Genomic DNA, 57671 nt, shown 5'->3' with positions numbered 1-57671 from the left:
GATTGATCGCCTGACCAAGGAACGCCGGGAGTTCTTCATTCCCAAGGCGCGGAGAGAGAGCGGCCTTTACGGGACTGAGTTCGAAATTCAGCTCCGCAACAAGCTGACGCAGCGTGCCGTGGCACGCGAATGCGCCGACTGGATCCGCAAGAAAGCGAATTTCCGATCCAACGGGACTAAGGCGCCGATGCAGCAGTTTATGCATGTAGGTGGCCCCAACGGAGAGGTCGCCTACATGCCGATTAGCGGGTTCACCGCGGTCGACCTGGGTTACCAGAAGGGCGATGCCGTCTCGAATTTCGTAACCCGCTTCGACGACCCGAGCCACACGCAGATGTACCTGCAACTATTCGACCAGATATGGTCGGATCCTGAGAAATTGCAGGATGTCACGAACGCCATCTGCGACCACATCGAGTCCGTGTATCAGGAAAATGCTCCTGAACGCATTTACTTCATGATGCTCTACAACATCTTCCGCGACTTCCTCGAGGAGGTCGATGAAGATGTCCTGCCGAACGACCTGACCGGCTATCGCGAGAGCGTGGTCTGGAACAAGCTGTTTAATTACCAGAAAGATGCTGCCACCGGCATCATCAACAAGCTGGAAACCTACAACGGTTGCATCTTGGCCGACTCAGTGGGCCTCGGAAAGACGTTTACCGCCTTGGCGGTGATCAAATATTACGAGCTGCGCAACCGGTCCGTCCTGGTGCTCTGCCCAAAGAAGCTGGCGGACAACTGGCGCAACTATAACACCAACCTGACCACCAACATTTTTGCGAAGGACCGGTTCAACTACGACGTCCTGTGCCACACCGATCTGTCCCGCACTTCCGGGGAATCATTCGGCATCCCGTTGAACAGGGTGAACTGGGGCAATTACGACCTGGTCGTCATCGACGAATCCCATAACTTCCGGAATAACGACGTCTTCAAGGATCGGGAGACGCGCTACCAAAAGCTAATGAACAAGGTCATCCGGGCGGGCGTGAAGACCAAGGTCATGATGCTCTCGGCAACGCCGGTGAACAACCGCTTCACCGATCTGCGAAACCAGCTCGCGCTGGCTTACGAGGGGCAGTCCGAGGCCCTCAGTAAGAACTTGAAGACAGACACCAGCATTGAAGAGATTTTCCGCAGGGCTCAGAAGGCCTTCAACGAGTGGACGTCGCTGCCCCCCGAGGAGCGAACCGCGGCGTCGATCCTCAAGGCGCTGGACTTTGACTTCTTCGAACTGCTCGATTCCGTGACCATTGCTCGGTCCCGCAAGCACATCGAGACCTTCTACGACACGAGGGATATCGGCAAATTTCCGCAGCGCCGGAAGCCGCTGTCGTTCCATTGCCCGATTACCCAGCGGCCGGATGTAATGGGGCTGAACGATATCTTCACGCAGCTGTCGGTGCTGAAGCTCGCCGTCTATGCTCCCATCAGCTACATCCTTCCTAGCCGCTTGCGGAAATACGAAGAGATCTACGACACGCAAGTCGAGGGTGGCCGGGGCAAACTGCGCCAGGCCGACCGAGAGCGCAGCCTCCAGGCATTGATGACCACCAATCTTCTGAAGCGCCTCGAAAGTTCGGTCGCGGCGTTCCGGCTGACACTGCATTCGCTCGGCACCAACATTTCGCGCACGCTCGATGCCATCGCAGAGTTCGAACGAACTGGTCGCGGCGGGAGCATCGGTGACCATCTTGAAGAGATCAGCGAGTTCGACCCTGAGGATGAAGACCTGGGTGGCCTCGACGAATTCACCGTCGGCAAGAAGGTGCAGATCAGCCTTGGCGACATGGATCTGCCTTCGTGGAAGCATGACCTATCCGCTGACCTCGTTCTAATCGAGAGCCTGATCGCCTCGATGGAGATGGTTGCACCTGCCGATGACGCCAAGCTCCAGCACCTGCTTTCACTGCTCCAGCAGAAGATTCATGCCCCGCTCAATCCGGGCAACCGGAAGGTTATCATCTTCACGGCGTTCGCAGACACGGCCAATTACCTGTACGAAAATGTGGCGGCTTTCGCGCAACAGGAGGGCCTGCAAACGGGCAAGGTCACGGGATCCGACGCCCCCAAGACCACGCTCAAGAAATCCTACGATTTTCAGAGCGTACTGACCCTATTCTCCCCGCGCTCAAAGGAGAAGGCCATTGTCCTGCCCAACGAGCCAGGCGAGTTGGACATCCTAATCGGCACGGATTGCATCTCGGAAGGCCAGAACCTCCAGGACTGCGATTTCCTGGTGAACTACGACATCCACTGGAATCCGGTCCGGATCATCCAGCGTTTCGGCCGTATCGACCGCATCGGCTCCCCCAACAGCCAGATCCAGCTGGTAAACTACTGGCCGGACATCACGCTCGATGAATACATAAACCTGAAAGAACGCGTCGAAAACCGTATGGTGATCGCCGACGTCACCGCAACTGGTGACGACAACGTGCTAACCGCCAAGTCGAGCGATATCGCCTACCGAAAGGAGCAGCTCAAGCGCCTCCAGGACGAGGTGATTGAACTCGAGGATGTGAAGGCCGGCATCTCGATCACCGACCTTGGCCTCAATGATTTCCGCATGGACCTGCTCAATTACGTCAAGGAGCATGGTGAGCTCGACAACGTACCGTTCGGCATGCATGCCATCGTCCCGGCACAGCCAGAGCTTGGATTGCATCCAGGCGTCATCTTCGCCTTGAAGAACATCCATGACAGCGTAAATGTGAACCAGCAGAACCGGCTCCACCCGTTCTACCTGGTCTATATCGGTGACGATGGGGAAATCGTCGCCGACCATACCGAGGTCAAGCGGCTGCTCGATCTGATCCGCACCAGCTGCAAGGGGCAGATAGAGCCGATCCGGGAGGTTTGCCGGGTCTTCAACGAACGGACCGATGATGGGCGCCAGATGGTGCGGTACTCTGACCTGCTTTCCAGCGCAATCCGCTCCATGATCGAGGTGAAGGAAGAAAAGGACATCGACAGCCTTTTCAGCGGCGGGCGAACTACGGCGCTCACCCACACCATCGAGGGGCTGGACGATTTCGAGCTGATCGCGTTTCTGGTCATCGAGGGGGGATCATGATCCTCTACGAATGGCCCCGGGCTGCAGCGTTCGGGCGCGTAATCCCCAAAAGCAAGATCTACGAACATGCTAGTGCCAACTCCGCGCTGAAGGATCTCTTCGTGCGCGAGGTGGATCAGATCGTCTGGTCCCACAAGCTGGCCCCCGAGACAGTCAATCTGGCGGCCACGAAGCAGGTGGCCGAGATTCAGATTTTCCGCATCACCGCGCGGACGGCAACTCTGAACCGTGATGTGCTGCGTGCCATCGACAAGGCCATCCCGTTCCCGCTGATTTTCGAGTTGGTGCACGGCAACCGCGCCAAGCTGGTCGCAGCTAACAAGCGTCCTAGTGAGGCGGACAGCTCGCGCTGGGTGGTAGGCGATTATTTTGAGGGTGACTGGCTACTCGAGGATGCATCCCGAGCGCCCATGCCGGTGGCTCTAAATCTTGGGGCTCTTTATGAGCGGCTTCTGAGCCCGCTGGTTGAGGGGCAGACGGCCCGCCTGATCCCCGACACAGGCGACAGCCCGGCAACTTCCGGCAGCGCAACCGCACTCGGAGAACCCATCTCGCTGGAAACGCGCATCGCGCAGGCAGAGGCGATCAAAGCCAAAACCCGAGAGGTCGATCGGATCAAGGGGCGGCTGGCGCGCGAAAAGCAATTCAACAAACGCGTGACAATCAACGCCGAGCTGCGCGCAGCCAAACAAGAATTGAACCAGCTGAGGGCGGTCACCGCCGGTACTGCTGTTACGAATTACCAAGAGGACGACCATGGATAAGCTGAAGATGCATAGCCCCGACCTGAGCCAGGAGAACATCGCCAAGATCCGCGACTTGTTCCCCGGCTGCGTGACCGAGGCGCGCGACGAAGCGACTGGCCAGCTGCGTCTGGCGGTGGACTTCGATCAACTGCGTCAGGAGTTGAGCGACCACATCGTGGAAGGGCCGCAGGAGCGGTATCGACTCGATTGGCCGGGAAAAAAGAACGCACTTTTGCTTGCGAACGCGCCACTTTCGAAGACACTGTTACCTAATCGCGAGCAGAGCTTAAACTTTGACAGAACGCGAAATCTCCTGGTCTCAGGGGACAACCTCGAGGCATTGAAGCTGTTGCGAGAAACGTTCTTGGGTGATGTGAAAGCTATCTACATCGATCCTCCCTACAATACTGGAAGCGATTTCATCTACAATGACGACTTCGCGGAGACGACAGAGGAATATTTGATTGCATCAAGTCAATTGAGTGACGATGGCTCTCGACTTGTGGCCAATCCAGAGTCCCATGGCCGTTTCCACTCAGATTGGTTAACCATGATGTACTCACGCTTGAAGATTGCGAGAAACCTTCTTGCGGATGACGGCGTAATATTTGCTTCTATCAGTGATGAAGAGTCCGCAAATATGAAACGGCTCCTCGATGAAGTTTTTGGCGAAGATAACTTCATTGACACTATCGTAGTCGAAATGTCGACAACCTCAGGTCCAAAGACAGTTAATGCACAGCAGGGAACCATCGTAAAGAATGCTGAGTTTGTGCATGTATTTAGGAAGACGGCGTCTTTTGATAGCATAAGGCACACGCCATTATTTGACGGAGTGGTATCTTTTGATACTCACTATACGATTTGGATGAACGAAGACGGAACGTTGAGCACACTTGCCCAAAAGATGATTGAAGACGACAGAGTCGGTGCCGATATAGAAAAGTTTGGATTTTCTTCTCGAGGTTCGTTCAGCGTCAAAAATATGGATAGGCTGTTATCCGTATCTGATGCTGCAAAGGACTTTATAAATGGCAACCTCGACAAGATCGCTCGTATAGATAGGCCGCCAGTCTCTGCCGGTAACGAATCCACTGAGGTTGGTTGCTGGATTGCCTTCGAGGCAGATCACCGGACGTATTACCTAACGACTTTGTCAAATGGGACGCTCCAAGCTCTCATGCCTCTATCGTTAAATTATCGCATGTCTGACGATTACAAGCCTCGGTTTGGTCGCACCGTAATTCGCGGTGACCTATGGAAGGGTTTTTATCAGGACATGGGGAATGTCGCGAAAGAAGGTGGCATTGCATTTGCCAACGGCAAAAAGCCGGTGCGGTTGATAAAGCAGCTATTGAAGTGGGCTAATAACACCAAGGATGGTATTGTTCTTGATTTCTTCGCGGGATCGGGAACCACCGCTCATGCGGTCATGGAAGCTAACGCAGAGGACGGGCTAAACAGAACGTTTATACTTGTCCAACTTGATGAAGTTCCGGATCCAAAGTCAACTGCGGCGAAAGAGGGATTTGCAACGATAGCCGATTTGTCCGCCGAACGTCTTCGTCGTGCCGGAAAGAAAGTCCTCGAAGGCGAATGCCACCCTGACTGGGACCGCGATGTCGGCTTCCGAGTGCTTAAGGTGGACACGTCCAACATGAAGGACGTCTATTATCGCCCGGACGAGCTGAAGCAGTCCGACCTGCTGGACATGGTCGACAACGTGAAGGAAGGCCGCACTGCCGAGGATCTGCTGTTCCAAGTGCTGGTCGACTGGGGCGTGGACCTGACGCTGCCGATCCACCGTGAGACAGTGCAAGGCAAGACCATATTCTTCGTCGACGACAACGCCCTTGTCGCCTGTTTTGATCGTGGCGTGACCGAGGAACTGGTGAAGGAGTTGGCGAAGCGTGAGCCTTTGCGCGTTGTCTTTCGGGACAACGGCTTTGTCTCGGATGCGGTGAAGATCAATGTCGAGCAGATTTTCCGCCAGCTCTCGCCGTCAACAGACGTCAAAGCAATCTGAGGCTGCACTCATGAAGCTGAAATTCAAGGTCCAGCCCTATCAAACCAATGCTGTTGAAGCGGTGGTCGATTGTTTCGCGGGTCAGCCGAAGGTCGATGGCCTGACCTACCGCATCGACCCTGGCGAGAAGGCACAGGCAGCCGCTTTCGAGGAAGGGTTCAAGAACGCCGATTTCGCGCTAAGCGAAGCCCAGATTCTCGAGAATATCCAGACGGTCCAACGCCGCCAGAACCTGCCCGTTGCTCAGCGGCTGGATGAGTTCATGGTGCTCGATCGGAACAATCAACGCGTTGCTGCCCCGGCGACCTATCGACGCGATGCTCTGGCCGCGACCCGCGTTCACCTCGACGTCGAGATGGAAACTGGCACCGGCAAGACCTATTGCTACATCAAGACCATTTTCGAGATGAACAAGCGCTATGGCTGGTCGAAGTTCATCATCATGGTGCCCTCGATCGCCATTCGTGAAGGCGTTTACAAGTCTCTCCAGATTACCGCCGATCACTTCACGGAGACCTATGGCAAGAAAGCCCGGTTCTTCATCTACAACTCCAAGCGGCTGCACGAGCTGGAGAGCTTCTCCTCCGACGCCGGTATCAACGTCATGGTGATCAACATCCAGGCGTTTGCCGCGCGCGGCGCGGACAACCGCCGCATCTATGAAGAGCTGGACGACTTCCAGTCGCGCAAACCCATCGACGTCATCGCCTCCAACCGGCCGATTCTGATCCTGGACGAGCCGCAGAAGATGGAAGGTGCAGCAACGATGGAGGCGTTGCCGAAGTTCAAGCCGCTGATGATCCTGCGCTACTCCGCTACGCACAAGACCCAACACAACCGCATTCACCGGCTGGACGCTCTGGACGCTTACAACCAGAAGCTGGTGAAGAAGATCGCCGTGCGCGGCATCCAAACTCGCGGGCTCGCCGGGACCAATGCCTACCTTTATCTCGAAGGCATCGACATCTCGAAGAAGGCCCCGGTAGCCCGGATCGAGCTCGAGGTGAAGCTGAAGTCCGGCGAGATCAAGCGCCAGATTCGGCGACTAGAATTCCGTGACGACCTGTTCGTCGAGTCAGGTGATCTGGATCAGTATCGCGGCTTCACGATAAGTCAGATCGATTACAATACCGACACGGTCGAGTTCACAAACGGCATCGTGCTGAATGCAGGCGAAGCCAACGGTGATGTGTCTGAGCGCGATATCCGCCGCATCCAGATCCGCGAGACGATCAAGGCCCACCTCGACAAGGAAAAGCAGCTGTTCGTGCAGGGGATCAAGGTCCTGTCGCTGTTCTTCATCGACGAGGTGGTGCGTTATCGCGACTACAGCCAGCCAGACGAGCAAGGCGATTACGCCCGAATCTTCGAGGAGGAATATGAACTTCTGAAGATCGAATATCTGTCCGAACTAGCGATCGATAACGAAGCCTACCGAGACTACCTCGCGAGCATCGACGGGGCTAAAACTCACAACGGCTATTTCTCGATCGACAAGAAAACCAATCGCCTCAAGGATCCGGCGGTAGGTGCCCGTGCGGTCGATTCCGACGATGTCGATGCCTATGACCTGATCTTGAAGGACAAAGAACGCCTCCTGTCGTTCGCGGAACCAACACGATTCATCTTCTCCCACTCCGCCCTTCGCGAAGGGTGGGACAATCCGAATGTCTTTGTCATGTGCATGCTGAAGCACAGCGACAATACCATCTCGCGCCGCCAGGAAGTGGGGCGCGGACTTCGGCTGAGCGTCGATCAGCACGGGGACCGCATGGATCACCCGGCCGTGGTGCACGACATCAACGTGCTAACCGTGGTCGCGAGCGAGAGCTACAAGGATTTCGTCGCTGGCCTGCAAAAGGAAATCGCCGAAACCCTGTCCTCGCGACCGCGCCAGGCGACCGAGCAGTACTTCACCGGCAAGACTATGGTCACTGACCAAGGGCCTGTCGAGGTCACCGGTGCGATGGCCAAACAAATCTACCGCTATCTGGTGAAGAATGACTACACCGATGATGCCGATCAGATTGCAAGCGCCTACCACGATGCCAAGACTACCGGAACGCTGGCGGAGTTGCCCGATGAACTGAAACCTTACGCGGATCAGGTGTTCCAGCTGATCGACAGCGTTTTCAGCGATGTCCAGCTGCCCAAGGTAGGTGATGGACGCAAGCCCAAGACCAACCCGCTTAATACGAACTTCGACAAGAAGGAGTTTCAGGAGCTGTGGGCACGGATCAATCGCAAGGCGGTGTACCGTGTCGAGTTTGACTCAGCCGAACTGGTGACGAAGTGCGTCGGTGCGCTCGACAGCCAGCTGCGAGTGACACCGCTCCAGTACACAATTCAGGAGGGCGTGCAGAACGACGGCTTGCGGGATGACCAGCTCCGCGCCGGCGATGGCTTCACGATCACAAACACGACGACGGAACAAGGCGGCTCCATCCATTCGTTGGTGAAATATGACCTGGTTGGAAAGGTGGCGGAAAACGCGCAGCTCACGCGTGACACGGCTGCAACGATCCTTGGCCAGACCCAGCCGGCTGTATTCGGACAGTTCAAAATGAATCCCGAACACTTCATTGCCGAAGCCTCGCGGGTCATCGCCGAACAGAAGGCCGCCATGGTCATCGAGCGTCTGGCCTACGACGAAGTCGACGAGCGATACGACGTAGATATCTTTACGGCCAATCAGACTGGGCAGGATTTCTCGCGCGCCTCGGCGAAGCTGAAAAACCACGTCTATGACTACGCCATCACTGATTCCGACGTGGAGCGAGAGTTCGTGAAGGAGTTGGATACGAGCAGCGAAGTTGTCGTCTATGCCAAGTTGCCGCGTGGTTTTTTGATTCCGACACCGGTGGGTGACTACAACCCAGACTGGGCAATATCGTTCAAGGCTGGCAGCGTCAGGCACATCTACTTCGTGGCTGAAACAAAGGGTACGATGTCGTCGATGAAGCTGCGCGAGATCGAAAAAACAAAAATCGAGTGCGCCCGGAAATTCTTCGACGAAATAAACCAGCAGATCACCGAGGATCGCGTCAAATATGACGTTGTGACGGATTATGGAAAATTGATGGAGGTTGTTGGCTTGGGCGGGGCGATGGCTGCCGGGAGTGTGGCATGAGACCTCGCTCCATCAACATTTTCCTGCTGGACGGTGACCCAGATGGCATCCGCGTCGCTCAAATTTCCATGTCGACGATCCAGGCGATTGCGTTCCGAAAGCTGCAGATGAAGCAGGTACGGGCTACATTTCCTGAATTGGCAAGGCCGGGCGTGTACCTCTTGCTGGGCTTCGATGAGGCACAGCCAGATCGGCTAATGGCCTATATCGGCGAATCCGAAGGAGTAGCTAATCGCCTTCAATACCATGCCGGCAATGACAAGGGCGTGGATAGCAAGCCTTTCTGGACTGAGACCATTGTCTTGGTGAGCAAGGACGAGAACCTCACAAAATCCCATGCCCGCTATGTTGAAGCCAGACTGATCGCGGATGCAGGTCTAAACGCACGCTGGACCCTGCTCAACTCCCAAAAGGCAAGCGAGGTCGGCAAGCTCCCGCTGCCGGACCGGGCAGCCATGGAAGAGTTCATCGACCAAACCAAGACGCTGGTTGGCGCGCTCGGCTGTGATCTTTTCAAGGTCGTATCTGGTGATCTGACAAACGGCAACAAGCTGGAAATCATAGGTTCGGCAACCGCGCCACAGGTTGTTTTCAACTTCCGCGGCCAGGGCTTCGCCGCTCAGATGTCGATCACGGCCAGCAGCGAGTTCGTGGTGACGAAGGGATCTATTGCCCGGATAAAAACGACGAACACCATCCCCAAGGGGACTGTCGCCTTGCGCTCCGATCTGCTCGCCAAGGGCATTCTATTCGAACAAAACGACGGCCTTCTGTTCACCTCGGACTACATCTTTTCGTCGGTTTCAGCCGCCGCGGCTACCGTGACTGGAGCCGCGGCAAATGGCCGAATCCTATGGCGATTGCCGGATGGTAAGACCTACGCAGAATGGGAGGAGGCTGTGAACTCTGAGCCTCCGTTCAAGTCGCATGATGAACTTCCGAGCAAAGAGCATACAACGTAGATTGAGCGCTGTTGATGGGTGCCCGCGTCAATTCTCGATGATCAACTCGGGGCAATTTTTGGGGCTACTCAACAGTCTTGGATCAGCGGCATGAAAACGCCGGTACGTGAACGTCCTGCCTAGGTTCTGAGGAAAGGATGCGCGTCTCTCGTGGGGCATGTTTCTATGGCGTGGGCCCTTGTTTCTGCTATGTTCTAAGGAGAAGCGAGATGAATGCGATCATGACCAAGTTTGACATCGACAACGCTGAGCATCGTACTCCGAAGTGGGAGGGGCTGTCCGAAATCGATCAGGCGATCCGTGACAATCGCGTGATGGAGTATCGGATCAAGAAGTCCTGGGCCGACCCGTGGGGACGGAAGCTGACTGTCTCGGGCTTGGCTGTCATTTTAGGCGTGTTTTTGTTCCTTGCCGGTGCGTCGTTCGGACTCTGGTGAATCCATTCATCACCATTCTTTCACTTCATCGGCCGACTCTGCGCTTGCGCCCTGAGCGCCACGGGTAACCGTATCAAGGCGGCTTCTGGATCCGCGGATCCGTTGGCGCCCGGCATCCTGAGCGCGCAGCACTTCGTCGTGAACGGTGCCGGGGTCTACCTGCGGCACGTTTCCAGAGACCCCTCCACCGATTTGGGCACGACCTCTGACAGATCCCGGTCCTGTGACCGAAGGGCGCGAGATTGGCTGTCCTGGCGTCAGTACGAGCCTGTCCTCAATCCCGTCGCGCAGCTGTTCAGCGTAGCTTTCGATGAATTTGCCCTGCAGCGCCTGACCTTCCGGACTGAGCTGAAACGTCAGGTCGTCGAACCGGATATTGCCGTAGAAGTCGCGATTGCGTTCGATTTCGACCAAGCCCCATTCGCGGTAGGCCTGTGACAGATTGAGGCTGCCTGTGGCGCTGTTGCCTTCGAAGAACGATGCCTGGCTTTCGAGGCGATTTGCCAGTTCCTCAGCCCGCCGTGCTTCGCGGCTGTAACTCTGGGCCTCGGTTAGAGAAGCGTTCATGCCGCTCGCGGTCGACGAGATCGAGGAACTCGACGAGGTACTGACACTGCGAACAAACCCGTCGCGCGTGCTCGACCAGTTCCTACTGTCCGACATTTGCGCGAGGCTGCCGAAGATGCGCGAGCGGTCCTCGGATGCGATGCCGATGTCGCTGTCGGTCCAGGTGCGAGTTCCGCCAGCCTTTGCCCCCACGTTTGCGGAAAGCACACCGTTGGTAACCCCAGCTTTAGCGCCTGCTTCGCCCCCAAGGAACCATGCGGTCGAAATGTCGTCAGCAGCCCTTCGTGAGAGGCCGAACTGACGCTGGAGGTTTGTCGAGGCCTGATCGACCTCGTTGAAGGCGGTCTGGACGCTGTCGGAGTTCGATGTGCCGGTTGCGCTCTCGAAAGCCGATCCTCGGCTGAATTGGCTGCGTAGCTCGCGGAACTTCGTGACGGCGCTGGTGGTCGATTCCGTCGCAATGTTCGCATAGCTCTCGCTGTTCGAGCGGGCTTGCGATGCCATCGTCGACAGGCGTGAAGTGAACTCCTGTCCGAGGCTGGGGGTGAAGGGATAGCTTGATGTGGGAAGCTGGTCGTAGCTGGCTTCGGGGAAACTCGTCGTCATCGAGCCGGTGTCGCTGAATGTCCGGGTCTGCGCCGCGCCATAGGTGAAGCTTGGCGCGATTGTCCCTTGTGCGAACTGGCGCGTCAGAACGCTCGAATTCTCAAAGCTCGTATTGCCTAGCGAGACGTTGCCCGTGCTCGCCTCGCGCGCAGCTTCCTCGGCAGCGTTCTGGCTCGGATTGAGATAGCTGGTCGCATGATGTGAAATTGCCATGGCGCCCTTGGCCACGCCGCCGGCCAGAAACGGCACCGAGGCGATGAGATAGCCTGCGAGCAGCCCGATATCGCTGTTCACATCGGCCATGCCGGTGAAGCTTGCAAGACTGAGCCCGCTGCTTCCAGCCACCGCGCTCATGTCCGCGGCGCCTTTGTACATCAGCATCATGTGGAGGATCACGAACAGCGGTCCCCATGCCGCCAGGTAGAAGAAACCTGTCACATAGCCCTTGAGTGCCAGCGGCCCGGTCTTGGGCAGCAGGAACAGTGGGAAGAGGACCGGAAACAGGGCGTAGAAGAGCACGGTCAGCACGACATTGAGAAGCGGCACCCACTTCATAGCGTTGCTGGCAATCGAGCCATAGGTCCGCTCGGTCTGAATATCCGCACGCGTTTGCGCGTAGACATCGACGCTGCCCGCGCCACTCGTTGCCGCCATTGAATGCATGGCCTGGCTCATCGCGTTGATCGTCAGCGTCTGCTTGAAGATCTCGGTCGCATTGGCCGAGACCCCGGTGAGGTACTGGTAAGCCACCGGCAGGTCAGCAAAAAGCTTGGCCTTGGCGAGGGCGGCGGTCTGGTTGGGATAGAGCTGGCGTCCGAAGACCGTCCCCATGCCGTCGATCAGTCCGGCCCACTGCGCGTTCAGCGCATCATAGGCTTCGCGGCAGGTGATGATATTCGAAGTCACCTGACCGGTCCCGGTGTCGCGGGTCAGGAAGCGCTGGGCCCGCGCCTGACTGCCGGGCGCAATGGTCGTCCAGATGTCGCTGGTCTCGGCGAGCTCCTTCATCGAATAGCGGCCAAGCAGCACGTCGTAGAACACGCATTGCCGGAAGTGCTCGTCGAGATTGGCGGCAAATTCCGGGTCGGAAATGCGCAAGGAGCGCGTGGCATCGTAGAGCCGCGCGCCGTAAATCATGCCATTCTTCGAGTAGTTGAGATCGCCCGGCAGCCCGAACACCACCTCGGCAGAGCCGGTCAGATAATCGCCGACTTGGCTCGTGAAGCTCGCCATCAGCGCAAGCCCCAGCGGCACATTGCTGACATTGGCGGGAGCGAGACTGGGGTTGAGCCGGTCGGTCACATGGACGTCGAGGCGCGGCACCATCAGGCACGAATAGATCAGTGTCGCACCAAGGAACCAGTTGATCCAGGCCCGCCAGTCCTGGTTGAACGCCAGCGTAATGGCGGAGAGGCCAAGCCCCATGACCATGACGACCTGCAGAAGGCTCTTGTAGCCTCCATTGCCCGTCCAGGCGGCGACCGCCTGAAAGACATTGACCAGGTAGTCGCCGCCGCCAACCGTGAAAATCTCGACCATGATGCTGGGCTCCCGCCGCTTTCGGCGCGCTGAAAGGGATCAGTGGGTAAGGGCGCGCGACTGCACGCCGCGCGACCAGTCGAGCGAGGCGGCCATGCCGGGCGACATCGAGGCAGCGAGCACGTTCTCGATGAACGCCGTCTTCTCGATGATCTGCATGATGGCGTTGACCTTCAGATGCGTGTTCGCCTGCCTGTCGGCGAGTGCCTGCCGAACGACATTCACTTGGCCTTGCCACATCGCGATCTTGGCCTCGTCCGCGCCGATGAAGCTCGACATCGAGCGGCCCGCTTCGCTGACGATCCGGTCGAGGACGGCGAACAGAAGATCGACACTGGCGATCTCCGCCAGCGTTTCGCGATCGTCTGTCGGCATGCCGCGGCCATAGGCCGCCTGGACAGTCAGGATCTTGTAAAGCGGGATCGAAGCAACCTGGAGCAGCTCCTTTTGCGCGTCGGTGATCGCGGTGTCGTCATGGATTGCCTGGATCATACCGGCAATCAGGGCTGCAACGCGCGGGCGCAGCGCCTTCGATGCGGGAAGGCTGAGGGACTTGAAGCCGGGGTCGAGGCACTTGTCCGGCTCGTCGCAGTCGAAGATCAGGACGTTTCCGCTGCTCGTCCCATCGAGCAGTGAGGTGACCAGCGTCGAGGACGCTTCCCCGACAATCGGCACGAACTTGCCCGGCTCATCATCCTTAGGCGGGACATAGATAATCGTGCCCAGCAGCGTCATTGCATATTCGGCGAGTTCCTCGTCGAAAGTGCCATTCGGCGAGAAGAACGCGGACTTCTTGAGGATCGTCCAGGTGTAGTTTCTCGCGACGGCGGGATTGACGTCGTCATATTTGCCCGAGCCCTGCGCTGTCGTACTCGACCGCTGGCCTTTGGTGCCGCACCCGTGCTTGGCGGCTGCATAGTCCGTGAAGATACCTTCCGAATTGCCGATCGCCTCGCAGATCGCCTTGTCGGCCAGATCGCCCTTGGGCCAGATGCCGCCCACCAGCCCCTGCGCCATTTCGCAGGAGTTGATGTTGAGGTTGTTCATGAGCTGAGCCTTCTGGCTGAACTCCTGCATGATCTTCGAGCATTCCGGGCAGACCGTGTCGATCGCCAGGCTGAAAGCGAAGCCCACCGCATTGTTGGCGACAGCCTTCAGCATCGCGACGATCTCGCTCGCGTTGATGAAGCTGAAGGATCCGGCAAAGATGTCGATGCCGCCGCAGCCCGCCCGGGCGCGCGGTAGTTGCAGATTGGCGATGTTGGTCGTCTTCTGCGGGAAGCGCGTCCAGACGTTGCCGAGGCTGTAATAGCCTGCCGACTGACCCTCGAACGCGGTTGGCCCGTTGACGTTGGCGGCGCCGCCAACATCATTGAGGAACGAGTCCATCGAACTGCCGACATCGGCCGATGCACTCGTAAGGGGTAGGGTGGCCGCGAGGATCGCGGCGACGGCACGTTTCATCCTAGTAGTCACGTCCGGCTTCCTTCGATGTGAGGAGGTAAATGCGGTCCTGAAGCTCGTCGGCGCTCATCACGCCGTAACCGATCGGGATGGGCTGGCCCTTGGCGGCATCCCAGAGCACGACCGCCGGCGTGACCTTGGGCTCGAGCCCCATGCGGCTGCGCTGATTGGTCTCGACGGTGTAATTCGGGAAATGGCGTGAGGGGCCGCCGTCCGTCGAAATCGCGCGCACCGTGATGTGCCAGGTCGACGCAACGCTCTGGACGATCGGCGACATGACTTCGCAGGCGCCGCAGCTCTGGGCGAAGAAGTAGAACAGCCCGTAGCGTTCGGACAGCTGCGCCATCACCGCATTGCGCTCGGCGTTGCGCGAGTCCTGCCACTGGCGCTTGCCGAGCGTCGAGACTGGCCGCTGGAGCGTGTAGTCGAGATCAGGATCCTGCCAGATCGCCCGCTGCCAGACATCGCTGAACAGCGATGCCCGGTCGAGCTGGGCGCGCTGATAACGGATATAGGCCGTCACATTGGCCGGCGTCGGCTCGAGAATCGCCTTGGCTTTCAGTTCGCGCAGATTTGCAGTGATGGCATCGAGCTGGCTCGTCGCACTCGGAGCAGGCTCGGATGTCTCCTCTTGCACTTCGGGCGGCTTGGGCCTGGCGCAATAGAACCAGTACCCAAGGCGTCGCTCCTCGCAGTAGAAGCTGTCCTGGCTGTCGCTGGTCGTGACCAGCGGCGGTTCCTGCCCGTGTGCCGGAGCACTGAGCGCGGGCGCAACGGCGGTGAGCGAGAGGCAGGCGGCAAGCAGCCGCCGGGCGGCCTTATTGGCTGGCGCGGGCATAATAGTCCTCGATTTTTTGCTGGATTTCGGTGGCGGCCTGGAGCTCGTCGGGCAGGCGCGCGGCATCGGTGAATTCGGCGTAGACCTCGCTGAAATCCATCTTCGAAAGATCGAGCCGCGAGAACTCGTCGATGGTGAAGCCAAGGCACTGCTCGGTCTTGGGCTTGCCCCAGGGCTTGTTCAGTTGCTGGCGGCCCTGTTCCTGCAGGATCCGCGAAAGCTTGGATTCAAAGCAGCAATAGACCTTCTTCTTGGTGAGGCAGACGCCCAGGAAGCTGTCCGAGCAATAGGTCCCGACATAGGCGCATAGGCCCTGCACATCACGCTGGTGAAGCAGCATTTCCTCGCGGCTGCAGCCGAGAGCGACAAGCAGCTGGATACCCGGAATGAGCGGGAAACCCTTGCCCTTGCAGCAATTGAGCACGCCGAAGACCTTGGACGAGCAGGTGTTGCGCGTACCCTTGAACAGGGTGAGCGTGTCGGGATCGAACTCGCGCCGTGCCTGGTCCATCGCGTTGAGCGCGACAACCGCGTCCTTGAACTCGTCATTGGCCTCGCGCTCGATCGTCTCGCACGAGCCATCGATGCAATAGACGTCGCCGTCGCAGATGAACTGGCTGGTATTGGTAGGCTGGTCCGGGACAGGGCAGTCGTAGACCCGCTCCCAGGTTCGACAGGGCTCCCCCGAAAGGCAGTCTTCGCGCACCAGCGAGCAGCCGGGCGTGCTTTCCAGAGTCTGGCAGTCCTGAGCTTGCGTAAATTGGGCGCAGGTATAGCTGCGCGACCACGCCCAGCAGGGCTGGGTGACCGCGATGCCGTCGACAATCCGGGTGACAGGATCGCTGTTGGTGCAGGTCTCGGTGTCCTGCTGGCATGAGCTGTCCGCAGCAAGGCCCGCGCACTGGCTTTCATCGCGGCTCGTCGTGACGACGTTCTCCCCGGTTACGGTGTAGGGCGTCGCGCCATCGATCGGTGCAGTGCAGCTTACGAGATCGACGCGCAGGTCGCCCGAGTTGCAGCCCCAGTAGATGCCGAGATAGGGATCGCACAGATTGATCGGATAAGACTGCGTGACCGTGCACTGCGGCGCCGGGTAGCGATTGCAATTGTAGATCGACGCCGGATCGACGCCGCTCCCGCCGACGCAGTAGTAGCCATAGACCTGCCGCTGCTCGATCGTGGCATTCAGCGTCACCGGGCAGCTTCTGCTCTCCTGGGTCGCGGTATAGCCGACATTGCAGGTCGCCATGTAGCGCGCTGCCGTGCCGGTTCCCGGAGGCAGGGGGACGCAGCGGCCCTGACTCCCGCTAATGCTCATGCCGCTCGTGTAGGAGAGCGGATCGTCGTTGATGACGTTGCTGCGCGCGACAACCGCGTCGAGGTCCTGGGGCGCGAACTGCGCACGGCGATCCATGGAATCGCGCATGGTCCGGTATCCGGTGTTCGCCGTTGCCTGACTCGCGGCTTCACGCGCCATCCGGTCTGGATCGTCGAAATAGCCCGACTGGTTCGGCACACCCCCGAAATTGGGAATACGGTTTGCGTCCGGGTCGGTTGTCGCTGCGCTCTGCGCTGCGGCCGCCTGGTCGCGCCCGAACGCTTTGCCGTCCGCCTTGGCCGCATCGGTCGTGCTTTGGGCCGAGACGCTTGCCGGCAGACAGGCGCAGGCGAGGCAGAGAAGGGGGAGGAGAAGCCGCTTCATGGGTCACTCCGTTGCAGGCGGGCAAGATGCTCGGATGCGAGAAGGGCGCCGGGACCGCCGCCTTGGGCGAAGGTTTCGAGCGCATAGGACACGCTCACATTGCCGCTCATCTGGTCGTGGGGGGGAACCTGGGTCCGGCAATCGAAGCCATCGCAGAGATCGAAATCGCTGCTGGTCACCACATAGGTGGGGACCGTCTCGATTCCGAAGGCGCGAAACAGGCGCGGATCGATGCCGACCGCGTCGAGCTTGCCGCCGTCCGCTGCGACTTTCGTGAGCGCCGCAGTCAGGGTCTTGGCGCTGCCTCCTGGCAGCCCGCGAAGCACGACCACACCGCCTGCGCGGCCGACGTCGTCCGCCATGGCGCGCAAGGCTGCCGGCGGCATCGAGAGCGAAGCGAAGGCGATGAAGCGGGGTGCTTCACCCAAGCCCTCGCTGGCCATGGTGCCCGCGTCGGCCACCATCTTGTCGAAATCGAAGACGTCCTCACTTTCTGGCCGCGCGGTTCTTGCCGCCTGCTCGGTGTAGCGCTTGCCGTGCGCCTGGGCTTCGGCGGCGCTGGCATTGGCTTGGCTAAGGACCGCTTCGGCGCGCGCGCGGGCACTGGCGGCAAGCGCATCGGCTTCGCTCGCCTCGACCTTGGCGCGGGCGCGTATCGCTTCGAGATCGAGCTCCGGCTCGCTCGTCTGCGCTGCGGCTCCCGCCATGGCGGCGGCGCCAGTGATCGACGCGATTACAAGGAGATGAGGGAGTATTTTCATAACGCGCAGCAGTTCCGTTTGCGCCAGACCAGATAGCCCATGTCCTCGCCGATGGCGGGATAGACCTGGCCTGCCGACATGAAGGTTGTGGATGCGCCAATGGGCGCGCAGGCGTAGCGGCCCTTGGTCTGCGGATTGGGATTGGTGGCCTGGAAGCGGTATTGCTGCTTCCTCATCACCGGCATCAGATACTTGCCGCAGAGCCCCTTGCTGCCCATCGTGCCCCAGGCCACGAGTTCGCGGTGGAGCTTATAGGAGAAGCGGGCGAGGGCGAGCCGCGATGCTTGGACATGCCCGATCGTCGCCGAGACATTGCCATTCAAGGGATACATGCTGCCCTGGCATCCCGCACACCAGAAGAGCTCGTCGGTCGGGAGCTTGGCCGTCGCAGCAATGCAGTCAGCCGCACAGGCCGCAAGCGCGAGCGGGTTGGCGAAGAGCACGGCCTCGGGGTTGATGATCGCGGTGAGCTCGGAATCCTGCCAGAGCGGATCGATCTCGGTGATGTAAAGAATGTCGACCGAGCCCTGTTCGAGGCACAGGAAATCGGCAACGATCTCCATCCAGTAGATCAGCGGATAGGCATACCAGTGGACATGCCACTGCGAATTGTATTGCGTCGCGCCGCCCACGGCCGAAGGACCCGCCATCGACTTGAACCCGATGTCGAAACCGGGATCGAGTTTCATCCCGCCGAGATTGACGAAGCACCAGGGCTTCATGCTGACGTCGGCAAGCCGCACCGGTTCCCAGAAGCCCATGGCGATGCCCGGCCGCAAACCGCACAGGCAAACGGGGAGCGCCGGGTTGCTCGTGTCGGGACGGCTCGACGGCCAGATCTTCAGGCCGCCGACCGAGATCGGAAACAGGCACGACCAGCAGATGTCAGTGATCGGATTGACGAACTTGCCTGTGCAGCGGCCCGGACCGGCAGATGCCTGCGCTGGCGAAGCGGCAGCAAGGCTCAGACTACAGGCAAGGAGCGCGCAGCATATCCATGTGAGAAGACGATTTTTTCTGCTCATGACGATGCGCGCTCCTTGGGTCGAACCGGCTGCTCGGTAATGATAAGGACGCGGCCCTGCTGCTCGACGGTTGCGGGCACGGCGCGGATGCCGAAATGCTTCACGAGGCTGCCGCCCTGGTCGAAATAGAAACGGCGCTGGCGGGCCTTCATCAGTTCAAGCGGCGCGCCGCGTACGAGGATGAGTTTGGCCTTGGTGCTGGCATAGCGCCGGGTTGCCCAGGCAAGCTGCTCGGGGTCATCCCCGTCGAGGAAGACCAGCGGCACACGCAGCGGTACGGTGTCGAGCGGATTAACCCGAGTTCCGGCGGCGACGATCACCCGGCCCTTGTCGTCGGCAATGTCGCGCTCCACGCTGATCGTCGGATCAAACCGCCAGCTACGCGCCGCCGCCGCGGCATTGATCCCCGCGACTTGCTCAGGGCGGTTGACGCGCGCGATCGTGCGCCGCTTCAGCTCCTCGTTAAGCTTGGCCGTCTCGCCGGTCTTCTCGAGATGGGTGAGACGCGCATGGATTTGCTCGAGCAGGTCAGGCTCGATCACGGACCAGACCGTGCCTTGCTGGCCGTAGTCGCGGGCGCTTGCCGACGCGGCCATCAGAAGAGCAACTACGAGGAATGGGGCGGCGCGCAGCGGTGTCACAGGATCGGCCTCCCGACCCCGAGAATGCGCCTGGCGCAGATCCACCCGATCGCCGCATAGCGGCTGTCGAAACCGTCCTTGTGCGCGGTGGTGACGAAATAGCAGCCTTGAGGCACCACGCCTGTCGGACCGAGCGCCAGTGGCTCGCCGAAACGGCTTGCCCGCTTGGCTACCGCGACTTTGCGGCCATTGACAAAGAAGCTGCGCTCCTTTTCGGTCACGATATCGCCGGGCATGCCGCTCACCTTCTTGCCGAACGGCTTGGGCTTCTTGCCGAAGTGCCTTTCGAGCAGCGGCGAGGCGGGAGGATCGAACAGGATGATCTCACCGCGCTGGGGCAGCGCGCCGCGATCGAGCCAGATCGCCCAGTAAGGCAGGCTCGGACTGGCGTTGATCATCAGCGCGTGGTCCTTCGAGAAGGCGGCGAGCGAGGTGAGCGCGAGCGCTACCGCGCCAAGCCCTGCCCACAGCGCGAGGAGCCGCCCGGTTGGCGAGTGGAGGACAAGATCAGCGGCGCGCATCGGGAATGGCCCCCACGCGGCGCGCGACATCGGCGCGCACGGCTTCGGTGAAATCGGGCGTGCTGCCGGCCACCACCGCTTCGGCGACAAGGACCGTGCGGCCCTCACGGCCCAGATGTTCGACCGAGGCTTCGACCGCCTGGAGATAGGCCTGGACGCGCATCTTGGTTTCTTCTGGCGGTCGGCCTGCGCGCGCTTCGGCTTCGATGAAGTCGCCCATGATGCGGCTCAGCTGCACGGTCACCACTTCGCGCTTGTCGAGCGCCAGAAGCTTGTCGGTCGCCCAGACGCCCCAGAGCGCCGAGCCGACCATGCTCAAACCGAGCGCGACGGCAGTCCAGTTCACCGCACTCATGCGGCCGCTCAGGGACGGTGTTGCCAATATGTTCTTCACAGCTTTTCTCCCGAGAGTTCGCGCTCGAGATCGTTGATGAAGCGCCGCAGGCGCCAGACCACGACGAGCGTCGCGACGCCGATGAGGACGAACTTGAACTCGTCGAGGAAGCCGACCTGGCGGCCCTGCTCGGCGCCCAGGAAACGGTCCGCAATATTGGCGAGATGGGCGAAGAAGACCCCGGCATCGCCGCCGGAAACCAGAAGGAAGAAGAGCAGCGGGAGCCCGAGCGCCATGAGGTAGCTCGAGGCGAGGAAGGTGCTGCCGCGAAGCACGATGTAACAAAGGTCGGCGGCATGAGACCGCCAGCCCTTGACCGGCAGATCGAGGCTGTCGCTGTCGGCACGGGCATCCTGGGCCCGGTCGATCGGCGTGACGAGATGGAGTGGCATCGGTTTTGGGTGTCCTTGGATGGAGGGAGAAGTCAGGTTCGATTGGCAAAGGCGATCCGTTCGATCGCGTCGGCAAGCTGGTGGCCGCGCGCGATTTCGGCATCGATCGCGGCAAAGGTCTGAGGCGAGCTTGAGAACAGCGTCGCCGAATAGTCGTCGAGGACGAGCCGGCCGATGGCTTCGGTCTCCGGGCCCTTGATGAAGACTTCCGAATAGTCGCTCCCCGAACGCTTCAGGCTGCGGATCAGGGTCTCGGTGCGATCGTCCATATCGAGGCGCTTCGACGCCTTGAAATCGGCGATCGTCTCGGGCTTCTGCTGGAGGATCAGCATCCAGTCGCTGTTTTCGAGCGCAGCGGTCGCTCCATCGGACTTGTAATAGTCGTTGAGTGACTGCGTCGCGGTTGCCAGCGCCCCGCCATATTTGCGGCAGGTGCGGGCATAGGTTTCGACGAACTCGCCCATCGAGCCGCCCTTGAGCATCGACCACGCCTCATCGATCAGCAGCAGCTTCCTCACCGAGCGCGGGCTGCGGGTCATGGCCTGGCTGGTCATGAACATGATCGCCGAGAGTACGACGCTGCGCAGTTCCTCGCGGGCGGCAAGGTCCGACATCTCGAAGACGGTGAAATCGGTGTCGAGATCGAGGCTAGCCTGGCCTTCGAAGAAGGCGCCATAGGTGCCGCCGGCCATGTATGGCGCAAGCGCGGTGGCGAGGTCGCTCGCGGCTTCATTGCCGAGACCGGCCAGTGCTTCGCCGACGCCGGTGATCGAGGCATCGACGCCCCGTTCGCTCCAGACCATGTTGACCGCCCGGTCGATCAGGCCGCGCTCGGTGTCGTTAAGCTTTGCGCTGTGCCGCGCCATTTGGCCGACGATCGCCTTGACCATGCCGAAGCAGTCGAGCCGGTAATCCTCGTCTTCGGCCGCGCGCTCGCCATCGATCATCGAGAACGGATTGAGGCAGAAGCCCGCCTTCATCGTGAACTCGACGAACCGGCCGCCTTGCAGCTTCACCGAATGCTCGAAGCTGCGTCCGTCGTCGATGACCACGACCTGAGCGCCAGCGCCGCGAAGCGCGGCGCACATTTCCTGCAGCAGCACAGACTTGCCCGAGCCGGACTTGCCGCAGATCGCGACATTGTGGTTGCCAGCATCGTTCTCGAACGGCGACCAGAAGAAGGGCTGGCCGCGTCGGCCCACGAACAGCAGGTGCGGATGGACGCTGCCGAGATACTCGCCCTGCATGGGAGCGATATTGGCCGCTGTCGTCGAGAGCACGGTCTTGAAGCGCTTGAGGCGCTCCATGTCCGCACCAAGCCCATCGGCCAGCGTCATCGGCATGGCCGCGAGCAGCCCCTGGATCTGCAGGTATCGCTCATCGGCAAGATCCCAGCCCGCCGCCTTGTAGATCGACTTGATCGCGCGTTCGTCGCGGTCTCCGCGGCCGAGCGGGGAGTAGGTCGTCAGGCCATAGAATACCCGCACCAAACGTCGGCCTTCCTGCAGCTCGGATTGCACATGCTGCCACTCGGCTGCCTGCTCGCCGATGCGGGGCAGAAAACGCGCGCTGCGCGTTCCAGCAAGGCTCGTCGTACGCATGAATTTGAAGCCGGCCTTGGCCGAAGCGGCTTCCTGGTCGGGATAGACGAGGCACAGCATCGTCGCCGCCGGGCAGGGGAAGCGCAGCTTGTCGGTGAACATGTCGCCAATGAGCCGCGCGCATTCCCACGGCGCCCAGCGCTGGGGCATGTTGCGCGAGGAAAAATGCCGAACGTCGAACGCGTCGGGATAGACCGTGCCGATCTCGGGAACGCCGTCCTCGATCTTGCCCGTCGCACGAAACCGCTCGGTCACGAGCCGCATCCGGTCTTCGTGGATGACGAGCTCGATATCGTGCCGGATCGCCTGGGCCGCGATCGCGTCGTTCGGATTATAGGGCACGGCATCGTCTTGCGGCGCGGTGGTCGGCGAGGTCAGGTCGTCGATGATGGCGATCAGTTGCTGTGGCTCGACTTCGGCAACGCCCAGATTGAGCGACTTCAGCATGGCAATAAGGCCGTCGCGGGTCTGCTTGAGATCCTCGTTGCTGACCGCCTTGGCCGCAGGCACGCCGACTGAAACGATGACCTGATGTTGCCGGGCGTGGAAGGGCGCATCCTGCGAGCCCGATTCCCAGACAAGGCCGTAGAGCCGACGCGCACGGTGTCGGGCAATCGCCTCGTAGACGCCGCCCTGGACATAGCGCGGTGCAAACCAGGGTGCGACGATCCGGCTGATGCGCGGGGATGCGAGATGCAGGACCTGAAGGCAGGCGCCTGCCGGAAGCCCTTCGGAGAAGAACGACCCGAGGATCTCGCCGGTGCGTTCATCCGCCCCGATCAGAGGGGTTACCGAAAGCACAAAGCCTTTTGAGCGCGCGTTGAAATAGAGCCGGCTCGCCGGATCGTAGACCCGGTAAGGGAGCCAGTCCGACAGCAGATCGAGCATTAGGGCAGGCCGGTCATGTTCAGCGTGCTCGGCATCGCCCAGAAGGCCGGTGAGGAGCCTGTCAACGATCGTCTTGAGTTTCTCGGCCATCACTTGGGCCCCTTTTGTGCCTTGGCGGCGTTCTTGGCGGCCTCGATCGCCTCGATGGTCGGGTAGATCAGCGGGGCCTTGTCGGCAGAGGGCCGAGGGGTTCGATCATGCGGGGGCTGCGCCATGTCGAACCCCTCGACCGCCGGTGCGCTGGCACCGGCAACCGCCTCGCGCGCCGTGGAGGGGAGGACCAGCGGCGAGGCAGAGGGGATGTCCTCAAGCGAGGACGAAGGCTGAAAGGGCTGACCGAGATCGAACGTCTCGGCTTCGGTCTGTTCGGCCTGGGGAAGGGTGGTGGTTTCCTTCAGGAGATCGCTCTTGGCCTGTGCGGCCTTCAGTTGGCGCCTGAGCTGCCGCATCAGCGGCGCGGCGGTATCCTCGCCTGCCTTGCGGCGCAGTTCTGCGGCCCAGCGCGGATTTTCGACCACCGCCCAGGCGACCGCATCGTCGTGCAGAGTCCCGGTCTCATCGATATGGGCCGGAAAGACGATCCTGAGCGTACGCTCGGAGGTGCGGGCCTGATCGCCGGATGCGACGGAAACAGGGGGACGCAGGCCGTCCTGGACCGTTCCGGTCGCGGACAGATCCTTGGTCGCGCGGGCATCGATCACCTGGCTGGGTGCGCAGTCGCCCTTGGGGGCACGACAGGTGAAATCGCCTTCGATATTGGTGCCGAAGGTGGCGCAGCCGCTGGTCAGCACGGCAAGGCAGGCAGAGGCGAGAGTACGGTGGGAAAATCCCATGACGATTATCCTTTCTTGGCCGGAGCGAGGGCGGCCGCTTTTGCGGGCTTGAGGAATTCGCGGAGCACGGAAGCCGGGCGATACCCTTCAAGGATCGCGCCGTCGGACGGGCGTACGATCACCGGCGTTCCGTTGAAGCCATGGGCCTTGGCAAAGGCCTCGTTGGCATCGAGCCCGCTCGTGTCGCACGGCTTCGGGTTGGCGAGGGCGAGACCCGAATAGGCCATATGCAGGGACAGCTCGGGGCGCGGCGAGCACAGCACCCGTTCGGCATCGCGGCGGCTGTCGGCCCCGAAGATCGAAATGGGCCGCTCCTCGACGCGCGCGCCGATCGCCGTCAGTTCGGCTTCGAGCTTCTTGCAGTAGCCGCAGTGGAAATCGGAGAAGACGACGACCTTGGGGCCGTTGGCTGGTCCCCAGGTGATCGCGCCGTTCGCGGGCAGGCCGGCGAGCGATACCTTCTGCGGGGTGGCGCGCGGGGCGGGCTGGCTTTCTTCGTTGGCATTGCTCCGCCGTGCAGCACCAGCAGCCAGCAAGTCTGGGTTGAGTGCGAGGAGACGGGCTGCCGTCAGGTCTTGCCGCGCCTCCATGTCGTAGATGCGCCCGATCACCAGATATTTGGCCGCGCGATCGACGTAGAACAGCGTCGATTTCGAGGCGACTTCGCACAGGCCGCCAAGGCCATCGCAGGTGATGGCGTCGATCGGCGTCTTCGGGAGGCGCAGCTTGAGCGCGGCGCGCACCTTTGCCGTGTCGGGAGCCTGAGCCGGGGAGGCGAGACTGGCCACGCCCCAACCCGTTGCGGCTGACAGGGCGACGACGGCAGCAACGGTCGCCACCGGTCGCAGCCAGCGCCGCGGCTTGGTGGGGGTTGGATCATTCGTGGCGGGGGTCATTGGGAGTTCCTCACGTAGACGCCGTCGAGGAAGACGATCTCGACATCGATGCCGGTCGGCATCTCGACGACGGGTTGGTATTGTTCGGCGCGCTCGATCAGATATTTGCTGACCGTATCGGCGGCATCGGCAGCGCCCTGGCCGAGCCCACCGCCGAGGATGTCGCCGGCAGAGAGCTTCGAGCGGGTGCCGTCGGCATTGGTCGTGACGCCGGAGAAGACGCTGTTGGCGTTCGCCGAAAAGCCGCGCCCGAACCCGCCGACAATCCCGGCAAGCAGAGCCTGGCTGACAAGGCTGCCCTCGCGGCTGACGACACGGCCACGCACGCCCGATTTTCCAGCAAAGCTGATGAAGCCTTTGACCTCGCTCACCGCGACGCGCCCACCGGGCTGGTCGCAGGTCATCCGCGCCAGCTTCACGTAAACCTTCTCGGACGAGAGATCGCCGCGCGCTGCGCCATTGACGATGCAGCCCTGAAGTCGGGTGGTTAGAACCTTTCCGTTCTGCATGACCGATCGCGCCGGACCGGTAATGCGCAGCACCACGGGAAGCGGATCGGTCTGGCTCGCAACGCCCGCTGATGCATCGACGCCGACAATGACCTTGGCAGGAGCATAGGAATTGGGCGGCAGATAATCCGGCGAGTCCTCGACCACCACCGGCGGCGCTTCCGGGCGAGCCGCCCTGAGGCCGCTGGCTCCTGCCTTGTCGGAAGTGAAGCTCATGAGTTTGACTTCACCGGGACCGGGCAGGCCGGTTCCACTTGCGCCCAGCGCAGCACCCGCAGGAGCAGGCTGAACCAGTCGACCGCGTGCATCATAGCCACCCGCCTGCGGGCCATAGGCCGGTGGCGGCAGGCTTGCGGCTGCCGGGGCGGCCTGGCTGGCGAGGCGCGACTTGAGATCCGCATTCTCAGCGGAGATCGCATCGATTGCGGCCTGGCCGTCGACGCGCATCGCCTGGTTTTCCGCCTTGAGTGCGGCCAGCTGGGATTCGATTTCTTCGCGCGGGAGGCTCGCATCCTTCATGGCCTTCTGCTCGCGGGTCACGGCATCGAGACGATTGCCGTAAGTCGCGACGAACTCGCGCTGCGAAAGGTCGCGATTGATGAGCCCTGCCGTGTCGATGGTCTGCGCGGCGGTGGGATCATCGCTCTTCGCGCTGTCGTCCCCGCCCAGGATGAACCAGCTGCCGCCGACAAGCGCGAGTGCGCCCAGGGAGCCAAGCAGAAGCTTCTGCCGCCGTGCGGTCTTCGCGTTGAGGCTGGTTACTGGCGACGGCGATGCCGGATCGGCCTGTACTGGGGTTGAGATCGAGGGAGCATCAGTCATGACCCAACCCTCCGTTCGAACCGACGATGAAGGCGATCGTGCTTTCTCCCGATTTGAGAGTGGGCTGGGCGATCGAGATTGCGAGTGTCTGGGAGGACGCGAGATCCGCTTCGGCAAGCGTCAGCGGTTTGCGGCCACGGTTCGCCAGGCGGATGACCTTTCCGGCGAGCGCGCTGCCGCGGTAATCGGCGATGAGCTGGATTTCGAGATCGCCGACCCGTGCAGGAAGGGCTGAGGACTGCCGGACTTCGAAGCCATCGACCGTCTGGTCATTGGCCATGGCCTGGATGAGCCGCACTGCGCTCGTCTCCAGCGGCGTTTCGCTTTCCCAGCCAGATGCCTTGTTTGTCGCGATCGCCGGGTTGGTGATGAAGACTTGCACTGCCGGGACAGGCTCGACCTGGCAGGAAACCTTGTAGACGAAGCCCTTCTTGGTCGTGGCGAAGAAGCTGATCGACCGCGCTGCATAGGTCTCGGGCACCGACACGTAGATGTCGCCGCGCAGCGGTTCGTTGGTGACCGCAAAGTCGTTGTAGGGCGTGCCGGTCGAGATCTTCGAGACGCTGGCAAACTGGTCGTCGTTAAGCGCGAAGCGCGTCAGCTCGCGGGCCGACACGGCGCATTCGATGCTTGCTCCATCTGCAGCCAGTTTGAACTGATCGGCGGCCTGAGCGCCGCTTCCTGAAAATGCGAGGATGGTACTGGCGCAAAGAGCCAGGCTCCACGCGCGCGTCTTGCGTCGGTAAGCCATCACTGGGCCTCCTTCGTTGGGTCTTTGGGGGGCAACTGGCTGAAGCCTGACAGTGCGAGACGCAGGCCCCGGTAGGTCCAGTTGAAGCGGAAACGGCGCTCGTCGCTCGCGATGACCTGGGCACCGACAAAGGTCTTTAGCGTCCCAGTCACGTCGGACGTCAGCCCCTTGGGGTCGACGGTCATCGAGCGGATGACGAAGGCCTGGGTGACGTCCGAACCCCGCTGCTCTTCGACGATCCGGACGAGATCGGCCTTTAGCTGTCCGTAGCTTGCCGGATCGGCGAGCTTCAGGATCTCGTCCATCCAGTAGTCGAGACCCTCGGGGCTGCGATTGAGGAGAACGAGCGCGGCATCGCGGGTCACGAGTTCGAGATAGTCGGCCTCGACCCCCGCGCTGCTGACGGTGAGTTGCTTGGGGAGCGTTGGCAGGAGCACGACTTCGCGGTCGCGGGTGGCAGCAAGGCTGACCGCTACGACGAGCGCAATTCCAAGTCCGGCGCTGGTGAGCGCAAAGAGGTTGCGCTGGCGCAGCAGCGACTGCTGACGCTCGTGTGAAATGTCGGCAAACATGGATATCACCCCTCAACCGGCAAGCAGGCGGCAGTGGGAAGGCGGCGTCGACTTCAGGCCCAACAATCCGGCCGGCAGATACCAATAGGCGGCATGGGCTACCCAGGAGCTGGCGCGTCCTGCTTTTGCCTTTCGCAGCGCGAACCAGGCGCCGAAGGCAACGATGATGCCGATAAAGATATGCTGGCTGAGGATCCCCCAGGTGAAGGGGATGAGCATCCCGGCGAACTCGTCGATGGTCCAGAAGCCGATAAGCTCCGGATCGTCGAGCCGCCGCGGGATGATGTATGGGTCTGCCATGGCGACGCGCCTTCCCGTCCGATGCGTCAGATGACCGCGGTGACGACCGAGGTGACGATCGGAACACCCGTGCCAACGCCGATGCCGACACCGACCGGAACAGCGACCTGTCCGAGCGAGAACCGACCCGAGGCGAGACCGATGAGACCGCCCGCAAGGCTGAGGACGGTGATGATCTTGCCGCCCGAGCCTTCGAGGAAATCCGTGAATTTCGTGAGGGCAGGGGTGAAGGTCGTGTCAGCGCCAGCATAGGCGGCGCTGGCGGCCAGTGCTGCGACGGCAAGCGGTACTGCAAAGGTCATGGCCCGCCCGAACTTCGAGGGGTTCTGATTCATGGCGCCGGAACGCCGGGGGAGGGTGAGAGACTGCATATGGAGCTCCATCTGGAGGGGTGAACCCAGCGTTCTTTCGTTCGCTGTGTGTTCCACATGCATCTAGGAAATCGATGTAGGAAAGTCGGATTGACGCTGGGGCTGAAGCGGCGGACGGATATGGACGCATCAATTGGATGGCGTCGGCGATAATACGCAGAAACAGCGGTTTATCTGGTAGTCAGCGTCGACGAATTCCGACAGGGGCGGCGGTGATTGTCGGCGACTCGGGCCTAGGAGATGATTCGCCTAGAAACGAGATGTTCCGTAAATGTTCTTTTCATTTTCCTACATCGATCGCGCGCGATATGGCTACGACTCAGTTCCTCATCGTTGGAGTTTTTGTCGATGCATCAGCCCGCGCCATTCCGAGGCGAAGCCAACACCAGCCTCGCGCACATTCTTGCCCATGCAATCGAGTCGTCTGACAAGCCCAAGCACCAGATCGCTCGAGAAGTCGGGATCCACCGCGAGACCCTGCTTCGTGTCATGCGCGGCGATCGGCCGATCGGCCTTGATGAAGCCGCGCGCGTTCTCGATGTCTGCGGCGCCTTTCCCCGCGCCAGCATGATCCTCGCCCTGGCTGGTCAGGAGGATCTCGCCTGCGAATGGATGCGCAGCGAAATGGGGGAGTTCCTTGAGGACTTCTTTACAACCTTGCCAGGCCAGCTCGAACGAACGCTTGGGCGACGCGTCGAAGATTTGCGACCCCGGTGGGCGAACGGCACTTCGCAGCTCGTCGCCCGCATGCTTGCCAAGCACATTGATGATTTTGCCAACCGCGACATTTCGATGGCGCTGCCGCGCTGATTCAATTCACCTCGGAGGGGACCGAGATATTGACCTGACAGGAACGATCATGAATGCACATCCCCAGCCTACCGAGGACGGCGCAATCGCTGACCAGGCTTCGCCACTAGGCCCCCCGCCAGCACGGCTTTTGCGGCTGCCCGAAGTCATCGACCGTGTCGGCCTGCGTCGGTCAGCTATCTATCAGCGGATGAGTGAAGGGCGCTTTCCCAAATCCCGCTCGCTCGGCCCCAAATGCACGGTGTGGGTTGAGGAGGAAATCGACGCGTGGATCAGATCAATTGCGGACAAGCCGCATCGAGATGTTCTGTAAACTATCCTGAAAGAAATCATCGCGCTAAGTTGCGCGCATGGTTTATCGATACCCGGCAGGCAATCCTCTTCATCCTGAAGCCCTGAAAGAGAAGCAGCGCGCGCTTCGCGAAGGCTTTTCTACGCCGATGACCCTTCGAGTTCATCGCGCACTATCGTGGCTGCGACGGGCCGAAGCAGAACAAGATGATCAGGACGTTCGCTTCATCCTACTGTGGATCGGGTTCAACGCTGCCTACGCCGGTGACGTAGAAGCCTCGGCCAGCAGCTCAGCGCCAGAAGGTGAACGTGGACTCTTCCAATCGTTCTTCTCGACGCTCGTAAAGTTCGATGGGCGTCACCGTGTCTACGATGCGGTTTGGCAGCGGTTCAGTCAGGAAATCCGCCTCCTTCTGGACAATCGCTATGTCTACCATCCGTTCTGGCAGCATCAGAACGGCGCGCCAGGCTACGAGGACTGGGAACACAAACTCGAGCGCGGTCGCGTTGCCATCAATCACGCCTTGCGCGAACACGACACGGTGCGGATCCTGTCTATCCTGTTCGATCGGCTCTACGTGCTGCGAAATCAGCTGGTGCACGGCGGCGCGACCTGGAACAGCGATGTCAACCGCGACCAGGTGAGAGACGGAGCGTCGCTCCTTGGCTGCCTCCTACCGATCTTTGTCGATCTGATGATGGACAATCCCCAGCATGAATGGCCGATGCCGAACTATCCGGTGGTGGATTGAGCCTACACGCTTCAATTGCGGCCGAATTCACTCCGCAGCTTTCAGGAGTAGAATCGGCTCATTCCGCTCCTCTCGCGCAGCCTTCAACCACTCGCGCGGAGTAACGCCGTCTTGCTTAAGTTGGGCAAGCGGCGCCGCGCGGGTAGCAGCTATTGCTTCGCGCCGGCGCCAGCGCTGGGCGATGGGCGTCGCCTCATCGAATGCAGCAGCGATGGCGCCCGCCCACTCCTGTGAAGCGCGGTCGATGGAAGATGGAATACGCGCCATCACCAGATCGGCCTTACCCACGGTGCCGGTCAATCCCTCGATCTGGCGAGCATTCTCACTTGCCGCCGAGCTTGCTGCCTCGCTTTCGTTGCAGGCCATCAGGCAGGCAACCCGCAGGCCTCCAGCTAGTGAGAGTGCATCGATAATAGGATCCGCCAGCTCGAACTCTGGCGGCATGGCGAAGAGCAATTCGCGTGCGCGCCCCTCAAACCTATCCTGATGGGGGCGCGTCGCCTGTGCGACGTCAAGCCACACCTGGGTAGCGCGCTCCTGGTTCGACATTAGCCAGGCTTCCTCAAACAGCTTGACCTGAGATCGCAATGCCGAGAATTCGCTGGCCAGCTGATCCTGTCGAATGCGCTCCACCGCAGCGAGTATCCGGTCTGTACTTTCTGTAAGCGCAGCAAGAGTTTGCTCGACGCGCGACAGGCGTGCATTCATGATCCCGAACCCGACCAGCGACACACCTATTCCCGTTGCGCTGAGCGCCAAATTGGCAACGCCGAGATTTTCCAGCGTCTGCATGCCACTTGCCAGCGCGTCGACCTTACTCTCGACCCTTTTAACTCCGCGGCGGATAATCTCATTCTGGACATTCCCGCCGAGCGAGCTTGCCAACTGTCTGCCAGCGACCGCAGCTCCGGCGACCGGGTTGCCTGTCGTCATGCTCGTTTTAGCGAATGTGCTGCCAGCTCCCGACACAGACTCAAGCAAAGCTGCGGCGGCTCCGGTTTCCTGAAGGTATGAATGTATCTTGCCCTTGAGCGGGCCAGCAGCATGGCGGACGACGGAACCTACGATCCTGAGCTTCCCGGCCTTGATCCCCGTTGCTGCATCGAGTGATGCGACGAACATTCCTCCGATGTCGCTCATAGGGCCATGCTCCGCGCCTCGTTGCCTACGCTTTCCACCACTGCGATAAGTTGTCCCATCAATGGGTGTGGATCGCCTGCTGGCGCCATCCATGCCGTCTCGATGCGTGCCTGTGCGGAACGGCGGAGACGATCATGGAGACCCGCGCCGCTCTGCAATTTCTGACTCGCGGCTTCACTTGCCTCCCCGACCACTGAAAGCGCCCAGCTGCCCCATTCCTTCGCACTCTTCACGAGATCCTGGTTGGAGATGGTCTCCATCATTGTGGCTAGTCTGCCGGTGGAGGTTGTAACGGATCCCTTATGTGCATCCACATTAGGTTCTCCTTGGACATCGGGTTCAAGCGATGGCATCTGGAGCATGCTCAGGCTTTCGAGCAGCGCATATGCTAGCGCGTCGTATCCTGGGTCGATCGTACGCAACTGTTCAGCAGCGCCCTCGAACAGCGTCTCAAGCTCGCTGACGATCATCTCGCGCATTACCACGTCGACCCTTTCGCGAGTAAAACTGGCAGGATCCCAGAGCGTCTCAACGATGCCGGCTTCGGCAAGGCGCTCTTCCACCCCGCGCTTGGCTTCTATTCCAGCACGATTGACGATGCCCCAGATGGCCATGATCAGGTCGTCGCGCCACGACAGGGTAGCCTGGCGTCTTTCCAGCAAATCGAGATCCATCAATTCCCCCTTCTCAAGAGCTAGATTGCGGAAATGTTTGCTGAACACCAATCAAAATTCGCTGGACGTCTGTCGGTGCGACCATTTCTGACGTACCAGTAGTTGATGGGAGCACGGAAGGGATGCCGTGTGATGATAAATGTCGTGAGCTTTTGCTTTCTGGCTGTGCTCCTAGTGCTCACTGTTGGGCTCCTGGCCGCATTGCTGGAACTCATCGTAAGAGCGGTGCTGACGGTTGGGGTGGCTTTTGCCTTCGCTCTCGCTATCGGGATATTTAGCTCATCCGAGCTGGATAGTGGTGTTGGAAATGGCACCGTCGCCTTTGGGCTCGCTCTAATCCCGACTTTCTACTTCATTAGCCGGATGCGCGCCGCGCAGTCCGCACCGAAGGTAAGGCAAGGCGGGAATGACCTATCAAGTTGCAAAGATTTCCAGGCAGTAGCCAAGAGGGATTCGGCGTTCAGGACACGCAAGGGGCCCAAAGCATCCTTTGCGGACAAGGCGCTTAGCAACGCGTGGGATGAAGCGATGCGTCTCGCGCCATGCGCACAACTGGACGCTGCGCGCGAGGCCTGCGCTCAATTCATGTCCGCCAGCGCGAGCGCCAAGGTGCTTGATGTGGAGGTAATCGATTATGCCGTCTTCATTCGTCGTCAGGTTCCTGGGGTGGTGCGCGAAACGATCGAATTGGTCGCGGTTTTGGAACCAGCTGATCGCGAGCGTGCGATTTCAAATTTGATCGGTGATCTTGTCGCCGTTGGTAAAGGCGCTCGCCTTCAACTTGATCGGCTGGCTAAACCAATGCGGGATCAACTTGCAGCGCGCAGGTTGCGCATGGGTGTCGCAACGGGGCCCGTACAAGACAAACTACGGCCAGAAGGCTGAATTCGGTCAGACTGCTCTGAGTCATGCTGTCCGAATTTGCGACAGAAATGGTCATATAATGTGTGGATCGATGTCGAACTGACTTGCTCCTGCCGATCAGGCAGTTAGCAATGGTCCGTGATGACCAAGCGCCTCAGTAATCTCGATCGCACATTGAAGCTTGTGCACGCGCTTACGCAGAGCATCGAAGGTCTGACTCTCGACGAAATGGCGGCCTTGCTTGAGGTCAACCGGCGAACAGTCGAACGCTTGCGAAACGTCATTCTGATTCATTTCGATCTCGAAGAAACAATCGACGGTCGGATCAAGCGATTTCGGATCAAGGACAGCCCGGGACGTGCCTATGCAAGGCCGAGTTCTTCGGAGGTTGCTGCACTTCAGTCCGTGGTTGATGCCGGACGCCGCGAAGGTACGGTCAACAGCGAAGCGCTTGAGAAGTTGCTCTCCAAGATCAAGATTGCCTTCGATAGCGCCGAGAGGCGTCGGCTGGACAACGACCTCGATCTGCTCACCCGCCTACAACGCTCGCGTGTCGCAGCAGGGCCTGCTGTCATTGCATCGCCCGAAGATCTGACGACGATCCAGTCTGCCATCCTCGCATCTCATTGTGTTGACTTCGATTATCAGCCTGACTGGGCGGATGAGCCGTCGTGGCGCAGGGTTGTTCCCTTTGGTCTGATCCATGGACCGATCACCTACCTCGTGGGCAAGATGCCTGACCGGGACGATCCGCCGTTTACCTTCCGCCTGGACCGGATGACCAATGTTCGGGACAGCGGGATCGTCGGATGCCCTCCCGAAGATTGGGATCTCGATGCATGGATGGCCCGCAGCTTCGGCATTTGGCACGAGGCAGGTCATGAGATCGTTCTGCGAGTGCTAGCCCCGGCGGTTGATCGGGCGCGGGCTTGGCGCTTCCATCCCCATCAACAGTTCGAGGAAGATGGCGACGAGCTGCTTGTTCGTTTCCAATCAGGCGGCTTGTTTGAACTCGCCAATCACTTGTTCGGATGGGCCGGCGAACTGGTGATCGAAGGCCCTGATGCACTCAAGGACATAATGGAAAAGCGCATCGCTGCCGCGCAGACAATGCTGCGACCAGATTTGTCGTAATTTGCAGGCAAGGGGTGACGCAGTGGTCCAGGGCGAATTCTGAGGGGTAATCTTGAATGTTTGAAAACTGCCATCTTCGGATCGGCGAAGCGCCCTTTACGAGCTGCATGCCCCTCAGCGCGCAGCTCCTGGGAAGCCTTTATGCCTTACCTCAGTCCACCGAGAAGCCGCTGCGCGAGGCCCTTGATGCCTTGGGTGACAGCGTCCCTTGGGCAGAAAGCTTCGCGGTAGCGCCTGAGCAGACCACTGGTGCCGTGGGGGCGATGCTCCGCCACATGATGATGGCTACGCGTGATCTCGATCCGGCGTCGATCGGGATTGATGCGCTGCCGGGAGGGGGTAGGGCACGCCTTCATTTGGAGGCGCTGCGCAACCTCTGGATCAGCAGCGATGCCCTTGTTCCGTCCGATCTTGCGACGCTCAAGGCTTTCCTTGCGAGTGACGCAGGTGATGCTCTGCAGCCGCTCCAGATCGTCTGGGATCGAGACTGCGTTCAGCTGACCCCGCTGGAGCGCGCAGTGCTCGAGCACATCGAAACCCATCATGGCCAGCTGAGCGAGGACGATAATGACGTCGTCCGTCTGATTTCTGACCGGAAGCTGGCGCGGGCAACCGGATCGTGTCTGGCAGGCCATGTACAACGCCATCTTCTAGATCCGGATGTACCGGTCATGCCGCTCGACGACAGCCTGGCAATACTGTCCGTCCGAGACTCCCTGACCGAATGCGAGGCCGCGGCGGCTATCGTGCAGCGATGGCTGGCTGAGGATGCAACTCTCGCAGCCAGCGACATCGGCATCATCGTCCCGCAGGGTGCGGAATATGGTCATTATCTCGCAGAGACCTTCGCCCACGCTGGCTTGGTTGCATCATCGCTTCCTGGGGTTGGTCAGCGGAGGAACATTGGCGGCGAGGCTCTTCTGCATTTCCTTCAATGCCGACGTAGGCCAGCGCCCGCCATGGCGCTCGCATCGCTTTACTGTTCACCAGTCCTCTGCTGGCCCGAAGAAGTGGGAACGGCCTTGGCGGCAGCCGTTATGGGCGGCGACTTTCAGCCAAGAGAGGCTCGTGACCTTGCAGGCCGGCAGGCATCTCTCTTCGCCCTGATCCGCTCGGCCTCGCCTTCGACCAACGGCCAGCTCAAGGAGCAGATTCGATCTTTCCAGAGGCTGCTCAGCGACAACGAGGCACTCGCTGAGGATGTCGCTGAAGCTAAGCAACAGGCATCGCGCCTGATCGCAGCCCTTGGCAATGCCAATGACGCGGCAGAAGCTGAACTGGAGAAAGCCATCCAGATGGCAGCGGCCTACCAGGCTGCGCCACCGGCGAGAGGAGCTTACTTCCTCGGTGGCATCTCGGTGATGATGGCCCACGAAACACCCAAGCGGCCGTTTCGCAAACTTCTCGTCCTGGGCTTCAATGACGGTGCCTATCCATCACCGCCTGCGGGCAATCCGTTGTTCCTCGACAGCGAAGTCGCATCGATTGCCGATGTGACGGGCATCCAGTTGCCATCGCAGGCGCAGCAACTCGCTGCCGCGCTCGAGCTCTTCACGCGCCAGATTGGTGCAGCGAGCGAGCAGGTTATCCTCATCCTCTCGGAGCGTGATCGCAGCGGCAGCTCGCTCTCGGTGTCGTCGAGCCTGCCGCTGATCTCGCGGCTTGTGCAAGGTATCAAGGATCCGGAGGATCTGATCGTGCCTTTGAGCCATAGCGAGGGGACGATCTGGGACAGGCTGGTGGCGTGGAAACCCAGACCATTGATTGAACCGGCGCTGATGCCGGAGGTGCTGTCTCACTATGCGTTCGACTTCAATCTCCTGGGGCTGCGCCAGAAAGAAGATGGCAGTGCGCGAGCGCAGAGCCCGAGCCGGCTTGAAAAGCTTCTCGTCAGTCCTCTGGCCTGGCTCCTCGCTGAGTTGGGCGCCGAACATGTTTCCTGGCAGCCCGAGGCGCTTGACGTCATGCTTCGCGGATCCCTGGCGCACGAGGTTTTCGAACGCCTGTTCGTGCCCGGCAAGGCGCATCCGTCCAGCGAGGAGATCGAAGCTGCGGTGCCCGACCTACTGCTCGATCGCATACGCGCCTTGGCCCCGTTTCTCCAGACGTCGGCCTGGGCGGTCGAGCGCAACACGCTTGAGGCAGAAATCACCAAGTCCGCGAAGCATTGGTCGTTGGTCCTCAAATCCCTGGACGCCGAGATCGTGGGCAATGAGTTCTGGCTCTCGGGAGAACTGTTCGGTCATCCCGTGCACGGCAAGGCCGATTGCCTGCTGCGGCTTCCCGATGGGCAGCCGATCGTCGTGGATTATAAGAAGAGCAGTTCCGGCACGCGTCGCCAGCGCCTCCAGAAGGGATGGGACCTACAGGTCGATCTCTACCGGCGCATGAGCGTTCGGGTCGACGAGCGCAGCAACGAAGGCGTGGTCCGTATTGCCGAGGCGTTGAACGGGTGGTCGAAGCTCCCGGCAGTCGCCTATCACACGCTCAACGACGGGAATGTCCTGCTCAACGGGATCGACGAGTTCGATAGCGCTGAGGTCGAGCTTGTTGCGGGCGATATTGCCGAGCATGCGCTCGCGCTCATTTCGGCGCGGTTCGATGCTCTCAAGGCAGGACGCCTCGATACCAACACTACAGCCGATGAGAAGTTCTTCCAGCGCTCCGCCGCGCTCGGCACCTATGCGCTGGAGGACAGTCCGTTGATCGCCGCTTTCATGCGCGACGACATCAACCCCTCGGTGGCGCTTACGGACAATGAAGATGACTGAGCTTTCGATCGTTCCAGCCGGTGCAGGGGCTGGCAAGACCCATCATATCCAGGAAACCCTCACCCAGTGGGTGCGCGACGGCAAAGTTCGGCCCGAGCGGATACTGGCGGTCACTTTCACAGAGGCCGCGGCTGGGGAACTTCGTCAGAGGATCCGTGGAGCACTGATTGCCGACGGCAATTTGCAAGCGGCTTTGGCCGTTGAGCGAGCTTATGTCTCTACGATCCATGGCCTTGGACGCCGGTTGCTGATTGAGCACGCCTTTGCGGCAGGCTCTTCGCCGCAGCAACGTCTCATCGCGGAAGACGAGCAGGACTTGTTGATCCGCCGTTCGATCGAGGAGAACCAGGCGCTAAGCGAGCTCTCCCGTAACCTCGGGGCCTATGGCTACCGGGTAAGCTTCACCTCGGACGACACGGCTGAAGACAGCTTCCGCAAGACGTTGCTCGGCGTGATCGCACTCCTGCGAACGCTTGGACCGCGGGGCGGTGATCCGGCGATGGCCGACTTCGTCGATGCGTCGATCAGGCAGGGATATCGCCAGCCGGTCGGGACGCCAGAGGCCCTGGCGGCTGGCTTGAAACAGGCCGTCGACGCGCTGCTTCTCGCCTTTCCGAGATCGCTGGCCGACGACGCTGGTAGCGATGCGGCCAAAAAAGCCTTCCGGGACAATTTCCGCGCGTTGAAGCAAGCCGAACAATTGCTTTCGAGCGGAGATAAGGACTGGAGACTTTGGCAGCGGCTGCGTGACCTCCGCCAGTCCAAGCGCGGCAGTCCGACGCCTGATGGTTACGATGACCTGGCCGCTTCGGTCATGACGGCGGCCGACACACTGGTCTATCATCCGGGCCCGCTCGAAGATGCGGTTTCCCATGCTCGCGCGCTCGTGGAAGGCGCGCAATCGGCCATGGCCGACTACGAGACCCGCAAGCGGGAGCTCGGCGTCATCGATTTCAGCGACATGGTCACCAACGCCGCGCGGATCCTCGATGACAAGCCTAGCGTGCTTGCCGCGATCATGGACGAGGTGGACTGTGTCATTGTCGACGAGTTCCAGGACACCAACCCGATCCAGTTCACGTTCCTGTGGGCCCTGGCGCGGCAAGCGAAGCGCTCGCTCGTCGTCGGCGATACCAAGCAGGCGATCATGGGCTTTCAGGGCGCAGACCCACGGCTGACCGTCGCGCTTACCCAGCAGTTCGAAACCAGCCCGCTCAACCGGAACTGGCGTTCCGATCCGCGGATCATGGACTTCGTCAACGCGCTCGGCCCTTGCCTTTTTGGCGATGACTACACTTCGCTCACCGCGCAGAACCCCACCGGACATGACACCGCGCTTGAGATCATAGAACTGGCTAACAAGCGCGGCGCGCGCTCGGGCGGGAAACCCCAGCATTTTGTCGCGGATCGCCTCATCTCCCTGCTGTCCGACGAACATGTGACTATCATCGATAGGCATACGAAGAATCTACGACCGCTGGAGCCCAGAGACATCGCGGTCCTGTGCCCAACCCATAGCCATTGCGCGAGCTATGCCAGCGCGCTGCGATCACTCGGCCTGCCGGTTCGCGTGGCTGAAGGTGGCTGGTGGCAGAGCAAAATCGTCCAGGCCGCGTGCTTTGCCCTGCGTTTCGCCGTCGATCCTGCGGACAGCCATGCCGCGATTTGTACGGCCGCGCTTGGTCCTGGGGCCACAGCGCTTCCGGACGCGATCAGGGCGCTTGCTCAGCAAGGCCGGATCGACACGCCTGAATTGTCTGCGCTGCAGACACTTTGGCCCGACTCGCTCGCGACCCCAGTTGATCGTCTGGTTCATCAAGTCATCGAAGTCGCGGGCCTTCGCGAATGGTGCGACAGGCTCGATGACCCAGCCCAGATGAGAGCCGACCTGCTGCGGTTCGAAGCGGAAGCGGCAGCATTCATGGATGCTCACCGCGACATGCGCGAAGCATCCGGCTTTTATGGGCAGAGCGCCAACGTTTTTCTCGGCTGGCTTGAGAACAAGGTCGGGCTCAAAGGCGAAGATCTGCGGCCTAACCCTTCAGGCAGCGAGGCCGACGGCGTCGAGATCGTCACCTGGCACGCGTCTAAAGGACGTGAATGGCCAATCGTCGTTGTCTGCGGGCTCGACCACAAGCTCGACCCCCGTGCCGGGACCTTCAGCACCAAATTTCCGGGGTTTGACGATCTCGATCATGTGATCGAGGAAGCAACACTCGCCTATGCTCCCGAATTTGCCGCGCCTGAAGCGACCGATCGCTTTCTCCATGAACTCCATCCGGAGTCCGAAGAAACAGCGAGGCGGCTGCTTTACGTGGCCCTGACCCGTGCGCGGGACCGCCTGATTATCGAATGGCCGCAGGACGACGAGAAGGTTGATCCGCCTTTGCCGATCACTGGCCGCCGCCTTCTGAACGATGTCTGCGGCATCAGATTTGAGGGTAACCAGATCAGCGTCGGCGATGAGGATTTTCCTGCCCGCATGACGATCTGCAGTAAGGAGTTGCCGGCTTCGTTCGAGGCTGAGAACAAGGTTCATCTCGACGCGTCTGACCGCGAGCTGCGATTTGCCCTGGAGCGGCGCCCGATCGACGCACTGACATCCGTGGTAAGCCCATCGCAAGCAATCGCTACATCACGACCACTTCCTTCTCAGATCGAGACGCGTGCGATCGCACCAGGCGTCAAGCTGACCGGACCCGACCTCGTGCAGGCGACCGATAGGGGCACGGCGATCCATGAAGCGCTGCGCATTCTCCTGTGCCGTCCTGATCTACGGCATCGGGTAAAGGAGCATTGCCGCATCCTCGATGCCGAAGTGGAATTTCTATCGCAGCAGGCAGATGCCCTGCGACAGGCTCTCGCGGACATTGGCTATCCGCGACTGCATGTCGAGCAACCGATCGAGGTTCCTCTTTCAGATGGTGGGAGCCAGAGCATCATCCTGGATCTCATCGCTGAAGGCACCAGCGGGTTCATGATCGTCGATCACAAGAGCGGGGCGGTGGAAGATCACGCGCTTCGCTTCGAACGCTACTGGCCGCAACTGGCAGCCTATGTTGATGCAGTTGGGCTAATGGGTGGCAAGTCCGTTGATGGCGTCGCCGTATTCTGGACAGAGACAGGCGAACTGACGCTGGGCAGAGAGATCTGAGGGGCACTGGCACTTGGCGCTAAGAATGAGTTCAGCAATTGGCTGGGTCGATTTTGACGAGACAGAGCGCGATCGTGCGCAGCGGTTGATGGACCTGTTCCGTGAGCAGGATAGCCGCGATGAGCTTGGGCTTGGCGCGATCAGGGATTCCATAGCCGATCATCTCTTTCCCGGAACGAGCACCATTCACACGCGGCTGCGGTACATGCTGTTCATTCCGTGGATATTCGACTCCCTGCCGTCTCATCTCAGTCCGCGAGACATTGCAGCCAAAGCACGTCAGAAGGAAATCGAACTTTGCCAGGCGCTGATCTCTGGCGCGCCTGGCGCCGTTGGCATCATTGGCAAAGACGCTGGCGAGAAGCTCAAGCGCCTGCCGAGCAGTATCTATTGGTCGGGACTGGAAAGCTGGGGCATCCGGCAATTTCCTGGTTCGATTGAGTCCTATTTTGCCGCCTTGCCGCACTGGCCCAAGGATACTGGTAAAGATCACGTCGAAGACGACATGAGCGGGGCACAGCGGCATCGACATCTGTGGCATGACCGCATGCCTCAGCCCCCGAAGGGATGGCCTGACACCGTTGATTTCGATCTGGAACCGGACGAGGCGAGTTTTCTTATCGATCGCCTTGTCGATCGCCATCCCCACAGCCTCTTGACCTATTTGGCAAGTCGGAGCGATCGGGCAAAGGCAGATGCAATATGGCTGCATCCGCATATTGCGGATTTTCCTGCTCAGGCACGAGTGCTGGTTGAACATGCCAGGATATTCTCGGGCGTCATGCATGGCGCCGCGCTGCTCTACAATCTGCTGTTGAGTGAGCTGCGGGAAAACGAGGACTGGATTGAGCGCTACCAAACCGCACTCACCGAATGGAGCGACGAACTCGATACCAAGGAATTAGCATCTTGGTCGCTGGACGATTTCTGGCACGAGACACGTCATACCGGACATTCCGTTCTCGAACCGGCCAAGCGGTTTGTCACCGAATGGGTGGCCTTGGTGCGGAAGGAGGGAGGATTAGGCCGCAATCGCGACGCTGCAAACGCGCTCGTCATGACGCGTGAGAGGAGGCTCAAAAAGGGGCAATCCCGGTTTGCAAACAAGAGTGCGCGGGACCGTTGGCAAGGAGCATCCGGAACTGGAAGGTTTCAGTTTCGCTGGTCAATCGCACAAAGCCATCTGAAGGATCTCAAGCGTTGAACAGGGCAACGCTCGATCCCGAAAACCGGCTTCTGTACGGCGAAAGCCTTCAGGCTCCCCCCGGGTATCGCTTCGATGCCGGTGTGGCGACGACATTCTCTCTCGATTTTGAGACAGCGCTAGCCGTGCCGGTCAGCCTGGCTTTGTTTGCCGCCGACAATAGAGACGAAATTCTGCAGCATCCTATTGCTCTGCTCGAGGGAGCGGAGCGGATTTCGGGGCGCTTGGCCGTCTTCGCCGAGGCAGGTCAAATCCATGCGGGGCTAGCCCAACAATCTCGACTTTGCTCGTTGCTCGAGAAGGTTATCGTCGAAGTCCAAGCGCCAGGAGAGGGTAGCTTCCATCCGAAAATCTGGGCGCTGCGGTTCAAACCATTGGACGAAGAGGGCGATGATCTTCTGAGGGTGCTCGTATTGTCACGCAATCTCACGCGCGACAGGTCATGGGACATAGCCGTGCGTCTCGACGGACGCCGCACTCGCCAGCCTAAGGCCCAGAACCGTCCCCTGTATGCATTGCTCTCCGCGCTCCCAGATCTCGCGGTCAGCCCCGTCCCGGATGAGCAGCGGGCTCTCACTATGGAACTCGCCGAAGACATGCGCTTTGCTGAGTGGGCATTGCCCGATGCCTGTGAAAAATTTGAGTTCGCAGTCAACGGGCTGGGAGGACGGCCTTGGCAACCACCGGAATGCACCCGCATCGGTGTAGTCTCGCCATTTTGCGACGATGCCGCGTTATCGATGTTGGCTGGAAAGGCACGTCGATCCGCGGAAGTCTTGATAAGCCGACCTGATCAGCTTGCCTCCATAGCAGCCGAAACACTCGACGATTTCGAATATGTCGCGGTCATGGATGAAATGGCCGAGCGCGAAGACGGCGAGGAAGCCGTTTCGTCAGCTCTGGAAGGGCTCCACGCCAAGATAATCGTTGCCGAGCACAGCTGGGATACCCGTCTGACCTTGGGCTCCGGAAATGCGACCACACCCGCGTTCATCTCAGGACGAAACGTCGAGTTCTTCATCACATTTACGGGGAAGACGTCAAAGCTGGGGTCAATCGAGACCATTCTCGGCGAGAACGGGTTCGGGCGTCTCACTCGTGCTTACGATCCAGGAGAATTGGCTGCTGCTGACGCTTCCGAGCGTGCTGCTGAAAGGGTGCTCCTCATTGCTCGGCGGGCACTTGCCCGCGGATGCCTCAGCATCCGTTGTGAAGCAGACGCGACCGAGGGCCCAGGCAATTGGCGCATGTGGCTGGTTCCACCTGCTGGAGGCATTGCACTTGCAGACATCAACCGCGTGCGGGTTTGGCCGATAACCCGAGGCGAAGGGCACGCCAGGGATGCTCAGGTATCACTGGCAGCCGGTGAGGCTTTGGACTTGGGTGTGGTTCCGCTCGCCGATGTCACACGCTTTCTGGCGATCGAAATGAAGGAACGCGTAACCGGTCAAAGCATCCTTTTTAGCACTGGCTTGCCGATTGAGGGCCTACCGGCCGAGCGCGACGCAGCGATCATGCGATCGGTGATCAATGATCGCAAAACATTCCTGCGCTATTTGAGGCTCTTGCTCACCGCACTCGGTGATCCGTTTGCGGCGGCTTTGGCGGCCGAAGGAAGCGGCAGTGGGGCAGGTTGGGCCATGGCCGTGGTCGACGATGAGCCGTTGCTCGAGGAACTCGTCCGGGCCCTTTGCGCCAAGGATGGACGGCTTAATGCAGTTGATCGTCTGATGACCAGGCTAACAGAGCCAAATGTAGAAGGTGCCGATCCAATACCCGAAGAGTTTCGGGTCCTCTGGCAGACATTCCGTGCCGTTTTGGAGGAGTCCGGCAATGGAGAATGAGCCGTTCGACGCGGGCGCCGCACTCGCTCAACTCAAACGCTTTCAGCGTCGCACGGTAGACTATGTGTTCGACCGTTTGCATGGCGCCGATCCAGTGCGTCAGTTCCTGGTCGCAGACGAAGTAGGTCTGGGCAAAACCATGGTTGCCCGCGGGGTGATCGCCAAGACCATCGAAGCGTTGTGGAATCGATCAAAGCGGATCGACATTCTTTACATCTGCTCCAATCAGGCCATCGCCGCGCAAAATCTCAATCGTCTCAATGTATTGGGAAAGCGTGCGATGGCCTTGCCCACTCGCATGACCTTGGTGCCATTGCAGCTTCGCGGCGAACAAGATCTGTCTGCGAACAAGGTCAATTTCATCAGCCTCACGCCTGGAACCACGTTCAATCTTCGATCTACCACCGGGGTCGTCGAAGAACGGGCGCTCTTGCATCGCCTGCTTGAAGCCATGGGCTTTTCGTTCACGCCGCTCAGAAACGCGCTGCAAGTGGACGCCGGGAATGGACGCTGGGATGCGTGCGTCGGTAGCATGTCACTTGAGGGTATTGATCCGACGATAGTTTCGAACTTCCACGACGCAGTCCGTCAAGATGCATCGCTGTTGTCGGCGATCGACGAAATGATCTCGCTGTTCCCGCGCCGCCAGCCAACATACCCTGACGAGAAGCGTTGGAAACGAAACGAGGTAATCGGGGCGCTACGGAGCAAGCTATCGCACGCCTGCGTCAGTGCGCTTAAGCCGGATCTTATCATCCTCGACGAATTTCAACGTTTTCGGGAATTGCTGCGCGGTGAGGGGGAGCCGGCCGAGCTCGCACGGGCCCTGTTTGAGTATTCTGACGACACAGCCAGCGCACGTACCCTTCTACTCTCCGCAACTCCCTACAAGATGCTTACGCTCTCGGGCGATGAACCCGATGACGGCGATCACTACGAGGACTTCCTCGAAACAATCGAGTTCCTCTACGGCCGCGATAAGGGGGCGACCATCAAGGTCGAACTTGACCGCGAAATGCGCCGCTTCCGTAAGCTACTCCAGCAACTGCCGTCGAGCGCGACCGACGCCAAGCGCGCGCGCAACAAGGTTCAGCGTACACTGAAGCGCGTTATGGCGCGCACCGAGCGCGTTGGCAGTACTGCTGAACGAGATTCGATGCTGGCTGAGCCATCGATCAACGTGCCGCTCGCACCTGCCGATCTTCATCAGGCCGAAGCGTTTGCCCGCGTGGCGCGAGCCGTCGATGCGCGCGAAATCATCGAGTATTGGAAGTCCGCACCTTACCTCCTGAATTTTATGCGTGATTACACGCTTAAGCATCGCCTGAAGGATAAAGCCGCAAATTCGAACCCGGCCCTGATATCAGCATTGAGAGATGCGCAGGCGCTGGGCATCAGTCGCGAACAGGTCGAAGCTTATCAGCCGATTGATCCGGCTAATGGGCGCCTTCGAGCATTGATGGCCGATTTGTTTGATTCAGGGCTCCATCAGCACCTCTGGCTTCCCCCGGCGGTAACATATTATGGCCGGGCATCTGAGGGCACACCGGCTACGAAAGCGCTTGTCTTTTCTGCATGGCAGATGGTGCCCGATGCGCTTGCCGCACTGCTTTCCTACGAAGCCGAACGGCGGATGGGGGCAGCGTCGGTGGTTCGATCCTACTCAGAAGCCACGCGCCGCCGTCCGCTTCAGTTCAAGCTGGTCGATGGTCGCCCGGCTGCGATGCGCGCGCTACACCTGATCTATCCGTCACCAACACTAGCCAGAATCTGTGATCCGCTAAGCGTCTTTTCTGGCGCTCCGGAACAATTGTCGGTTGCAGAAATGCGCGCAGCGATTGCGGATCGTATTCGTACTGCACTGGGGCACCTGTTCGCCAAGGAAAATGGCGAAGAAGCAGCTGGCAGGGATGCAGAATGGTCCACACCGGCAACGATCGACGTATTGTTGAAGACCAAGTCTTCCGGGTGGCTGCAGTATCTCGGTTACAGATGGACGATCCAGGAGGAAGGCTTTCGAGAGCACATCGCCGAGTTGCGAAGGACTGCAACCGAGGCATCCCTCGGGAAGCTCGACAACGACACGCTGGATCTGCTGGTCGATGTAGCCTTGGGAAGTCCGGCTGTCTGTGCATTGCGCGCGCTCCATCGCATTGCGCCAGGACTGGCTTGGGATGACCCGCATTTGATGGACGCCGCGGCATCAATCGCTTGGGGTTTTCGGGCGCTCTTCAATCAGCACGACGCCGTTGCTCTCCTACGGCAAGAGCGCGATGACCATTACTGGCGCAGCGCATTGACGCATGGTGTCGAGCACAACCTCCAGTCAGTGCTCGACGAGTACGCCCATTATCTCGTCGAAGGCGAGGGTTTGGTTGGGAGCTCCGAGCGTGAACGTGTCGCCGGCGTGGCCGCGGCCATGACCCACGCCTTGTCAGTCCGTCCCTCCCAGATTGATGTCGATGATGTGGGAGTTGAGGACGGCAAGGTCGTCTTTCATCCGTCCATCAGGATGCGCGGTCGCTTCGCTATGCGATTGGCTGAATACAAGGATGATGAAGGCGGGACCGTGCGGCTCGGAAGCGTGCGAGATGCGTTCAATTCGCCTTTCAGACCGTTCGTGCTGGCCACGACATCGATTGGTCAGGAAGGCTTGGACTTTCATCCCTATTGCTATCGAGTCTATCATTGGAATCTCCCGGGGAACCCGGTCGATCTTGAGCAAAGGGAAGGACGTGTTCACCGGTTCAAAGGACATGCGGTCCGGCATAATGTTGCCCGGGCACACGCCGATGCAATCCGCACTTCTACAAAGCCACCTGCGGACCCATGGGAGGCAATGTTCAACGCGGCCAAGCGCGCTACCACGAGCAAATCCGAACTTGTTCCGTACTGGGTTTTTGATGGTCCGGTAAAGGTCGAGCGCCGCGTACCAATGCTACCCATGAGTCGGGAAAACACGCGGCTACGTTGGCTCAAACGCAGCCTGACACTCTACCGGCTGGCATTTGGGCAGCCGCGGCAAGACGACCTGCTGGCCTATCTTAACCGTCTCGTTGACGAGGGCGTCGACGTGGCTGCTCTAGAAGAATTGCAGATCAAGCTCGAGCCGTGATTGGTTCGGTTTGTTGGAGTGTCAATTTCTCAGGCGAGGCCAAGCCGGATCGGGGGAACCTCGACTAGCAAGTACGGGAGCGCTGAGCTGCACTCTGACCAGCGAAACGCATAATTCCTAGAGAGGGTAATCGGTGGCCCATACGCGCCGGTCTTGTAGGTAAGGGCGGTTCCTGCGGTATACTCCTGCTCATGGCGAAAATCGAAATCGCTCGTATCGCTGGAATAGCTACTCTGATCGACATAGTGACGATGATCGGTCGCCACCAGCATGAACCCTAGATCCGCGACATCTGCACACTGCTCCAGCCGGGCGATGTCCTTGAATACGTCGTAACGATTGTTTGGTTCGCGGTGGTTTTCCCGCTTGAAGAACTTGAGCTCGATGGCGCAGCGCCATTCGCGTCCGTCATCGTCCGTTAGGCGGAACCAGACGTCTATCCGCCCGCGTTTGCCTCCTTGGTTCCGCAAAGGTTTTTCGAGTTCGACGGAAAACGTCTCGCGCTCGCTGATAATCTCGAGATCGGCGGCCGACGAAATTATGCGTCCGAGGTGTAGCTGAAGAGTCGCCTCACTCTCGCATCGTACTCGTCCACCACTGATCTGGCGAAAAAGCGTCGGCACAGCGAGGTTCACGATATTCCGGAGGCGAGAGAGAGTCATTTTGTCCGTCAGACCTATTTCGGCTACTGCCATAATGATGCGAATTTGACACCGTAAGGCTCTTTTTCGGCTTAATGCGTCAACTTTGACGCATTATCGATTGCGGACACCGTCATGTCTGTAGGCGCATATGATCGAATTGGTCATGGCAGACTTGGCCCAATTACCTACAACGAGATCTGCGTCCCAGAAATCAGCACGGGGTCCAAGCCTGCCTCCTCCTGCTGGAGGAACAGCGAAGGGGCGCCGTCTGGGCGAAACGGCGAACCTGATTTCCACATTCCAAGCATGATCACCGCAAGCTTCCTGGCCACGGCAACGCGCGCCTTCAGGAACCCAACCCGCTGGGCCAGCTCGAGACCCCAGGTGCGAAGACGGCTTTCGATCTCAATCCTGCAAAGTAGCACGGTGGCTGCGGTAATCAGGTGCATCCGTGTAAGCTTGTTTCCGTGCCGACTGATACGCCCCCGGCGTGAAGTGGCGCCTGACTGATATAGGGTCGGGGTCAGACCCAAGTATGCTCCAACGTCACGGCTCCGCTCAAATCGATGTGGATCGCCGATGGCACTGTAGAACGAAAGTGCGATCACAGCTCCGACGCCGGGGATCGTCTGGAAATTGCGACAGGTAGGATTGTTCGATGCGATGTCGCGCATCTGCCGGTCAAGAATGGAGATCTGCTCTCTCAGAGCCTCGGAAATTTCGACGAGCGGTTGCAGATTGACCCCGATTTCAAGCCCGTGCTGTCGCATTTCCCGCACCTGGTCGTTCACCTCAGCGGCTAGCGCACCCTTTCCGTTCAGGAGTTTCACGTTCCCGCCGTATAACCTGAAAATCGATTGGATGAGCGCATCTGTCCTGGCGCGGTTCTTCAGCATTGTTCTCCGAACATTGATCAGGGTTCGGATATTCTGATGTTCCATCGGCTTCACGAAAACCTGCGACCCCATCGATCGAGCGAGCCGCCCGAGCTCTGCGAGCCCTCGAGCATCGTGGACATCTGTTTTCTGTCGCCTGATTGCCAGGAACTTGCTCGATTTGCGTACATCGACCACCTGAACAGGAAATCCGTATGAACGCAGTTCTCGAACCATCTGGGTGCCATTGCCGGCCTCGATCGTGAGGCACTGCGCTGCCTCGACGCCAAACCTCCGCAGAATATCTCTGATGGGACCGGATTTCGTTTCGCATATCGCTTCAAAGAGGATCCCGCCCTCTGCGTCGACGAGGCAAACGGCTGTTTCGAGATGCCCCGCATCGAGCCCCACCCAGTAGTGCTGATAAACCAACCAGCGCCTCCTTCGAAACTTATCCAGAAAGCCCAACTTAGGTTGGCCCGCGCAACTCGCCGAGTAGGAATTGTCCGCTCTGGCGTGATAGTGGAATAGGATATGCTAGGAGTTGATAGGATGACCCCAAGGCAAGCGCTTGATGATTTGATCCGCGAGCGGGAAGAGACGTACGCTGCGGTTTCGCGTCTACTTGGCCGAAACTCCGCCTATATCCAGCAATACATCAAGCGCGGCACGCCCGCGCGTCTCGATCAAAGCGACATCGCTCAGCTGGCTCTGCATTTCGATGTTCCTGCCAAACGGCTAGGTGGAAAAGAGAGTACCCCAACTCCGCGACGTTCAGTCATCACTGTGCCGGTCATTGAGGTCAAGGGCTTGGAAACCCCACAGGAACGCTCTCGCATCGTCGATGAAGCCTGGCTAAGGCGCCTATGCAACAGGCCTGCAGGTTTGGCGATCTTACCCATTGCTGGTGAGGCTATGCAGCCGACCCTGCAGAACGGCGACGAAGTCATAATCCAAAGGCTGCGCTCTCACGATGCCCTTCACGACGGACTCTATGCTGTTCGGGGATCATCAGAGACGTTCGTCAGGCGGATCGCTCTGGACCCGACCAAAAATCGCATTTCTGTCCTGACCGACCATCCCGCCTATCCAAGCTGGAACGGTGTTCAGCGAAAGGCGATCAATGTCGTCGGCAGAGTGATCTGGATTGGTTCTCAGGTGTCGTGAGTGGGAGCTATGCTGCCTGCGACATACGCCAAGTTGCGCTGTGAATGCCCACTGCTCGGGGAAAGTCGAACGGTTTGCCGCGATCGAATTTCCGCTCATCGCAAAGGACCCAAGCTGGGGGTATCACAGGGGGTATTTTTGGCGAAGCTGATAGAGAAATGACCTTTTAACAGCTGCTTAAGCGAGATTGGTGGATCCCTCCTCCGCTACCAGGAAATAGCGTCCGCATGTGTTCGCTTGCGTCCGTATACATCCGGATTGTTTGCCCAGATCGCTGATTTCAATAACAGATGTGCTACCACGCCAATTCGCTTGGGGCCGTATGCGTCCGTATGTGTTCGCTTGAAGCCGGGGCCTTTATGGGGGTATTTTGGGGTATCCTCGGGCAGTGCGAAATCAGGCGAGACCCCCAGCTGCGATCTGTGGCTCACAGCCGGATTCTCACGCTAGTGCAACGGCGTGCCCCAGCCCTTCCGCAACGGGATTGGTCGGAAAGATCCCAATTATTTAACGTGAGTTCGAGTCCCGCCTGAGGATTCGAACAGAGGTGGCCAACTTTAGGGCAGGGGAGGACACAACCTTTTCATTCCTAGGATGACCGCTTTGCGCCCTAATAGCGGCCATAAAGTCAGGCGAGGACAAGCCTGAAAGCTGCCATTCCATAGTTTCGTCTGATTGAGGAAAATAAGCCTTCAATCGCAATAGGTCGAAAAATTTTTTTCGCGATGCGTCTTGGTCGCTGAAGTGCGGCGTATGAAATCCTCATTAAGTTCGGCTTTGCCGTAACGTGACCGTGCACGAATTAAGTTGCTCCTTCATTATGATTTTCGGATGAGCACCACCCCAGCAATCACAAGCGCGCCGCCAGCCAGAAGCCAGGATTGATCGACAAGCAATGCGCTAGCCACGATCAATGCGGCAGCTAGAGGGCCTTTCAAGGACTGACGCTCATTGCGAAGTCCTGCGAGTTGCTCGATACTGAGCGGATCGAGCTGAACCGGCACATATCCTGACTTTGCGATCGAGTTCGCAGTGGCAAGTATGTCGGGCAAGGACGCCGACAACCCCAGCAGCTGACCGCGAAGTTTCTTCAAACCCGACCGAGCGCTAGCGAGCGAGAACCGCTCGGCGAAAAGCTCCGTCATGATCGGCCGGGTGTCCTCGGCAATGTTATAGTCGGGTGCCAGTGATCGGACGACACCCTCTGCCGTAAGCAAGGTACGCAGAAGGATGGCCAGATCGGGTGGCAGGACCAGTTGATAATCCCGCAAAAGATCGAAAACGCGGGAAAAAATTTGCGAGAACTCGATTCCAGAAAGCACGGTCCCCCTGAACTCTCCGATCAAATGATCGAGATCCACCGCGAGCGCATCGCGATCCACCTTCGGCGCCCCCGCCCATGCGAGCAGGACATCCGCGACTTCGCTCGTTTCCTCGCCAGCGATGGCAAGCACGAGCCGAACGATCTCGTCGCGCCTCGTCTTGGTGAGCGTCCCGACTGATCCGAAGTCGATGAAGCCGACATCCTGCTCGCCGATCAGGAAAACATTGCCGGGATGAGGGTCGCCGTGGAATTCGCCGTTCAGGATGATCATGCGCAGGACAGCGTTGGCATAGCTTTTAGCGAAAGCCGCCACCGGCGGGTCGCCGGATGGGCTGCCCAGCGAAGACGCGGGCCTGCCGTACAGGCGTTCCTGAACGTTCACCCGCAGCCCGGTCAGTTCCCAATGGATGGCCGGGGTCCTGACGCCGATGGTATCGAGATATGCGCCGATCCGCTCGCAGGCTCGGGATTCCGCAGCGAGGTCCATCTCCCAGGCTAGATTGCGGCCGAAGGTCCGCAGAAACTCGACTGGCCGGTAACGCGCGATGTCAGGCGAGCGTGCTTCTGCGATCCCGGCGAGGCGGACAAGGAGGCGCACATCCGCTTCCATCCGCGCGGCGGTGCCCGGGCGTCGAACCTTCACGATGACCTCGCTACCGTCCCGCAGCTTGGCGGAATAGGTCTGTGCAATCGAGGCGGACGCCAAAGGCTGTTCGTCGAATTCCGCAAAGTCGCTCCGCCAGTCCTCACCCCAGCTTGAAGCAAGTACGGGCTCGATATCTGCGAAGGGCACTGGCGACACCTGATCGTGCAGGGTTGAGAATGCCGTGATCCAGTGTTCGGTAAACAGATCGCTTCGGGTGGCGAGGAGCTGCCCCAGCTTTATGCCGACTGGCCCGATGTCACGGAGGAACGCCACAACTGCAGCCGGATGAAATTCGCGAGGATCGATGACATTGCTCGAAGAGGGAATAAATCCGAGGGCTCCGGCGAGATTCTTCGCGCCGTGCCTCATTAGGATTTGGCCGATCTCCGCGGCGCGAGCGATGCTGCTGATAGGCTTTTCCGGGGGCGATGCCATGATTTTACTCAGCCTCGGCCCGGAGTTGGTCCAGATTTTCCGATACCCTTTCAAGAGTCTGCTGCAACGTTTGCTTCTCGTCGGCGGCAATGTCGCGCCAAAGCAGACCATGAAGCCTATCCGCGGAGCCTCTCAGTTCGGGCAGCAGATCGTCAAGCTGCTCCGTGAGGATGAGCTGCCACGCTCGCCGATCCGTCTCAGCTCGAAGCCTTTTCATCAGCCCGCGTGCGCAAAGACCTGCAACCGTCTGGCCGATGGTCGCCGATTCCAGTTCCAGTTTCTTGGCGATTTCAGCCTGCGTAAGGGCAGGATCGCGAAGAAGTTGTCCGATGATCCTCCACTGTGTCTGATTGAGACCGATCCTGGCGACCCTCGCATCGTACACTCTGCGCGCGCCGCGACTGATCTCGTCCATAAGATAGAGAATGCGGTCATCATCGGTGATGACCTTCTGCCGACGCTGAGACCGTGACATGGTATCTGGTTTTTCATCCATAGCGCTGTGTAGTCGGATAGCCTCGGATGCCCAAATGCAAACTGCTAAATGCCTTTACTATCTGACTCACGGCTCATAGGGCGCGAGACGCGTTCACCTTTTACTGAGGCTGCCGAAAGAGTCAGATGACCGATAACTCCAACCAACCGGAGCAGGAGGGCACAACCCCAACGAAACCGCAATCGCGGCGTGGCTTGCGCATCGTGCTAATCATCGTTGGTCTTGCCGTGCTGCTTGGCGGGATCTGGTGGTACTACCGGCACGTAACCTACGGACAGTACATGCAGACGACCGATAACGCCTATGTCGCTGCCGACAGCGTCGTTATCTCTTCCAAGGTAGCGGGATACGTCGAAGAGGTCTTCGTGGGGGAGAACGAGCAGGTTGCTCGCGGCGGAGCCCTCGTACAACTGGATCTGCGGGATTATCAGGCGCAAGCGCAACAGGCGCGCGCACAGATCGCTGCGACCCTGGCCGGTGCCGACACAATCCGTTCTCAGGTAGCCGAACAGGATGCAGCCATTCGCCAGGCGCGGGGCCAACTCGCCGCCGCGCGCGCAGCACTGGACCTCGCGAACGACCAGGTGGCGCGATATCGGCCCCTTGCCGCGACAGGAGCCGAACCGCGGGAAAAGCTAGACCAGTATGAGGCGCAGGCGCGGCAAGCGCGGGCCGAACTCGTCGCCGCGCAGGCGGCGGTGGCTGCCGCGACCGCGCGCCGAGGGACCCTGTTCGAGCAGATCAACCAGACCCAGGCGCAGGCGGACGCTGCTCGCGCTCAGCTGGAAACAGCCGACCTTACGGTTGAATCGACCTTGCTGCGCGCCAGCAAGGCCGGACGCGTCGGCGATCTCTCGGTGAGGGTGGGCCAGTTCGTGCAACCGGGTCAACGTTTGATGACGGTGGTTCCGGTGAGGGCGATCTACGTGACGGCAAACTTCAAGGAAACGCAGGTCGGCCTGATCCGGGCCGGCCAAAGCGTCAGGCTCGAAGTTGACGCCCTACCCGACCTTGAGATCGCGGGACGAGTGGTCAGCATATCGCCGGGAACGGGCGCGGAATTTTCCATCCTCCCCCCCGAAAATGCCACCGGCAACTTTACCAAGATCGTTCAACGGATACCCGTCCGCATCGGTATCGATGCTCCCCCTGAAGTGCGGCGTCTGCTCGTTCCCGGCATGTCGGTAGTGGCTACGGTCGACACCCGGAATGCTGCCGGCGAATTGGAAGAGATCTCGAGTCGGACTCAATGACCGAGATACTGGCAGCGCAGGACACTTCGATCGGGCCGGCCGGGGGCCGAAAGAACGCAGACGTGACTGCCTGGGTCGCTGTGGCCGCGGGCGCGCTTGGCGCCATGCTCGCGACGCTGGACATATCAATCGTCAATTCCGCACTCCCCGTCATTCAGGGCGAGATCGGTGCCACAGGCGCCGAAGGCACCTGGATTGCTACGTCATTTCTCGTTGCTGAAATCGTCGTCATTCCGCTGAGCGCTTGGCTCGAACGGCTGTTCGGTCTGCGAACCCTCCTCATCATCGCGGTTAGCGCGTTCACCGCATTTTCGGTGCTATGCGGGATTGCAACCGACCTTACGACCATGATCATCGGCCGAACGGGTCAGGGATTCACGGGCGGAGTCCTCATTCCGACCGCAATGACTATTGTGGCTAAACGATTACCGCCGCACCAACAGCCAATCGGAATGGCCCTGTTCGGCATGACTGTGGTTCTTGGCCCCGTAATGGGGCCATTGATCGGCGGCTGGCTGACCGAGAACCTGAGCTGGCACTATGCCTTTTTCGTCAATGTGCCAGTCTGCGCAATCCTGCTGCTCTTGCTGTTTATCGGGCTGCCTCACGAGAAGCCCAAGTGGGAATATCTCACGGACGCCGATTGGGCTGGCATTCTCGGGCTGATCCTCGGACTGGGCGGTCTGACTGTTGTACTCGAGGAAGGGCACCGTGAGGAATGGTTCGAGTCCTCACTCATTCGCTGGCTAACGGTGGTGACCATTATCGGCTTTGCCTGTTTGATTTACGGACAGGTGAAGGCACGCAAGCCAGTCTTGAAGTTGCAGCTCCTGTTCAATCGACAGTTCGCCAGCGTCGCGATCATGGCGCTCGCCCTGGGCATGGTGATGTATGGTTCGACCTATGTCATTCCGCAGTTTCTGGCGATCATCTCTGACTATAATGCTTTTCAGACGGGACTGGTCATCTTCTGGATGGGTGTCCCGGCCTTTCTCCTGATGCCGGTTCTGCCCCTGATGATCCGCAAGGTGGACATCCGCATTGCCGTCGGCACCGGAATGCTGCTGATGGCGATCAGCTGCTTTGTCAGCACGAGTCTGACCGCCGAATCCGGCGGCGCTGTCTTCACTGAAAGTCAGCTTATCCGCGGGGCCGGAATGATACTTGCGATGATGTTCCTGAATCAGGCAACGGTTGCGTCGGTGGCCAAGGAAGACGCGGGCGATGCCTCGGGCATTTTCAACGCGGCCCGCAATCTTGGCGGATCATTCGCCCTCTCGGCCCTCGCTTCGTTCCAGGACCAGCGAATTTGGCACCATACGAGGCGCATGGAAGAAACGCTGAATGCGAACAGCGTTTCGCTGCAGACCTATCTCGACGGACTGGCGCGAAGCCTGGGCGATATGGAACGGGCGATGGCGGCACTCGGCGGCACTCTCCAGCGCGAAGCGTTCATCATGACCTACAATGATGTCTTTCTGGTGATGGGACTTCTCACACTCGCGACGGTCCCGCTTGCCCTGTTCCTCAAGCCGCTCCCGAAAAATGTCTCCCTTTCGATGCACTGAGCCCGAGATTATGCGCCACTTGCTACCTCCGCTTGTCACTATCGCCTTGCTAGCTGGATGCACGGCAGGGCCCGATTATGCAGGCCCCCCGGAAGTTGTGTCAGCAGACACGGGCGCTCGCTTTGTACGCGCTGGCAGTGACGTGAGCGCATCTGACCCGGCTGTCGCTCAATGGTGGCTGCTGCTCGGCGATACCGAGTTGACGCGGCTGTTGGAGGCTGCGCTGTCCGGCAATCCCACGCTCGCCGCAGCGCAGGCGCGCATTGCTCAGGCACGGGCATCCATCAGGCAAGACCGTGCGGGACGAATGCCAACGCTTGGGGCACAGGCCACTACCGTGCAGGGCCGGCTTCCTGGTCTCGACCTTCAAGGCGGGGCGCCCCCCCCGTCAGAGCAAACCAATCCTGACGCAGAAACCGACGACTCGCTCAGCTTTTACAATGTGGGCCTTAACGCCAACTGGGAGCTGGAGTTTGCCGGTGGCTCGCGCAGGCGCATTGAAGCCAGCAATGCCCAAGCTGCTGCAACGGTGGCCAATGCAGAGGACGCAAAGGTCCAGTTGACTGCCCAAGTGGCCAGCACCTACGTCAATTTGCGGGAGGCCCAATTCCGCGCAGAGCAATTTGAGGCGCAGATTTCGTTGCAGGAAGAGATCCTGGCGCTGACATACCAACGCTATCAGCGCGGTGCATTGCCGCTTTTCCCGGTAGGCACCGCGAATGCCGAACTGGAGATGCTCAAGTCACAACTTGCCGAAGCTGAAGCGGATATCGCAGTCCTGTCTGATGCACTCGCTATACTGACCGGACAAGTGCCGGGATCAGTTGATGCAGCGCTCACGACTGCGCATTCCATTCCCATGCCGCCAGAGCAGGTCGCGATCGGGGATCCGGCAAGCCTGGTGGCGCGCCGGCCTGACATAAGGGCGGCCGAACGGTCTCTTGCCGCGTCGACGGCGCGGATCGGGGTGGCCGAGGCGGCGCGGTTCCCGAAATTGTCCTTCACAGGGATCCTGGGCCTCGGCGGATCCTCGTTGGACGACGTTGTCGATGTCGGCGAATTCTCCGCACTCGCGATCCCGCGCCTCCAGTGGAATTTTCTGGATTTCGGCAGGGTAGACGCTGCGATCGACCAAGCCGGGGCGGCGCGCAACGAAGCAGTCGCCAATTACCAGCAGACGGTGCTTCTGGCACTGCAAGACGCCGAACGTGCCTTGGCTCGCTTCGGCCAGCAGCGTGTTGCGCTCGCTGCCAGTATGCAAATCAAGAAGCAGGCTGACGTCGCGGCGGACCTGAACCGCCAACGTTTTGCCGCAGGAGCGATCTCGAAGGCTGAGCTCAACCGGGCCCTGCGAGAACAGCAGCAGGCCTCAGCAGACCTCGTCCGGGCAAAAAGCGCCCTTACGCTGGCGTGGATTGCGCTGCAGAAGTCGCTGGGCCTTGGGTGGCAAGAGCCTGTTCGAGTTCAATAGTCCCGCCGCGATGATCAATTGATCCGGTTGACGAGAAGTAGGCGCCCCTGCCGCTGGCGACCAACTTGCCGTCGGGCTCGAGAACCCGGGTTTCCGCCACCGAAATCTGTCGCCCGAGCTTCACGATCTGTCCGTGAGCAGTGAGAGGTCCTGAGGTTGCAGAACGGTGGTAATTGACATGCAGATCGGCCGTCGCTCTCGCCGCGACGCCCCCCGCAAGCAGAGTATAAAGCCCGGTGAGGTCGACCAGTGAAGCCAGGATCCCTCCATGCGCCGACCCAATCATAGGGTTCGACACGATCTCTTCGCGCCATGGCATGGTGATCGCGATTCCCTGGTCGGAGCATGTTGCAATCTCCAGCCCAAGCCATCGGTGAAACGGCGCTATATGCAGCATTTCCTGCAAGCGCTCTCGATCGATCATAGCTCCCTCGTCCCCTGTGGCTGAGCCGTATCGCGAGAGTGATGGCGCCCTAGGAAATCGACGATAGCGGCGGAAAAGGCATCGTTCGCATCGCCCACGACCATGTGCGTGGCATCGGCAATATCGGTGTATTCTGCATGGGGGACGAGTTGTCGCAGATGCAAAACGGCCTCTTCGGAAACAAGATCGCTAGAGCCGCCTCGGATGAGGTGAAGCGGAAGCGTGAGATTCGCCGCAGCTTGGCTCAGCATTGCCGATTGACGTTCTTGGCTGTCTGGGTCGCCTTGTCTGGCTGACATTATATTACGGATAAACACAGGGTCCCAGTGCCAATAGAAGCGCCCATCCGGCTTCTGCCTCAGATAGTTTTTCAGACCATCGCTCGCGCCCCGCCTGGGACGATGCGGCATGTAGCGAGCGATCACGTCGGCCGCCTCCTCTGGTGAGGCGAAGCCGCTATCGACATGCTCTTCCATGAAACCAACCACGCGCATCACACCGCTAGGCTCCATGCGCGGGGCAATGTCGACCAATGTGAGTGAAGCAAAGCTACCTGGAGCAAGCTCCCCTGCGGCAATCAGTCCGGCGAGCCCGCCCAGTGAAGCGCCGACCAGCGCTGGCTTCTGGTCCAGGCGCGACGCTGCAGCGACCAGATCCGCCGCGAAGTCGCGCATTTCATAAGCTCCGCATGGCGACCAATCGCTGTCTCCGTGACCGCGCATGTCGAAGGCGATTGCGCGAAAGCCGGCTTGAGCCAGCTCGCTGACCACCCTTCTCCACGCGCGCCGTGTCTGCCCGCCGCCGTGCGCAAGAAGGACGGGTATGGCGTAGGCATCCCCCTCAGCCTCGGCTGTAAGAGAAATTGCGCCTGCGCCCTCAATCGTAAAGGTTTCTCTCGCCATCACTGGATGGTAGGAAAGGCGCGCTAAATAGTAAACCGATTTACTTTGTGGCTCTCGGCTCCGTGTTGGCTGTCCTGCAAGTGCGTTTTAACGACGGCAAAAGTCTATTCCAAGAGGGGTTTCTCCAGACCATTCTCTAATGCACCGGCTTGCGATTCGGTCAGCAGTCGCTGTCCGCTTAATCCGCTCAAAGATATAAAAGCTGCCTTTCCGCTTCCGTTTAGAGTTTCGGACGCCGAGAGGCGTCGGAAAGTCGACGGTGCCCGAACCTGCGGGCCGCATGCGATGAGCTATGGGGATTTCGAGTTTGGGCTGGTCCTGGCGTCTGCTGACGACGCCG

Annotated in this window: 46 protein-coding genes (1 of these 46 running past the window's edge); 20 read left to right on the top strand and 26 right to left on the bottom strand. The window is 59.9% G+C overall.

Annotated features, from left to right (window positions below; all coding sequences use genetic code 11):
• The 6 genes from ACXYN8_RS13515 to ACXYN8_RS13490 form a co-directional block, all read left to right on the top strand.
• Positions 1 to 3079 carry the 3' portion of a helicase-related protein gene (locus ACXYN8_RS13515; protein WP_458889996.1) on the top strand. 191 nt of this gene lie to the left of the window's left edge, so 3079 of the gene's 3270 nt are visible here — the last part of the coding sequence; its start codon lies beyond the left edge, outside the window; its stop codon occupies positions 3077 to 3079.
• Entirely contained in the window at positions 3076 to 3843 is a 768-nt protein-coding gene (locus ACXYN8_RS13510; RefSeq protein ID WP_458889995.1) for a DUF4391 domain-containing protein, read from the top strand. Before ACXYN8_RS13515 ends, ACXYN8_RS13510 begins: the two co-directional genes overlap by 4 nt.
• Positions 3836 to 5851, top strand: coding sequence for a site-specific DNA-methyltransferase (locus ACXYN8_RS13505; protein WP_458889994.1), 2016 nt, complete (start codon positions 3836 to 3838; stop codon positions 5849 to 5851). Before ACXYN8_RS13510 ends, ACXYN8_RS13505 begins: the two co-directional genes overlap by 8 nt.
• A 10-nt stretch (positions 5852 to 5861) precedes the next feature.
• Complete coding sequence (locus ACXYN8_RS13500; RefSeq protein WP_458889993.1) at positions 5862 to 8981, top strand: type III restriction-modification system endonuclease; 3120 nt, start codon at positions 5862 to 5864, stop codon at positions 8979 to 8981.
• Positions 8978 to 9943, top strand: coding sequence for a GIY-YIG nuclease family protein (locus ACXYN8_RS13495; protein WP_458889992.1), 966 nt, complete (start codon positions 8978 to 8980; stop codon positions 9941 to 9943). The genes ACXYN8_RS13500 and ACXYN8_RS13495 overlap by 4 nt, the downstream gene beginning before the upstream one ends.
• Positions 9944 to 10152: 209 nt before the next feature.
• Positions 10153 to 10380, top strand: coding sequence for a hypothetical protein (locus tag ACXYN8_RS13490; protein ID WP_458889991.1), 228 nt, complete (start codon positions 10153 to 10155; stop codon positions 10378 to 10380).
• Between the two features lie 9 nt (positions 10381 to 10389).
• Here the strand turns inward: ACXYN8_RS13490 and ACXYN8_RS13485 are convergent, their stop codons facing one another.
• The 18 genes from ACXYN8_RS13485 to ACXYN8_RS13400 are packed head-to-tail and all read right to left on the bottom strand — an operon-like array spanning position 10390 to position 28337.
• A complete protein-coding gene (locus ACXYN8_RS13485) occupies positions 10390 to 13092 on the bottom strand; it encodes a conjugal transfer protein TraG N-terminal domain-containing protein (protein ID WP_458889990.1) in 2703 nt (900 codons plus the stop codon).
• A 39-nt stretch (positions 13093 to 13131) separates the two neighbouring features.
• Entirely contained in the window at positions 13132 to 14556 is a 1425-nt protein-coding gene (locus ACXYN8_RS13480) for a conjugal transfer protein TraH (RefSeq protein ID WP_458890005.1), read from the bottom strand.
• 1 nt (position 14557) lies between these two features.
• On the bottom strand, positions 14558 to 15394 hold the full coding sequence (locus ACXYN8_RS13475; RefSeq protein ID WP_458889989.1) for a conjugal transfer protein TraF: 837 nt from the start codon (positions 15392 to 15394) through the stop codon (positions 14558 to 14560).
• A complete protein-coding gene (locus ACXYN8_RS13470) occupies positions 15375 to 17096 on the bottom strand; it encodes a conjugal transfer protein TraN (RefSeq protein WP_458889988.1) in 1722 nt (573 codons plus the stop codon). Before ACXYN8_RS13470 ends, ACXYN8_RS13475 begins: the two co-directional genes overlap by 20 nt.
• Entirely contained in the window at positions 17093 to 17803 is a 711-nt protein-coding gene (trbC, locus tag ACXYN8_RS13465; protein ID WP_458889987.1) for a type-F conjugative transfer system pilin assembly protein TrbC, read from the bottom strand. Before trbC ends, ACXYN8_RS13470 begins: the two co-directional genes overlap by 4 nt.
• 50 nt (positions 17804 to 17853) lie before the next feature.
• On the bottom strand, positions 17854 to 18882 hold the full coding sequence (gene traU, locus ACXYN8_RS13460) for a conjugal transfer pilus assembly protein TraU (RefSeq protein ID WP_458889985.1): 1029 nt from the start codon (positions 18880 to 18882) through the stop codon (positions 17854 to 17856).
• Complete coding sequence (traW, locus tag ACXYN8_RS13455; protein ID WP_458890004.1) at positions 18879 to 19523, bottom strand: type-F conjugative transfer system protein TraW; 645 nt, start codon at positions 19521 to 19523, stop codon at positions 18879 to 18881. The genes traU and traW overlap by 4 nt, the downstream gene beginning before the upstream one ends.
• Entirely contained in the window at positions 19520 to 20044 is a 525-nt protein-coding gene (locus tag ACXYN8_RS13450) for a S26 family signal peptidase (RefSeq protein ID WP_458889984.1), read from the bottom strand. The genes traW and ACXYN8_RS13450 overlap by 4 nt, the downstream gene beginning before the upstream one ends.
• The gene (locus ACXYN8_RS13445) at positions 20031 to 20438 is read right to left on the bottom strand and encodes a type-F conjugative transfer system protein TrbI (RefSeq protein ID WP_142632443.1); all 408 of its coding nucleotides are present in this window, start codon (positions 20436 to 20438) and stop codon (positions 20031 to 20033) included. Before ACXYN8_RS13445 ends, ACXYN8_RS13450 begins: the two co-directional genes overlap by 14 nt.
• Positions 20435 to 20830 carry a hypothetical protein gene (locus ACXYN8_RS13440; RefSeq protein WP_458889982.1) on the bottom strand — a complete coding sequence of 132 codons (396 nt, stop codon included), beginning with the start codon at positions 20828 to 20830 and terminating at the stop codon, positions 20435 to 20437. The genes ACXYN8_RS13445 and ACXYN8_RS13440 overlap by 4 nt, the downstream gene beginning before the upstream one ends.
• 32 nt (positions 20831 to 20862) lie before the next feature.
• Positions 20863 to 23409, bottom strand: coding sequence for a type IV secretion system protein TraC (gene traC / locus ACXYN8_RS13435; protein ID WP_458889981.1), 2547 nt, complete (start codon positions 23407 to 23409; stop codon positions 20863 to 20865).
• Positions 23409 to 24152 carry a conjugal transfer protein TraV gene (locus ACXYN8_RS13430; RefSeq protein ID WP_458889979.1) on the bottom strand — a complete coding sequence of 248 codons (744 nt, stop codon included), beginning with the start codon at positions 24150 to 24152 and terminating at the stop codon, positions 23409 to 23411. The genes traC and ACXYN8_RS13430 overlap by 1 nt, the downstream gene beginning before the upstream one ends.
• Before the next feature lie 5 nt (positions 24153 to 24157).
• Positions 24158 to 25048: a DsbC family protein gene (locus ACXYN8_RS13425; RefSeq protein WP_458889978.1), complete on the bottom strand. Its 891-nt coding sequence runs from the start codon at positions 25046 to 25048 to the stop codon at positions 24158 to 24160.
• Complete coding sequence (locus ACXYN8_RS13420; RefSeq protein WP_458889977.1) at positions 25045 to 26379, bottom strand: TraB/TrbI/VirB10 family type IV secretion system protein; 1335 nt, start codon at positions 26377 to 26379, stop codon at positions 25045 to 25047. Before ACXYN8_RS13420 ends, ACXYN8_RS13425 begins: the two co-directional genes overlap by 4 nt.
• A complete protein-coding gene (locus ACXYN8_RS13415) occupies positions 26372 to 27130 on the bottom strand; it encodes a type-F conjugative transfer system secretin TraK (protein ID WP_458889976.1) in 759 nt (252 codons plus the stop codon). Before ACXYN8_RS13415 ends, ACXYN8_RS13420 begins: the two co-directional genes overlap by 8 nt.
• Positions 27130 to 27702 carry a type IV conjugative transfer system protein TraE gene (locus tag ACXYN8_RS13410; protein WP_458889975.1) on the bottom strand — a complete coding sequence of 191 codons (573 nt, stop codon included), beginning with the start codon at positions 27700 to 27702 and terminating at the stop codon, positions 27130 to 27132. Before ACXYN8_RS13410 ends, ACXYN8_RS13415 begins: the two co-directional genes overlap by 1 nt.
• A 12-nt stretch (positions 27703 to 27714) precedes the next feature.
• Entirely contained in the window at positions 27715 to 28002 is a 288-nt protein-coding gene (gene traL / locus ACXYN8_RS13405; protein ID WP_007013892.1) for a type IV conjugative transfer system protein TraL, read from the bottom strand.
• Positions 28003 to 28028: 26 nt separating this feature from the next.
• The gene (locus tag ACXYN8_RS13400) at positions 28029 to 28337 is read right to left on the bottom strand and encodes a TrbC/VirB2 family protein (RefSeq protein WP_458889973.1); all 309 of its coding nucleotides are present in this window, start codon (positions 28335 to 28337) and stop codon (positions 28029 to 28031) included.
• A 384-nt stretch (positions 28338 to 28721) separates the two neighbouring features.
• On the opposite strand from ACXYN8_RS13400, the gene ACXYN8_RS13395 reads away from it, so the two are divergent.
• The 3 genes from ACXYN8_RS13395 to ACXYN8_RS13385 are packed head-to-tail and all read left to right on the top strand — an operon-like array spanning position 28722 to position 30226.
• The gene (locus tag ACXYN8_RS13395) at positions 28722 to 29183 is read left to right on the top strand and encodes a transcriptional regulator (RefSeq protein ID WP_458889972.1); all 462 of its coding nucleotides are present in this window, start codon (positions 28722 to 28724) and stop codon (positions 29181 to 29183) included.
• Positions 29140 to 29496, top strand: a complete 357-nt coding sequence (locus tag ACXYN8_RS13390) for an AlpA family transcriptional regulator (protein ID WP_458889971.1) — start codon at positions 29140 to 29142, stop codon at positions 29494 to 29496. The genes ACXYN8_RS13395 and ACXYN8_RS13390 overlap by 44 nt, the downstream gene beginning before the upstream one ends.
• 37 nt (positions 29497 to 29533) lie before the next feature.
• Positions 29534 to 30226, top strand: a complete 693-nt coding sequence (locus ACXYN8_RS13385) for a hypothetical protein (RefSeq protein ID WP_458889970.1) — start codon at positions 29534 to 29536, stop codon at positions 30224 to 30226.
• Positions 30227 to 30253: 27 nt separating this feature from the next.
• Here ACXYN8_RS13385 and ACXYN8_RS13380 read toward each other — a convergent pair whose 3' ends face one another.
• Positions 30254 to 31366, bottom strand: coding sequence for a hypothetical protein (locus tag ACXYN8_RS13380; protein ID WP_458889969.1), 1113 nt, complete (start codon positions 31364 to 31366; stop codon positions 30254 to 30256).
• Complete coding sequence (locus tag ACXYN8_RS13375) at positions 31363 to 32091, bottom strand: hypothetical protein (protein WP_458889968.1); 729 nt, start codon at positions 32089 to 32091, stop codon at positions 31363 to 31365. Before ACXYN8_RS13375 ends, ACXYN8_RS13380 begins: the two co-directional genes overlap by 4 nt.
• An 81-nt stretch (positions 32092 to 32172) precedes the next feature.
• On the opposite strand from ACXYN8_RS13375, the gene ACXYN8_RS13370 reads away from it, so the two are divergent.
• The 7 genes from ACXYN8_RS13370 to ACXYN8_RS13340 all read left to right on the top strand — a co-directional run bounded on the left by ACXYN8_RS13370 (position 32173) and on the right by ACXYN8_RS13340 (position 46126).
• Complete coding sequence (locus ACXYN8_RS13370) at positions 32173 to 32925, top strand: hypothetical protein (RefSeq protein WP_458889967.1); 753 nt, start codon at positions 32173 to 32175, stop codon at positions 32923 to 32925.
• Positions 32926 to 33045: 120 nt separating this feature from the next.
• Positions 33046 to 34038: a helix-turn-helix transcriptional regulator gene (locus ACXYN8_RS13365; RefSeq protein ID WP_458889966.1), complete on the top strand. Its 993-nt coding sequence runs from the start codon at positions 33046 to 33048 to the stop codon at positions 34036 to 34038.
• Between the two features lie 56 nt (positions 34039 to 34094).
• Positions 34095 to 36809, top strand: a complete 2715-nt coding sequence (locus ACXYN8_RS13360; protein WP_458889965.1) for a PD-(D/E)XK nuclease family protein — start codon at positions 34095 to 34097, stop codon at positions 36807 to 36809.
• Positions 36802 to 39963 carry a UvrD-helicase domain-containing protein gene (locus tag ACXYN8_RS13355; protein ID WP_458889964.1) on the top strand — a complete coding sequence of 1054 codons (3162 nt, stop codon included), beginning with the start codon at positions 36802 to 36804 and terminating at the stop codon, positions 39961 to 39963. Before ACXYN8_RS13360 ends, ACXYN8_RS13355 begins: the two co-directional genes overlap by 8 nt.
• Positions 39964 to 39988: 25 nt before the next feature.
• Positions 39989 to 41167, top strand: coding sequence for a DUF6361 family protein (locus ACXYN8_RS13350; RefSeq protein WP_458889963.1), 1179 nt, complete (start codon positions 39989 to 39991; stop codon positions 41165 to 41167).
• Positions 41164 to 43011, top strand: a complete 1848-nt coding sequence (locus tag ACXYN8_RS13345) for a phospholipase D family protein (RefSeq protein WP_458889962.1) — start codon at positions 41164 to 41166, stop codon at positions 43009 to 43011. Before ACXYN8_RS13350 ends, ACXYN8_RS13345 begins: the two co-directional genes overlap by 4 nt.
• Complete coding sequence (locus tag ACXYN8_RS13340; RefSeq protein ID WP_458889960.1) at positions 43001 to 46126, top strand: helicase-related protein; 3126 nt, start codon at positions 43001 to 43003, stop codon at positions 46124 to 46126. Before ACXYN8_RS13345 ends, ACXYN8_RS13340 begins: the two co-directional genes overlap by 11 nt.
• Before the next feature lie 29 nt (positions 46127 to 46155).
• Here the strand turns inward: ACXYN8_RS13340 and ACXYN8_RS13335 are convergent, their stop codons facing one another.
• Positions 46156 to 46821 (bottom strand): hypothetical protein, encoded by a 666-nt coding sequence (locus tag ACXYN8_RS13335; protein WP_458889959.1) that lies wholly within the window; start codon positions 46819 to 46821, stop codon positions 46156 to 46158.
• A gap of 134 nt (positions 46822 to 46955) precedes the next feature.
• Positions 46956 to 48077 (bottom strand): IS110 family RNA-guided transposase, encoded by a 1122-nt coding sequence (locus ACXYN8_RS13330; RefSeq protein ID WP_458889958.1) that lies wholly within the window; start codon positions 48075 to 48077, stop codon positions 46956 to 46958.
• 120 nt (positions 48078 to 48197) lie between these two features.
• Here ACXYN8_RS13330 and ACXYN8_RS13325 point away from each other — a divergent pair, with 120 nt between their 5' ends.
• Positions 48198 to 48812 carry a S24 family peptidase gene (locus ACXYN8_RS13325; RefSeq protein WP_458889956.1) on the top strand — a complete coding sequence of 205 codons (615 nt, stop codon included), beginning with the start codon at positions 48198 to 48200 and terminating at the stop codon, positions 48810 to 48812.
• 818 nt (positions 48813 to 49630) lie between these two features.
• On the opposite strand, the gene ACXYN8_RS13320 is transcribed toward ACXYN8_RS13325, so the two are convergent.
• Positions 49631 to 51217: an ABC1 kinase family protein gene (locus ACXYN8_RS13320; protein WP_458889955.1), complete on the bottom strand. Its 1587-nt coding sequence runs from the start codon at positions 51215 to 51217 to the stop codon at positions 49631 to 49633.
• Positions 51218 to 51221: 4 nt separating this feature from the next.
• Positions 51222 to 51713, bottom strand: a complete 492-nt coding sequence (locus ACXYN8_RS13315; RefSeq protein WP_458889954.1) for a MarR family winged helix-turn-helix transcriptional regulator — start codon at positions 51711 to 51713, stop codon at positions 51222 to 51224.
• 125 nt (positions 51714 to 51838) lie between these two features.
• On the opposite strand from ACXYN8_RS13315, the gene ACXYN8_RS13310 reads away from it, so the two are divergent.
• The 3 genes from ACXYN8_RS13310 to ACXYN8_RS13300 are packed head-to-tail and all read left to right on the top strand — an operon-like array spanning position 51839 to position 56005.
• Entirely contained in the window at positions 51839 to 52966 is a 1128-nt protein-coding gene (locus ACXYN8_RS13310; protein WP_061926347.1) for an HlyD family secretion protein, read from the top strand.
• Positions 52963 to 54534, top strand: coding sequence for an MDR family MFS transporter (locus tag ACXYN8_RS13305; RefSeq protein ID WP_458889952.1), 1572 nt, complete (start codon positions 52963 to 52965; stop codon positions 54532 to 54534). The genes ACXYN8_RS13310 and ACXYN8_RS13305 overlap by 4 nt, the downstream gene beginning before the upstream one ends.
• Positions 54535 to 54544: 10 nt before the next feature.
• A complete protein-coding gene (locus tag ACXYN8_RS13300) occupies positions 54545 to 56005 on the top strand; it encodes an efflux transporter outer membrane subunit (protein ID WP_458889951.1) in 1461 nt (486 codons plus the stop codon).
• On the opposite strand, the gene ACXYN8_RS13295 is transcribed toward ACXYN8_RS13300, so the two are convergent.
• Together ACXYN8_RS13295 and ACXYN8_RS13290 are read right to left on the bottom strand one after the other, a co-directional pair.
• Positions 55935 to 56429 carry a hotdog fold thioesterase gene (locus ACXYN8_RS13295; protein ID WP_458889950.1) on the bottom strand — a complete coding sequence of 165 codons (495 nt, stop codon included), beginning with the start codon at positions 56427 to 56429 and terminating at the stop codon, positions 55935 to 55937. The two genes, ACXYN8_RS13300 and ACXYN8_RS13295, sit on opposite strands and share 71 nt — an antisense overlap.
• A complete protein-coding gene (locus ACXYN8_RS13290; RefSeq protein WP_054525565.1) occupies positions 56426 to 57331 on the bottom strand; it encodes an alpha/beta fold hydrolase in 906 nt (301 codons plus the stop codon). The genes ACXYN8_RS13295 and ACXYN8_RS13290 overlap by 4 nt, the downstream gene beginning before the upstream one ends.
• Positions 57332 to 57671 lie beyond the last annotated feature (340 nt).

This window comes from Altererythrobacter sp. CAU 1778 (genome assembly GCF_054482795.1).
The sequence above is the reverse complement of the archived record's forward strand: the minus strand, read 5'-3'. Positions and strand labels throughout refer to the sequence as shown.

What these genes read in the sequence shown, in the direction of transcription:
- ACXYN8_RS13440 (WP_458889982.1), bottom strand. Translation starts at nt 20,830, where the DNA reads ATGCCACTCCATCTCGTCACGCCGATCGACCGGGCCCAGGATGCCCGT.
- ACXYN8_RS13420 (WP_458889977.1), bottom strand. Translation starts at nt 26,379, where the DNA reads ATGACTGATGCTCCCTCGATCTCAACCCCAGTACAGGCCGATCCGGCA.
- ACXYN8_RS13410 (WP_458889975.1), bottom strand. Translation starts at nt 27,702, where the DNA reads ATGTTTGCCGACATTTCACACGAGCGTCAGCAGTCGCTGCTGCGCCAG.
- ACXYN8_RS13340 (WP_458889960.1), top strand. Translation starts at nt 43,001, where the DNA reads ATGGAGAATGAGCCGTTCGACGCGGGCGCCGCACTCGCTCAACTCAAA.
- ACXYN8_RS13495 (WP_458889992.1), top strand. Translation starts at nt 8,978, where the DNA reads ATGAGACCTCGCTCCATCAACATTTTCCTGCTGGACGGTGACCCAGAT.
- ACXYN8_RS13475 (WP_458889989.1), bottom strand. Translation starts at nt 15,394, where the DNA reads ATGCCCGCGCCAGCCAATAAGGCCGCCCGGCGGCTGCTTGCCGCCTGC.
- ACXYN8_RS13370 (WP_458889967.1), top strand. Translation starts at nt 32,173, where the DNA reads ATGATAAATGTCGTGAGCTTTTGCTTTCTGGCTGTGCTCCTAGTGCTC.
- ACXYN8_RS13365 (WP_458889966.1), top strand. Translation starts at nt 33,046, where the DNA reads ATGACCAAGCGCCTCAGTAATCTCGATCGCACATTGAAGCTTGTGCAC.
- ACXYN8_RS13305 (WP_458889952.1), top strand. Translation starts at nt 52,963, where the DNA reads ATGACCGAGATACTGGCAGCGCAGGACACTTCGATCGGGCCGGCCGGG.
- ACXYN8_RS13320 (WP_458889955.1), bottom strand. Translation starts at nt 51,217, where the DNA reads ATGGCATCGCCCCCGGAAAAGCCTATCAGCAGCATCGCTCGCGCCGCG.
- ACXYN8_RS13450 (WP_458889984.1), bottom strand. Translation starts at nt 20,044, where the DNA reads ATGCGCGCCGCTGATCTTGTCCTCCACTCGCCAACCGGGCGGCTCCTC.
- ACXYN8_RS13360 (WP_458889965.1), top strand. Translation starts at nt 34,095, where the DNA reads ATGTTTGAAAACTGCCATCTTCGGATCGGCGAAGCGCCCTTTACGAGC.
- ACXYN8_RS13385 (WP_458889970.1), top strand. Translation starts at nt 29,534, where the DNA reads ATGGTTTATCGATACCCGGCAGGCAATCCTCTTCATCCTGAAGCCCTG.
- ACXYN8_RS13510 (WP_458889995.1), top strand. Translation starts at nt 3,076, where the DNA reads ATGATCCTCTACGAATGGCCCCGGGCTGCAGCGTTCGGGCGCGTAATC.
- traC (WP_458889981.1), bottom strand. Translation starts at nt 23,409, where the DNA reads ATGGCCGAGAAACTCAAGACGATCGTTGACAGGCTCCTCACCGGCCTT.
- ACXYN8_RS13380 (WP_458889969.1), bottom strand. Translation starts at nt 31,366, where the DNA reads ATGAGCGACATCGGAGGAATGTTCGTCGCATCACTCGATGCAGCAACG.
- ACXYN8_RS13425 (WP_458889978.1), bottom strand. Translation starts at nt 25,048, where the DNA reads ATGACCCCCGCCACGAATGATCCAACCCCCACCAAGCCGCGGCGCTGG.
- ACXYN8_RS13480 (WP_458890005.1), bottom strand. Translation starts at nt 14,556, where the DNA reads ATGAAACGTGCCGTCGCCGCGATCCTCGCGGCCACCCTACCCCTTACG.
- ACXYN8_RS13500 (WP_458889993.1), top strand. Translation starts at nt 5,862, where the DNA reads ATGAAGCTGAAATTCAAGGTCCAGCCCTATCAAACCAATGCTGTTGAA.
- ACXYN8_RS13310 (WP_061926347.1), top strand. Translation starts at nt 51,839, where the DNA reads ATGACCGATAACTCCAACCAACCGGAGCAGGAGGGCACAACCCCAACG.
- ACXYN8_RS13355 (WP_458889964.1), top strand. Translation starts at nt 36,802, where the DNA reads ATGACTGAGCTTTCGATCGTTCCAGCCGGTGCAGGGGCTGGCAAGACC.
- ACXYN8_RS13290 (WP_054525565.1), bottom strand. Translation starts at nt 57,331, where the DNA reads ATGGCGAGAGAAACCTTTACGATTGAGGGCGCAGGCGCAATTTCTCTT.
- ACXYN8_RS13470 (WP_458889988.1), bottom strand. Translation starts at nt 17,096, where the DNA reads ATGAAGCGGCTTCTCCTCCCCCTTCTCTGCCTCGCCTGCGCCTGTCTG.
- ACXYN8_RS13315 (WP_458889954.1), bottom strand. Translation starts at nt 51,713, where the DNA reads ATGGATGAAAAACCAGATACCATGTCACGGTCTCAGCGTCGGCAGAAG.
- ACXYN8_RS13490 (WP_458889991.1), top strand. Translation starts at nt 10,153, where the DNA reads ATGAATGCGATCATGACCAAGTTTGACATCGACAACGCTGAGCATCGT.
- ACXYN8_RS13390 (WP_458889971.1), top strand. Translation starts at nt 29,140, where the DNA reads ATGATTTTGCCAACCGCGACATTTCGATGGCGCTGCCGCGCTGATTCA.
- traU (WP_458889985.1), bottom strand. Translation starts at nt 18,882, where the DNA reads ATGAGCAGAAAAAATCGTCTTCTCACATGGATATGCTGCGCGCTCCTT.
- ACXYN8_RS13485 (WP_458889990.1), bottom strand. Translation starts at nt 13,092, where the DNA reads ATGGTCGAGATTTTCACGGTTGGCGGCGGCGACTACCTGGTCAATGTC.
- ACXYN8_RS13415 (WP_458889976.1), bottom strand. Translation starts at nt 27,130, where the DNA reads ATGGCTTACCGACGCAAGACGCGCGCGTGGAGCCTGGCTCTTTGCGCC.
- ACXYN8_RS13505 (WP_458889994.1), top strand. Translation starts at nt 3,836, where the DNA reads ATGGATAAGCTGAAGATGCATAGCCCCGACCTGAGCCAGGAGAACATC.
- ACXYN8_RS13395 (WP_458889972.1), top strand. Translation starts at nt 28,722, where the DNA reads ATGCATCAGCCCGCGCCATTCCGAGGCGAAGCCAACACCAGCCTCGCG.
- ACXYN8_RS13350 (WP_458889963.1), top strand. Translation starts at nt 39,989, where the DNA reads ATGAGTTCAGCAATTGGCTGGGTCGATTTTGACGAGACAGAGCGCGAT.
- ACXYN8_RS13335 (WP_458889959.1), bottom strand. Translation starts at nt 46,821, where the DNA reads ATGGCAGTAGCCGAAATAGGTCTGACGGACAAAATGACTCTCTCTCGC.
- ACXYN8_RS13325 (WP_458889956.1), top strand. Translation starts at nt 48,198, where the DNA reads ATGACCCCAAGGCAAGCGCTTGATGATTTGATCCGCGAGCGGGAAGAG.
- ACXYN8_RS13430 (WP_458889979.1), bottom strand. Translation starts at nt 24,152, where the DNA reads ATGGGATTTTCCCACCGTACTCTCGCCTCTGCCTGCCTTGCCGTGCTG.
- ACXYN8_RS13400 (WP_458889973.1), bottom strand. Translation starts at nt 28,337, where the DNA reads ATGAATCAGAACCCCTCGAAGTTCGGGCGGGCCATGACCTTTGCAGTA.
- ACXYN8_RS13300 (WP_458889951.1), top strand. Translation starts at nt 54,545, where the DNA reads ATGCGCCACTTGCTACCTCCGCTTGTCACTATCGCCTTGCTAGCTGGA.
- ACXYN8_RS13295 (WP_458889950.1), bottom strand. Translation starts at nt 56,429, where the DNA reads ATGATCGATCGAGAGCGCTTGCAGGAAATGCTGCATATAGCGCCGTTT.
- trbC (WP_458889987.1), bottom strand. Translation starts at nt 17,803, where the DNA reads ATGGCGGGAGCCGCAGCGCAGACGAGCGAGCCGGAGCTCGATCTCGAA.
- traL (WP_007013892.1), bottom strand. Translation starts at nt 28,002, where the DNA reads ATGGCAGACCCATACATCATCCCGCGGCGGCTCGACGATCCGGAGCTT.